The sequence below is a fragment of the Brevundimonas sp. TWP2-3-4b2 genome, from assembly GCF_049897345.1.
In the GTDB taxonomy this organism is placed as follows: Bacteria; Pseudomonadota; Alphaproteobacteria; order Caulobacterales; family Caulobacteraceae; genus Brevundimonas.
Genome location: NZ_JAFCWB010000001.1, coordinates 282,906 through 339,127 on the forward strand (window position 1 = coordinate 282,906; position 56,222 = coordinate 339,127).

General features: G+C 67.1%; 55 protein-coding genes (2 of these 55 cut by a window edge). 23 read left to right on the forward strand and 32 right to left on the reverse strand.

Annotation, left to right across the window (positions count from 1 at the left end):
- The 3 genes from ACP7AS_RS01310 to ACP7AS_RS01320 all read left to right on the forward strand — a co-directional run.
- Nucleotides 1-482, forward strand: partial view of a GNAT family N-acetyltransferase gene (locus ACP7AS_RS01310; protein ID WP_426027022.1) — the 3' portion only. Its footprint begins 43 nt before the window's first position; 482 of the gene's 525 nt are visible here — the last part of the coding sequence; its start codon lies beyond the left edge, outside the window; it ends in the stop codon at nt 480-482.
- 85 nt (nt 483-567) lie between these two features.
- Entirely contained in the window at nt 568-1,803 is a 1,236-nt protein-coding gene (locus ACP7AS_RS01315) for an NAD-dependent epimerase/dehydratase family protein (protein ID WP_426027023.1), read from the forward strand.
- Nucleotides 1,804-1,815: 12 nt separating this feature from the next.
- A complete protein-coding gene (locus ACP7AS_RS01320) occupies nt 1,816-2,691 on the forward strand; it encodes an NAD-dependent epimerase/dehydratase family protein (RefSeq protein WP_426027024.1) in 876 nt (291 codons plus the stop codon).
- A gap of 102 nt (nt 2,692-2,793) precedes the next feature.
- Here the strand turns inward: ACP7AS_RS01320 and ACP7AS_RS01325 are convergent, their stop codons facing one another.
- The 13 genes from ACP7AS_RS01325 to ACP7AS_RS01385 all read right to left on the reverse strand — a co-directional run bounded on the left by ACP7AS_RS01325 (nt 2,794) and on the right by ACP7AS_RS01385 (nt 14,772).
- Nucleotides 2,794-3,411, reverse strand: coding sequence for a DUF1134 domain-containing protein (locus ACP7AS_RS01325; protein ID WP_426027025.1), 618 nt, complete (start codon nt 3,409-3,411; stop codon nt 2,794-2,796).
- A gap of 107 nt (nt 3,412-3,518) precedes the next feature.
- A complete protein-coding gene (locus tag ACP7AS_RS01330; RefSeq protein ID WP_426027026.1) occupies nt 3,519-4,061 on the reverse strand; it encodes a TIGR00645 family protein in 543 nt (180 codons plus the stop codon).
- A 60-nt stretch (nt 4,062-4,121) separates the two neighbouring features.
- A complete protein-coding gene (gene pheT / locus ACP7AS_RS01335) occupies nt 4,122-6,530 on the reverse strand; it encodes a phenylalanine--tRNA ligase subunit beta (RefSeq protein WP_426027027.1) in 2,409 nt (802 codons plus the stop codon).
- Nucleotides 6,527-6,964 (reverse strand): hypothetical protein, encoded by a 438-nt coding sequence (locus tag ACP7AS_RS01340; protein ID WP_426027028.1) that lies wholly within the window; start codon nt 6,962-6,964, stop codon nt 6,527-6,529. The genes pheT and ACP7AS_RS01340 overlap by 4 nt, the downstream gene beginning before the upstream one ends.
- Before the next feature lie 30 nt (nt 6,965-6,994).
- Entirely contained in the window at nt 6,995-7,393 is a 399-nt protein-coding gene (locus ACP7AS_RS01345) for a hypothetical protein (RefSeq protein WP_426027029.1), read from the reverse strand.
- On the reverse strand, nt 7,393-8,469 hold the full coding sequence (gene pheS, locus ACP7AS_RS01350) for a phenylalanine--tRNA ligase subunit alpha (protein ID WP_426027030.1): 1,077 nt from the start codon (nt 8,467-8,469) through the stop codon (nt 7,393-7,395). The genes ACP7AS_RS01345 and pheS overlap by 1 nt, the downstream gene beginning before the upstream one ends.
- Before the next feature lie 89 nt (nt 8,470-8,558).
- The gene (rplT, locus tag ACP7AS_RS01355) at nt 8,559-8,918 is read right to left on the reverse strand and encodes a 50S ribosomal protein L20 (protein WP_372706866.1); all 360 of its coding nucleotides are present in this window, start codon (nt 8,916-8,918) and stop codon (nt 8,559-8,561) included.
- A gap of 54 nt (nt 8,919-8,972) precedes the next feature.
- Nucleotides 8,973-9,170, reverse strand: coding sequence for a 50S ribosomal protein L35 (rpmI, locus tag ACP7AS_RS01360; protein ID WP_426027031.1), 198 nt, complete (start codon nt 9,168-9,170; stop codon nt 8,973-8,975).
- A gap of 2 nt (nt 9,171-9,172) precedes the next feature.
- A complete protein-coding gene (locus tag ACP7AS_RS01365; RefSeq protein ID WP_426027489.1) occupies nt 9,173-9,544 on the reverse strand; it encodes an alpha/beta hydrolase family protein in 372 nt (123 codons plus the stop codon).
- Between the two features lie 22 nt (nt 9,545-9,566).
- A complete protein-coding gene (locus ACP7AS_RS01370) occupies nt 9,567-10,865 on the reverse strand; it encodes an MFS transporter (RefSeq protein ID WP_426027032.1) in 1,299 nt (432 codons plus the stop codon).
- Between the two features lie 169 nt (nt 10,866-11,034).
- A complete protein-coding gene (locus ACP7AS_RS01375; protein WP_426027033.1) occupies nt 11,035-13,011 on the reverse strand; it encodes an alpha/beta hydrolase family protein in 1,977 nt (658 codons plus the stop codon).
- A 143-nt stretch (nt 13,012-13,154) separates the two neighbouring features.
- Nucleotides 13,155-13,676, reverse strand: a complete 522-nt coding sequence (infC, locus tag ACP7AS_RS01380) for a translation initiation factor IF-3 (protein ID WP_055827440.1) — start codon at nt 13,674-13,676, stop codon at nt 13,155-13,157.
- 124 nt (nt 13,677-13,800) lie between these two features.
- Entirely contained in the window at nt 13,801-14,772 is a 972-nt protein-coding gene (locus ACP7AS_RS01385; protein ID WP_426027034.1) for a glycosyltransferase family 9 protein, read from the reverse strand.
- A 71-nt stretch (nt 14,773-14,843) separates the two neighbouring features.
- Between ACP7AS_RS01385 and ACP7AS_RS01390 the strand changes: the two genes are divergently transcribed.
- On the forward strand, nt 14,844-15,587 hold the full coding sequence (locus ACP7AS_RS01390) for an alpha/beta fold hydrolase (RefSeq protein ID WP_426027035.1): 744 nt from the start codon (nt 14,844-14,846) through the stop codon (nt 15,585-15,587).
- Nucleotides 15,588-15,623: 36 nt separating this feature from the next.
- A complete protein-coding gene (locus ACP7AS_RS01395; protein WP_426027036.1) occupies nt 15,624-15,851 on the forward strand; it encodes a hypothetical protein in 228 nt (75 codons plus the stop codon).
- 61 nt (nt 15,852-15,912) lie between these two features.
- Here the strand turns inward: ACP7AS_RS01395 and ACP7AS_RS01400 are convergent, their stop codons facing one another.
- The gene (locus ACP7AS_RS01400) at nt 15,913-16,803 is read right to left on the reverse strand and encodes a UTP--glucose-1-phosphate uridylyltransferase (protein ID WP_426027037.1); all 891 of its coding nucleotides are present in this window, start codon (nt 16,801-16,803) and stop codon (nt 15,913-15,915) included.
- Nucleotides 16,804-16,858: 55 nt separating this feature from the next.
- Nucleotides 16,859-18,673 carry a glutamine--fructose-6-phosphate transaminase (isomerizing) gene (gene glmS / locus ACP7AS_RS01405; protein WP_426027038.1) on the reverse strand — a complete coding sequence of 605 codons (1,815 nt, stop codon included), beginning with the start codon at nt 18,671-18,673 and terminating at the stop codon, nt 16,859-16,861.
- Nucleotides 18,674-18,838: 165 nt separating this feature from the next.
- Here glmS and glmM point away from each other — a divergent pair, with 165 nt between their 5' ends.
- Nucleotides 18,839-20,188 carry a phosphoglucosamine mutase gene (gene glmM / locus ACP7AS_RS01410; protein WP_426027039.1) on the forward strand — a complete coding sequence of 450 codons (1,350 nt, stop codon included), beginning with the start codon at nt 18,839-18,841 and terminating at the stop codon, nt 20,186-20,188.
- A gap of 13 nt (nt 20,189-20,201) precedes the next feature.
- Here glmM and ACP7AS_RS01415 read toward each other — a convergent pair whose 3' ends face one another.
- From ACP7AS_RS01415 to ACP7AS_RS01425, 3 genes are all read right to left on the reverse strand, one after another.
- Nucleotides 20,202-21,284, reverse strand: coding sequence for a histidine kinase dimerization/phosphoacceptor domain -containing protein (locus ACP7AS_RS01415; protein WP_426027040.1), 1,083 nt, complete (start codon nt 21,282-21,284; stop codon nt 20,202-20,204).
- A gap of 113 nt (nt 21,285-21,397) precedes the next feature.
- On the reverse strand, nt 21,398-22,738 hold the full coding sequence (locus tag ACP7AS_RS01420) for an FAD/NAD(P)-binding protein (protein ID WP_426027041.1): 1,341 nt from the start codon (nt 22,736-22,738) through the stop codon (nt 21,398-21,400).
- Between the two features lie 7 nt (nt 22,739-22,745).
- Nucleotides 22,746-23,924, reverse strand: coding sequence for an acetyl-CoA C-acetyltransferase (locus ACP7AS_RS01425; protein WP_426027042.1), 1,179 nt, complete (start codon nt 23,922-23,924; stop codon nt 22,746-22,748).
- Between the two features lie 220 nt (nt 23,925-24,144).
- Here ACP7AS_RS01425 and trhA point away from each other — a divergent pair, with 220 nt between their 5' ends.
- From trhA to ACP7AS_RS01440, 3 genes are read left to right on the forward strand one after another with little or no spacing between them, the layout of a single operon-like run.
- Nucleotides 24,145-24,867, forward strand: coding sequence for a PAQR family membrane homeostasis protein TrhA (gene trhA / locus ACP7AS_RS01430; RefSeq protein ID WP_426027043.1), 723 nt, complete (start codon nt 24,145-24,147; stop codon nt 24,865-24,867).
- A gap of 57 nt (nt 24,868-24,924) precedes the next feature.
- Nucleotides 24,925-25,539: a polyhydroxyalkanoate synthesis repressor PhaR gene (phaR, locus tag ACP7AS_RS01435; protein ID WP_426027044.1), complete on the forward strand. Its 615-nt coding sequence runs from the start codon at nt 24,925-24,927 to the stop codon at nt 25,537-25,539.
- Between the two features lies 1 nt (nt 25,540).
- Nucleotides 25,541-25,891 (forward strand): hypothetical protein, encoded by a 351-nt coding sequence (locus ACP7AS_RS01440; protein ID WP_426027045.1) that lies wholly within the window; start codon nt 25,541-25,543, stop codon nt 25,889-25,891.
- A 216-nt stretch (nt 25,892-26,107) separates the two neighbouring features.
- Here the strand turns inward: ACP7AS_RS01440 and ACP7AS_RS01445 are convergent, their stop codons facing one another.
- Together ACP7AS_RS01445 and ACP7AS_RS01450 are read right to left on the reverse strand one after the other, a co-directional pair.
- Nucleotides 26,108-26,548, reverse strand: coding sequence for a hypothetical protein (locus tag ACP7AS_RS01445; protein ID WP_426027046.1), 441 nt, complete (start codon nt 26,546-26,548; stop codon nt 26,108-26,110).
- Between the two features lie 104 nt (nt 26,549-26,652).
- Entirely contained in the window at nt 26,653-27,381 is a 729-nt protein-coding gene (locus ACP7AS_RS01450) for a glycosyltransferase family 2 protein (RefSeq protein WP_426027047.1), read from the reverse strand.
- A 100-nt stretch (nt 27,382-27,481) separates the two neighbouring features.
- On the opposite strand from ACP7AS_RS01450, the gene ACP7AS_RS01455 reads away from it, so the two are divergent.
- Genes ACP7AS_RS01455 through ACP7AS_RS01465 form a run of 3 tightly spaced genes read left to right on the forward strand, consistent with a single transcriptional unit; the run spans nt 27,482 to nt 31,469 of the window.
- Entirely contained in the window at nt 27,482-29,158 is a 1,677-nt protein-coding gene (locus ACP7AS_RS01455) for an ArnT family glycosyltransferase (RefSeq protein WP_426027048.1), read from the forward strand.
- The gene (locus ACP7AS_RS01460) at nt 29,155-30,069 is read left to right on the forward strand and encodes a hydroxymethylglutaryl-CoA lyase (protein WP_426027049.1); all 915 of its coding nucleotides are present in this window, start codon (nt 29,155-29,157) and stop codon (nt 30,067-30,069) included. The genes ACP7AS_RS01455 and ACP7AS_RS01460 overlap by 4 nt, the downstream gene beginning before the upstream one ends.
- Before the next feature lie 32 nt (nt 30,070-30,101).
- Complete coding sequence (locus tag ACP7AS_RS01465; protein ID WP_426027050.1) at nt 30,102-31,469, forward strand: acetyl-CoA hydrolase/transferase family protein; 1,368 nt, start codon at nt 30,102-30,104, stop codon at nt 31,467-31,469.
- A gap of 31 nt (nt 31,470-31,500) precedes the next feature.
- Here the strand turns inward: ACP7AS_RS01465 and ACP7AS_RS01470 are convergent, their stop codons facing one another.
- Complete coding sequence (locus ACP7AS_RS01470; RefSeq protein ID WP_426027051.1) at nt 31,501-32,436, reverse strand: alpha/beta hydrolase family protein; 936 nt, start codon at nt 32,434-32,436, stop codon at nt 31,501-31,503.
- Between the two features lie 132 nt (nt 32,437-32,568).
- On the opposite strand from ACP7AS_RS01470, the gene ACP7AS_RS01475 reads away from it, so the two are divergent.
- The gene (locus ACP7AS_RS01475; RefSeq protein WP_426027052.1) at nt 32,569-33,348 is read left to right on the forward strand and encodes a LytTR family DNA-binding domain-containing protein; all 780 of its coding nucleotides are present in this window, start codon (nt 32,569-32,571) and stop codon (nt 33,346-33,348) included.
- 3 nt (nt 33,349-33,351) lie between these two features.
- On the opposite strand, the gene putA is transcribed toward ACP7AS_RS01475, so the two are convergent.
- Nucleotides 33,352-36,480: a bifunctional proline dehydrogenase/L-glutamate gamma-semialdehyde dehydrogenase PutA gene (putA, locus tag ACP7AS_RS01480; protein ID WP_426027053.1), complete on the reverse strand. Its 3,129-nt coding sequence runs from the start codon at nt 36,478-36,480 to the stop codon at nt 33,352-33,354.
- A gap of 115 nt (nt 36,481-36,595) precedes the next feature.
- On the opposite strand from putA, the gene ACP7AS_RS01485 reads away from it, so the two are divergent.
- Complete coding sequence (locus ACP7AS_RS01485) at nt 36,596-37,681, forward strand: glycosyltransferase family 4 protein (protein ID WP_426027054.1); 1,086 nt, start codon at nt 36,596-36,598, stop codon at nt 37,679-37,681.
- A gap of 197 nt (nt 37,682-37,878) precedes the next feature.
- Here the strand turns inward: ACP7AS_RS01485 and ACP7AS_RS01490 are convergent, their stop codons facing one another.
- The 5 genes from ACP7AS_RS01490 to ACP7AS_RS01510 form a co-directional block, all read right to left on the reverse strand.
- Nucleotides 37,879-38,940, reverse strand: a complete 1,062-nt coding sequence (locus ACP7AS_RS01490) for a substrate-binding domain-containing protein (protein WP_426027055.1) — start codon at nt 38,938-38,940, stop codon at nt 37,879-37,881.
- 212 nt (nt 38,941-39,152) lie between these two features.
- Nucleotides 39,153-40,550, reverse strand: a complete 1,398-nt coding sequence (lpdA, locus tag ACP7AS_RS01495) for a dihydrolipoyl dehydrogenase (RefSeq protein WP_426027056.1) — start codon at nt 40,548-40,550, stop codon at nt 39,153-39,155.
- 5 nt (nt 40,551-40,555) lie between these two features.
- Nucleotides 40,556-42,196, reverse strand: coding sequence for a 2-oxo acid dehydrogenase subunit E2 (locus ACP7AS_RS01500; RefSeq protein WP_426027057.1), 1,641 nt, complete (start codon nt 42,194-42,196; stop codon nt 40,556-40,558).
- Nucleotide 42,197: 1 nt separating this feature from the next.
- Nucleotides 42,198-43,325 carry an alpha-ketoacid dehydrogenase subunit beta gene (locus tag ACP7AS_RS01505; protein WP_426027058.1) on the reverse strand — a complete coding sequence of 376 codons (1,128 nt, stop codon included), beginning with the start codon at nt 43,323-43,325 and terminating at the stop codon, nt 42,198-42,200.
- Between the two features lie 2 nt (nt 43,326-43,327).
- The gene (locus tag ACP7AS_RS01510; RefSeq protein ID WP_426027059.1) at nt 43,328-44,563 is read right to left on the reverse strand and encodes a thiamine pyrophosphate-dependent enzyme; all 1,236 of its coding nucleotides are present in this window, start codon (nt 44,561-44,563) and stop codon (nt 43,328-43,330) included.
- 148 nt (nt 44,564-44,711) lie between these two features.
- On the opposite strand from ACP7AS_RS01510, the gene ACP7AS_RS01515 reads away from it, so the two are divergent.
- The 4 genes from ACP7AS_RS01515 to ACP7AS_RS01530 all read left to right on the forward strand — a co-directional run bounded on the left by ACP7AS_RS01515 (nt 44,712) and on the right by ACP7AS_RS01530 (nt 48,594).
- Complete coding sequence (locus ACP7AS_RS01515) at nt 44,712-45,200, forward strand: Lrp/AsnC family transcriptional regulator (RefSeq protein ID WP_426027060.1); 489 nt, start codon at nt 44,712-44,714, stop codon at nt 45,198-45,200.
- A gap of 81 nt (nt 45,201-45,281) precedes the next feature.
- On the forward strand, nt 45,282-46,586 hold the full coding sequence (locus ACP7AS_RS01520) for a tetratricopeptide repeat protein (RefSeq protein ID WP_426027061.1): 1,305 nt from the start codon (nt 45,282-45,284) through the stop codon (nt 46,584-46,586).
- Between the two features lie 12 nt (nt 46,587-46,598).
- The gene (locus ACP7AS_RS01525) at nt 46,599-47,537 is read left to right on the forward strand and encodes a pirin family protein (protein ID WP_426027062.1); all 939 of its coding nucleotides are present in this window, start codon (nt 46,599-46,601) and stop codon (nt 47,535-47,537) included.
- A gap of 70 nt (nt 47,538-47,607) precedes the next feature.
- On the forward strand, nt 47,608-48,594 hold the full coding sequence (locus ACP7AS_RS01530; RefSeq protein ID WP_426027063.1) for an LLM class flavin-dependent oxidoreductase: 987 nt from the start codon (nt 47,608-47,610) through the stop codon (nt 48,592-48,594).
- Here the strand turns inward: ACP7AS_RS01530 and ACP7AS_RS01535 are convergent.
- The 5 genes from ACP7AS_RS01535 to rpmH are packed head-to-tail and all read right to left on the reverse strand — an operon-like array spanning nt 48,591 to nt 52,613.
- A complete protein-coding gene (locus ACP7AS_RS01535; RefSeq protein ID WP_426027064.1) occupies nt 48,591-49,559 on the reverse strand; it encodes an alpha/beta fold hydrolase in 969 nt (322 codons plus the stop codon). The two genes, ACP7AS_RS01530 and ACP7AS_RS01535, sit on opposite strands and share 4 nt — an antisense overlap.
- Before the next feature lie 37 nt (nt 49,560-49,596).
- Nucleotides 49,597-50,238, reverse strand: a complete 642-nt coding sequence (gene yihA, locus ACP7AS_RS01540) for a ribosome biogenesis GTP-binding protein YihA/YsxC (RefSeq protein ID WP_426027065.1) — start codon at nt 50,236-50,238, stop codon at nt 49,597-49,599.
- Nucleotide 50,239: 1 nt separating this feature from the next.
- Complete coding sequence (gene yidC, locus ACP7AS_RS01545) at nt 50,240-52,045, reverse strand: membrane protein insertase YidC (protein WP_426027066.1); 1,806 nt, start codon at nt 52,043-52,045, stop codon at nt 50,240-50,242.
- Between the two features lie 5 nt (nt 52,046-52,050).
- Nucleotides 52,051-52,452, reverse strand: coding sequence for a ribonuclease P protein component (gene rnpA / locus ACP7AS_RS01550; protein ID WP_426027067.1), 402 nt, complete (start codon nt 52,450-52,452; stop codon nt 52,051-52,053).
- A 26-nt stretch (nt 52,453-52,478) separates the two neighbouring features.
- Entirely contained in the window at nt 52,479-52,613 is a 135-nt protein-coding gene (gene rpmH / locus ACP7AS_RS01555) for a 50S ribosomal protein L34 (RefSeq protein WP_003164000.1), read from the reverse strand.
- Nucleotides 52,614-52,732: 119 nt separating this feature from the next.
- Here rpmH and ACP7AS_RS01560 point away from each other — a divergent pair, with 119 nt between their 5' ends.
- The 5 genes from ACP7AS_RS01560 to ACP7AS_RS01580 all read left to right on the forward strand — a co-directional run.
- Nucleotides 52,733-53,455 carry a TVP38/TMEM64 family protein gene (locus ACP7AS_RS01560; RefSeq protein ID WP_426027068.1) on the forward strand — a complete coding sequence of 241 codons (723 nt, stop codon included), beginning with the start codon at nt 52,733-52,735 and terminating at the stop codon, nt 53,453-53,455.
- Nucleotides 53,456-53,495: 40 nt separating this feature from the next.
- Complete coding sequence (locus ACP7AS_RS01565; RefSeq protein ID WP_426027069.1) at nt 53,496-54,959, forward strand: sensor histidine kinase; 1,464 nt, start codon at nt 53,496-53,498, stop codon at nt 54,957-54,959.
- Between the two features lie 101 nt (nt 54,960-55,060).
- On the forward strand, nt 55,061-55,537 hold the full coding sequence (locus ACP7AS_RS01570) for a hypothetical protein (protein WP_426027070.1): 477 nt from the start codon (nt 55,061-55,063) through the stop codon (nt 55,535-55,537).
- 36 nt (nt 55,538-55,573) lie between these two features.
- Nucleotides 55,574-56,035 carry a nucleoside-triphosphatase gene (locus tag ACP7AS_RS01575; protein ID WP_426027490.1) on the forward strand — a complete coding sequence of 154 codons (462 nt, stop codon included), beginning with the start codon at nt 55,574-55,576 and terminating at the stop codon, nt 56,033-56,035.
- A 72-nt stretch (nt 56,036-56,107) separates the two neighbouring features.
- On the forward strand, nt 56,108-56,222 hold the start of the coding sequence (locus ACP7AS_RS01580) for a cytochrome b/b6 domain-containing protein (RefSeq protein WP_426027071.1). It continues 707 nt past the right edge of the window; only the first 115 of its 822 coding nucleotides appear in the window; the start codon lies at nt 56,108-56,110; its stop codon lies off the right edge, out of view.

The following is a 56,222-nucleotide window of genomic DNA, read 5'->3' on the forward strand; positions in this document are numbered from 1 at the left end:
CGGATTTTCCGCGCTGGGCGGAGATGATGGCGGATCCAGAGGCCGCGAAATTCCTCGGCGGCCCCCAACCGGCAGCGGTCGCCTGGCGCGGTTTCATGACCATGGCGGGGGCCTGGAGTCTGACGGGCGTGTCCATGTTCTCGGTCGTCGAACGCGTCACAGGTCTCTGGCTCGGCCGGATCGGTCCGTGGCAACCGCACGGCTGGCCAGGAACCGAGGTCGGATGGGGCCTGCACCCGGACGCCCAGGGCAAGGGCTATGGCGTCGAGGCTGCGACGGCGGCGATCGACTACGCCTTCGACGTTCTGGGCTGGACCGAGGTCATCCACTGCATCGATCCGGACAACACCCCTTCGCAGCGACTGGCCGAACGGATCGGGTCTCGCAATCAGGGACTTACGCGGCTGCCGCCGCCTTTCCACGAACTGACGATGGAGCGTTGGGGCCAGAGCCGCGAGGACTGGCGGGCGCGCCACGGTTGAAGGGCCTCCGCCTGCGAAATACTGACGCTTTGACCGGCGGGCGCGTTCGGCTAGTCAGGATGCAAGAAACGACGGGGATGAACGGATGCGGGTTCTTGTTCTGGGCGGCGACGGCTTCTGTGGCTGGCCGACAGCCCTGCATCTGTCGGCGCGCGGCTGGGATGTCTGCGTCGTCGACAATCTGAGCCGGCGCAACATCGACAATGAGCTGGAGGTCCAGTCCCTGACCCCCATCCGGACGATGGGCGAGCGGATCGCCGCCTGGACAGAGGTCAGCGACAAGACCATCGACTTCGTCAACATGACCGTCGGCAAGGAGTTCGACCGGCTCGTCGCGCTGATCAAGGACTGGAAGCCCGACAGCGTCGTTCATTTCGCCGAGCAGCGGGCCGCGCCCTATTCGATGAAATCGGCCCGGCACAAGCTCTACACGGTCGACAACAATCTGAACGCCACCAATCACCTGCTGGCGGCCATCGTCGAGAGCGGACTGGATGTGCACCTGGCGCACCTCGGCACAATGGGCGTCTATGGCTACACCACGGCGGGCCTGCGCATCCCCGAGGGCTATTTGAAGGTCACGGTCGATACGGACTTTGGCCCGACCGAGCAGGAAATCCTGTTCCCGCCGAACCCGGGGTCGATCTATCACATGACCAAGACGCAGGACGCCCTGCTGTTCCAGTTCTACGCCAAGAACGACGGGATCCGGATCACCGACCTGCACCAGGGCATCGTCTGGGGCACCCAGACCGAAGAAACCCGGCTGGATGAGCGCTTGATCAACCGGTTCGACTATGACGGCGACTATGGAACCGTGCTGAATCGCTTCCTGATGCAGGCCGCTGTCGACTATCCGCTGACGGTGCACGGCACGGGTGGCCAGACGCGGGCCTTCATCCACATCCAGGACACGGTGCGCTGCGTCGAGTTGGCGCTGGCCAATCCGCCAAAGGCGGGCGAGCGCGTGAAAATTCTGAACCAGATGACCGAGAGCCGCCGGGTTCGCGATCTGGCCGCCATGATTTCGGACATGACGGGTGCCGTGATCCACAATGTGCCCAATCCGCGTCAGGAAGCCGACGAGAACGAACTCATCGTCGCCAATGACCAGTTCCGCGATCTGGGCCTGAAGCCGATCACACTCGCGCAGGGGCTGCTGGACGAGGTCACCGACATCGCCCGTCGCTACGCCGGTCGCGCCGACCTGACCAAGGTGCCCTGCGTCTCGACCTGGAACAGCAAGCGCGCGCAGGCGATGCAGACCGAGCCCACCCTCAAGGCACCGCCAAGGACCCCGGTTCACGCCCGGTCGGCCTAGGGTCGCCCGTCCATGTCCGAAGCCCCCTTAACCCTGCTGGTCTTCGGCGGCGGCTGGCTCGGCCAGGCGGTCGCGCACGAGGCGGTCCGGCGCGGCGGTCGGGCCGTCCTGACCAGCCGCGATGCCGGACGGCGCGCGGCCCTGACCGCCGAAGGCTTTGCCGCCATCGATCCGGCGGACGAAGCAGCGCTGACAGCCGCGGTCGCCGACGCCTCGGCCATCCTGATTACCGCTCCCCCCGAAGCCACCGGCTGCCCGGGGGTGAAGGCCCTGATGCCCGCCATGACCGCACGGGCGGCCTGGCCGGACTGGATCGGCTATGTTTCGTCGACCGCCGTCTACGGCGATCGTGCCGGCGGCTGGGCCTTTGAGGATTCCGAACTGAACGCAGCCAGCCTGCAGGGCGCGCGGCGTGTGCGGGCAGAACGCGACTGGCTGGACGCCGGGCAGGGCATGGGGCTGACGGTACAGATTTTCCGGCTGCCGGCACTTTACGGACCCGGCCGGTCGCCGCTGGACCGTCTGCGCGACGGCACGGCGCGGCTGGTCAGGAAACCGGGACAGGTCTTCAACCGCATCTATGTCGATGACGTCGTCGACGGCCTGTTCGCCTCGATGGCAAGGCCGCGGCCCGGTGCCGCATACATCCTGTGCGATGACGAACCCGCGCCGGCCGATGTGGTCATGGAGGACGCGGCGCGCCGTCTCGGCCTGCCCGCACCGCCCGAGGTGACGTGGGATGATCCGTCGGTCACCGAGGGAATGCGGCGCTTCTATCTGGACTCAAAACGCCTCTCGAACGCCCGCGCCAAGGCCGAACTGGGATGGCGGCCGCGCTATCCCACGTGGCGCGAGGGGCTGGAGGCCCTGCTTGCACTCCGGACGTGAGCCCTGTCGCTCCGAAGGACTACCCCAGGCGACACTGCCACTGTGGGCTCAGGCTCAAGGGCTGACCCCCGAAGCTCTCGCGCACATCGGACCCGGTCGGCTTCAGAACGGCAGGCCGTTCCGCTGGCGGCTGTAGGCCATTGTGCCGACATTGGCACCGGCGCGCAGGCCCACGCCGGTGCGGATCGGGGCCAGGGTGATGCCGTCGGCGCGCTGGTAGTTCACGCCGAGGCCGCCGACCAGATAGGCCGTGCCCTCCACGCCGGGATAGCGGCGATAGATCATGTCGGGATGGTAGAGGCCGTAAACCAGGGTGAAGACCCGGCTGGCGTTGCCGCCGACGTCCCAGCCGATCGAAATACCCTGCCAGAACACTTCCTGCGAGGCCGACAGATCCTTCATGTGCAGTGCCCCGCGACCGTAGCGGAAGCCGACGCCGAAAGCACCCGAGCCCTCCTCACCGGCGATATAGGCGGTCGGACCTTCGCCCTGATCGGCGAATACACGCTCGATGACGCCGCCGATGGCCTCCGCGGCGATGCCCAGCTCGCGCGAGCCGGCCGCGATCAGTTCGTCTGCCGAATAGACCTGCGCCCGCTGGTCCGAAGCGATCGGATAGGCGGGGTCCGTCGGCTGTTGCCCGGCGGTGGCGCAGGCGGACAGGCCCGAGGCCCCCGCGGTGGCAGCGAGACCGGACAGGATCATTTGGCGGCGGTGCATGACGATTCTCTCAGCGCAGGGCGGGAAAGCGGGATCGTCGCCGCCTTTTGAGTCAGCCTTGCGGCGATGAGGTTAACGAGAGATTGCCGAACGCAGGCTGACGGGCCTCAATGTTTGTCGGTTTTTGCGGTCAGCCAGTCCATCAGGGCCAGCAGGACGCCGGAGGTGACGAAGGTCAGGTGGATGATCACACCCCACATCGCTTCCTGACTGTCGAGCGGTGCGCCGTCCTTGCCGATGTTCATGAAGAATTTCAGCAGCTGGATGCCGGATATGGCCACGATGGAGGCGATCAGCTTCATCTTCAGGCCCGAGAAATCGACGGTCCCCATCCAGGGTGGACGATCAGTCTCTCCGTCCAGATCCAGTTTGGAGACGAAATTCTCATAGCCGGAGAACATGACGATCAGCAGCAGATTGCCCGCCAGCGAAAGGTCAACCAGCGTCAGGACCGCCAGTATGGCGTCGTTGGAGCTCATGCCGGGCCCGGCCATGAAGGCCTGCGGCAGATAGTAGGCAAGGTCGCGCAGGAAGACGACCGTCAGCATCAGCAGGGCCAGTGCCAGCCCGGCATAGAAGGGTGCCATCAGCCAGCGCGACATGAACAGGCCGCGCTCGAACGCCGTCTCGATCTTCGGCTTGATACCCATGGTCGTCCCCGATCTGCCTGAACCCTTTTGGCGGGCCCGGCGCGTTCGATCAAGGTGGCGTCAGGACCGCAGGCGCGCCCCGGTCTTGTCTGCGGCGGCCACGACCCGGGCCGACAACGCCTCGATCTCCGGCTCGGTCAGGGTCGCCTCGACCGGCTGGATGACGACTTCGAGCGCCACCGACTTCATGCCCCCGGGGACGCCTGCGCCACGATAGACATCAAACACCCTGACCTCGGCGATCAGGGCCTTGTCGGCTCCGGCGACCGCGCGCGTCAGATCGCCGACCGCCTTGCCGTCCTCGACCAGGAAGGCGAAGTCGCGGGTCAAAGGCATCAGATTGGCCAGGTTGGCCGCGCCGCGCGCCTTGGACTTCGCACCGCGCGGTTCGGGCACCGCGTCTAGCACAATCTCGAAGGCCAGCATCGGACCGTCCGCATCCAGCAGCTTGAGCACGCGCGGATGCAGAGCCCCGAACTCGACCATCACGGTCCTGGGTCCCAGCTGAAGGCGGGCCGAGCGTCCGGGATGCCACCAGTCGCGGTTCTGGCCCTGAACCAGCTGCAGCGAGCCGACCGGTGCGCCCAGTTCGTCCAGCAGCGCCATCAGGTCGCCCTTGAGGCCGAACAGGGCGTCCTCAGCCTCGCCGCCCCAGTGACGGGCGGCGCGCGGCGCGATCAGTCCGGCGATGACGGTGCGCTGTCCGGTAGGAGAGTCGTCCAGATAGATGGGGCCGACCTCGAACAGGCAGGCGTCGGCGTGGCCTCGCGCGGCGTTGCGGGCGGCGGCCTGGATCAGATTGGGCAGGACCGAGGGCCGCATGCAGTCCAGATCGGCGGCGATCGGATTCTCGACCAGAAGGCGTTCATCGCCGCCGCCGAACAGGGCGGCTGTCGACTGTTTGGTGAATGACCAGGTGACAGCCTCGGCATAGCCCATGGCCGCCAGCGCGCGGCGGGCGCGTCGGACGCGGGCCTGGCGCGGGTTCAGCACGCCGCGTGAAGGCGCGCCCTGATCGGGCAAGGGGGTCGACGGCAGGGCACCGTAGCCCTCGATACGGGCGACTTCCTCGACCAGGTCGGCCGGCCCCTCGACGTCGCGGCGCCATGAGGGTGGCGTCACGGTCCAGGACGTAGCCCGGACGATCTCGAAGCCGAGGCGGGTCAGGATCTCGGCGATCCGGTCGTCGTCGAGCGACAGGCCGGTCAGCTGACCGACACGGGCCGGATCGAAGTCGAAAGCCGCAGGATTGGCGGGCACCTGCCCGGTCACCACAACCTCGGACGGCTCGCCACCACACAGGTCGAGGATCAGGCGCGTGGCCAGTTCCAGACCCGGAACCACGAAGGCCGGATCGACGCCGCGCGCGAACCGGTACTGGGCGTCCGAGCTAATCGTGAGGGTGCGCCCGGTCTGTGCCGTGACCAGCGGGTCGAACCAGGCGCTTTCGACGAAGACATCGACGGTGTCGTCCGAACAGCCGGTCGACTCGCCGCCCATGACGCCGCCGAGGCCGATCGGGCGCTCGCCGGCGGCGTCGGCGATGACGCACATGGCCGGATCGACAGCATAGGTCTTTCCGTCGAGAGCGATGAGGTGCTCGTGTTCGCCCGACCCAGCGGCGACCTGCCCGCCCCGCACCACGATCTCGCCGCCCACAATTTTGGCAGCGTCATAGACGTGCAGCGGCCGGCAGCGGTCGTAAGCGATCAGATTGGTGACATCGACCAGCCGGTTGATGGAGCGCAGGCCGATGGCCGTCAGTCGCCTTTGCAGCCACTCGGGCGACGGGCCATTCCGGACCCCACGGATCAGCCGCCCGGCGAACACCGGGCACATCTCCGGTGCCTCGATCCGCACCTTGATCGGGGACGGGAAGGTTCCGGCGACCGGCACGACAGATGGCGTCTGCAGCTGACCGAGGCTGGCCGCCGCCAGATCGCGGGCGATGCCGGCCACGCCCAGCCAGTCGGGCCGGTTCGGCGTCACTTCAAAATCGATCACCGGCTCGGCGCCAAACACGCCCGCCGCCGGCATTCCGACCGTCAGGTCGTCGGCCAGCTCAAGAATGCCGTCGCTTTCATCGGCAAGTTCCAGTTCGGAGGCCGAGCACAGCATACCGTTCGAGACGACACCCCGAACGGGCTTTTCGACCAGTGTCACGCCGAGGCCGGGCACATAGGCCCCGATGGGCGCATAGATGGTGGTCAGGCCGGCCCGCGCGTTCGGAGCACCACAGACGATCTCCTTCATCCCGTCGACGGTGTCGACCTGACAGACCTGCAGCCGGTCGGCGTCGGGATGCCGCTCAGCCGAAATGATCCGCGCGACCGTGAACGGGGCCAGCGCCGCGATCGGGTCGTGGACCTCTTCCACCTCCAGCCCCGCCATGGTCATGGCGTCGGCGACGGCCGCGACATCCGCGTCCGTGTCCAAGTGTTCCTTCAACCATGAGAGGGTGAATTTCACGCGCCGGTCCCGCCGGGGGCCGGGATGTCAGACGCGGATTTGATCCCGCTCTGGAGTTGCTCCAGCAGATCATCCGATCCGGTGAAGCCGACCTGTACGAAACGGCAGCGGAGAAAGCGGCAATTGGCCATGCCGACCACACCGGCCAGCTTGGTGGTGCTGAGAGGGCGGTACAGAAGGTTCTTCACGTCCGTCGTCGTGCCCATGGCGCAGTTGTCGAACGTCGTCCCGTTCATGACGGCCATCAGGGCCGGTCCCTCGATGACGCAGTCGGTGAAGGTCTTGCCGTCGATGGCCATCTGGCCGGCGTTCCAGTGATGGACGGCCAGGAGCGGCAGCCAGACGGCTTCCTTCTCGAAGCTGGTTCGGGCCACGAGGGCGCGTCCGGCGGCTTCTTCGGGCGACATGGCGGCGGTGTGGGTCGGGTCGGTCATGGTGCAGTCTCTCGTTCTCTGTTCCGGCCGTCAGCCGGTCGTCGTGACCTGTTCGATCAGCATATTGAGCAAGGCCTCGTTTCCGGTGACCCCCAGCGTCTGGAACGTGCACCGCGTGAAGCTGCAGTTGCGCACGGGGATCGCGCCAATTCCTATGGTGCCCATCGGCTTGAACAGCATGTTGCGTATGTCTCCACCGGTTTGGCCGAAATTGGTGTTGTCGAAATGGGTGCCCTCGAGCACCAGCATCAAGGCGGGACCATCGATGACGCAATCTGTGAAGGCGCGTCCCTCGATCACCACCCCGCCTCCGGCCTGGACGCTGGCACGATAAAGGTCGAACAGGCTTAAGGTCGCTCCTCGGAACTCCTTCGCAAGCGGGTCCAGGGTGCGCGTCTCCGCGATCTGGGAGGGGGTCGGCTCGGTCATCAGGACAGCCCGCTCGCAGGGTTTGGCGTGGCAAACGCCGAGAAGCCGTAATGGGCCAGCCACCGGGTGTCAGCGTCGAACATGGGGCGCAGATCCGGAATGCCATATTTCAGCATGGCCAGGCGATCCACGCCCATGCCGAAGGCGAACCCCTGATATTCGTCCGGATCGATGCCGCAGTTCCGCAGCACATTGGGATGCACCATCCCGCAGCCGAGAATTTCCATCCAGCTGTCGCCCTGGTTGAGCTTCAACTCGCCGCCGGACCGATCGCAGCGGATGTCCATCTCGGCCGAGGGCTCGGTGAAGGGGAAATGGTGCGGCCGGAATCGGGCGTCGACGTCGTCGACCTCGAAGAAGCGCGCGACAAAGTTCTGCAGCGTCCACTTCAGGTGTCCCATATGGATGTCGCGGTCGATGACCAGCCCCTCGACCTGATGGAACATCGGCGTGTGCGTCGCGTCTGAATCCTTCCGGAAGGTCCGGCCCGGGGCGATGATCCGGATCGGCGGCTTTTGCGTCATCATGGTCCGCACCTGCACGGGGCTGGTGTGGGTGCGCAGCACCTTCCGCTCGCCCGTCTCTGGGTCGGGCTTGAGGAAGAAGGTGTCATGCATCTCTCGCGCCGGATGTTTGGGCGGGAAATTCAGGGCGGTGAAATTGTGGAAATCGTCCTCGATGTCGTGACCTTCGGCGACCGCGAAGCCCATGTCGGCGAACAGGGCAATCATCTCGTCCATGACCTGCATGGTCGGATGAACGCTGCCCTTGCGGCGCGGACGCGCCGGCAGCGTCAGGTCGATACGCTCGGCCTGCAAACGGGCGTCGAGTTCAACGGCCTCCAATTCGGCCTTTCGAGCGGCCAGGGCGGCAGACACGCGGTCACGCAGGCCGTTGATCATCGGCCCCCGCTCGCGCCGTTCGTCGGGGCTCAGCGCGCCCATGCCCTTGAGCAGGCCGGAGACGGAGCCGGTCTTGCCCAGGGCCGCAACGCGCACGTCCTCGACCGCGGCTGCGGTGCCGGCCGAGCCTATGGCGTTGATCAGGTCGAGTTCGAGTTGAGCGAGATCGGTCATGTCGGGTTTCGTCTAGCGGGTGGGGCGCAAAGCAAAAAGCCCCCCGGCGCGAACCGGAGGGCTTTTGCGTCTTCCGTTGCCGGAAAAGCTTAGGCCGTCTTCAGCGCGTCGCGGACCTTGTCGGCGATCGCCTTGAAGACCGTTTCGTCAGCAGCCATCGCGGCCAGGACCTTGCGGTCCAGCTCGATGCCGGCCTCTCCGAGGCCATGGATGAACTGCGAATAGGTGAAGCCTTCCAGACGGGCGGCGGCGTTGATGCGCTGGATCCACAGGGCGCGGAACGAGCGCTTCTTGTTGCGGCGGTCGCGATAGGCGTATTGCCCGGCGCGATCGACGGCGGCCTTGGCCGTGCGGATGGTGTTCTTGCGGCGGCCGTAGAAACCCTTGGCCTGCTTGAGAACCTTCTTGTGTCTGGCGTGTGAAACTACGCCGCGTTTGACGCGAGCCATGTCGCTATCCTTTCAAATTCAATGGGAAAATCAGATCGTCGATGCGCGCGCCGATCAGGCGTACGGCATGTAGGACTTGATCTTCTTGGCGTCGGCGGCAGCCATGAGGGAGGTGCCGCGGTTCTGGCGGATGTATTTGCTGTTGTGGCTGATCAAGCGGTGCCGCTTGCCTGCCACGCCGGCTTTGACCTTGCCAGTCGCCGTGAATTTGAAGCGCTTCTTGGCGCCCGACTTCGTCTTAAGTTTCGGCATTTTCACTCTCTTTTTGAGTGGGTTGCTGGTTCTTCAGGCCTTTGGAGCCCTCGGATTGGAAACCCTGATGAGAACCGCCCAGGCATGCCTGTTCGCCCGGCGGTTCGGTACGCGAAGGCGCGGCTTCTAGGCGAAGCGGGCCGACAAGGCAAGGAGAAAGGCGGGTCCGCCCTATCTCGGCGGATTGTGCTGCGCCAGAAACGGACGGTTTCGGCTCGCATACATGGCCGGGTGGCGGCCCGGGTCAGCCAGTAATCTTCGCTGGGCCGTTCGACCAACCCATAGGGCTTGCCGGCCTGGCGCAAGGCCTCGGCAAACACCCTGCTCAGTTCGAAAGGCACCGCCGTGTCGTCCCGGCCGCGCAGTATAAGGATCGGCGCGTCTGCAAGCGCAGCCTTATTCTGCCGGTGCCGGTGCCAGTCCGGCCTGCCGCTTCCGGAACGCCCGTCCGGCGTTGATGGCCATGATCGCCGCCGGAACGGTCAGCGCCGCGCCGATCAGGAACGGCCAGTCATGTCCGACACCCGAAAACAGCGCCCCGGCGGCCATCGGTCCGAAGATGCGGCCGCTGGAACTGGCGGCCATGTTGAGACCCAGCATGGCACCCTGCCGATCCGGATCGACGGATCGCGAGATCAGGGCCGAGATATTGGGCATGGTCACCGCCATGCCGAAGGCTCCGAACGCCATTACCACCGGCACCAGCATATCGCCATGCAGGACGATGGACCGGCCCAGGACCGACACAACCCACTCGGCCTGCGCGGGCATCAGGCGGCCGACGAGAACCTGCAGTGCCAGGCCTGACCCGAAGATCAGGCTGCCGACCGCCAGCACGCGGGCCTCCCCGAAGCGTCGGGCCAGACGACCGGCGATCAGGGCCTGGCAGAGCGTCGAGACGATGCCGACCGCCATGAAGCTGAAGCCCACTTCACGCGCGCCCCAGCCGTATCGTGCCTCGGTCCAGAAGCCGAAGGTGGATTCCATGCCCGAGAAACCGGCCATATAGATCAGGGTCACCAGCAGGACGCGCGACACCACCGGATTGGCGACGGCGTCTTTCACGCCGCTGAGGAACGGGGGGCGGGGCGTCGCCGGGTCGGCGCGGGCACGGCTCTCTTTCAGAAACACGGTCACGCCGAGGGCGGCGAGGACGCACAGGCCCGATGCGACGAAGATCGGCATCTGATAGCCCAAGGCCCCCATGTCGGTCCGGGTCAGCAGACCGCCCAGTCCTGGCCCGACGATGAAGCCGAGCCCGAAGGCCGCACCGATCAGGCCCATGCGCCCTGCCCTTTTTTCGGGCGGAGTCACGTCTGCCACATAGCCTTGGACAGTCGAGACATTGCCCGCTCCGAGGCCGGTGAACAGGCGGATGCCGATGGCCAGCCAGATGTTCGGCGCGAAGGCCAGCATGAGATAACCCAGCGCGTTGGCGCTGACGGTGATCAGCAGCACAGGCTTGCGTCCGATGCGATCTGACAGGCGGCCCCAGAACGGCTCGGCGAAGAACTGGCCCAGCGAATAGGCCGAGAACATCAGCGCCACCTGCCACGGCGGGGCGTCCAGCGTCTGGCCGTAGAAGGGCAGAAGCGGCACCACGATGCCGAACCCCACCAGATTGATAAAGACCACGCCGAAAAGGACGAACAGGGCCGATCGGGACGGAGGCGGGGGCAAGGCGGCTGACGTCACGTGGAGTACTCGGGCAGGAGGCAACCCCTGTGTCAGTTAGATCGCGCGACAGCGCAAGGTGAAGCTGGCAAACGCAATCACCCCGCCGTTGCGGCTGACAAAGGCATGACGTCGGGCATATCGACTTCCCGCAAACGGCTCACGGGGGCGGCCTTCCCCGCAGCCGATGTCAGTACATCCGGCTCGCCGGATTGTTCGCCTCAAGGAACCGAACAGTCTCGGCAAGCATCTGCAGGCGCGTCGCGGACCGCGACAGCCAGTGATCTTCGCCCGGCAACTCCACGAACGCGACCGGCTTGCCGGCCCGACGCAGCGCCTCGGCCATGACCCGGCTCTGTTCGATAGGCACCACTGTATCGTCCCTGCCGTGGATCAACAGAAGGGGGCTGTCGACCGAGGCCGCGAGATAGGCCGGAGAGAGCTCGTCGAGGGCGCGGTCATTCAGCCGGGCCGCGCCCATAAACCGGTTCCAGTAGCGTACGGTCTGATTGTTTTTGTGGCGCGCTTGCTGCGCCTCCCAGTTGACCATGCGGCGCAGGTCCGACACGCCGGCGACGGATACGCCACAGCGATAGACGTCGCTGTCAAGTGTCAGACCCGCCATCGCCGCATAGCCGCCGTAGCTGGCACCGACGATGCAGACGCGGGCGGGGTCGACGATGCCTTCAGCCGCCAGCCAGCGCACACCGTCGGACAGGTCCGTCTGCATCTTGCGGCCCCATTCGCCATAGCCCGCCTCGACAAAGGCGCGGCCGTACCCGGTCGAGCCCCGGAAATTGGCCTGCAGGACCGCATAGCCCCGCGAGGCCAGCGCCTGGGCCCACCAGTCGAAACCCGCCACGTCCCGGGACGCCGGCCCTCCGTGCGCCAGAACCACCAGCGGCAGACCAGACGGATCGGACACGCCCGGCGGCAGGGTCAGGTAACCAGGAATGTCCAGCCCATCCCGGGCGACGTAATGGATCGACCGCACCGCGCCCACCTGTTCGGGCGCGATGGCGGGATAGGCGTCCGCCAGTATGTCCGCGGTGCGACGATCGAAATCGACCAGCTGATACTGGCCGGCCTCGCCGGTGTCGGTGAAGACCACGACCTGGCTCAGTGCATCGTTCCACGACACCAGTTGTGGGGCCTTGCCCCTGAATGCGCGTTCGACGGACTGCCAGCGCCGCGCGGCCTCCGGGTCCAGAAATTCGTACCGGACGCCGGCCTCTTCATTCCGCCCGCCGCCGATCAACAGGCGGGTCCGGGGATGATGCACGAGGAAGCCCGGGTGGCGTTCGAACGGCAGGCGGCTCCAGTCGCCGGTGTCCACATTGACCTCGAACACCTCGTCCGCATCCGCGGACCCGGCGTCGTCGGGCGCGATGTCCGGCCGATCGGCGCTGACGATGATGGTGCGGGGCGTGCGGCCCATGCCCAGCAGCGCCGGTACGTCGACCGGTGCGTCGACCGTCCAGACCTCGCGGTGACCTTGCCCCCCGGGCAGGCGCAGCGACCAGCGGCCGGTGCGCTCGTCATAGCGCGACAGGGCGATGATCTCGCCTTCGCCGTCCAGCACATAGTCGTCGGTCGTGCTGTCCATATAGGCCACCGAGCGACCGCGCCCGTTTCTGGGGTCGACGCGGTGCAGGTTGGCCTGGTCATTGATGGTGCTGACGCCGCGGACGAACAGGGTGTCGCCCTCGCTGGTGTTCCGGACCGAGGCAGGCCCGTAAAGCACCGGCAGCACATCCGGCGTGCGGTCCAGCACCTGGACCACCCTCCGTGTCTCGAGGTCGAGCACCTGGCCGAAGAAAAGTTCCACGCGCGGTACGCCCAGCGAGGCGATGTTGCGGGTCTGCGAGGTGACCACCAGCACCCGGCCTTCGCCGATCCAGCGCAGGTCGCGCACCTTGATCACGCTGATATCGCCGACGAAGAGGTCCTCACGCGTCGCGATCCGGGTGACGGCGAGGGAGCGCGTTTCGCCCCTCACCGTGATCCGGGCGATCAGTTCGCCGCTGGGGGACCGCTGAACAAGTTCGATGGCGGGGGTCGCGCCATAGACCTCAAGGGGCGGGGCCGCGGGAACCGGGCTCTGGGCCCAGGCCTGCGAATGTCCCGCGCAGCACAAGGCGGCAACCGCGAGAGCGAACGCCCTCATCCCTGACCTGAACACGACGCCTGCTCCCCTTTTCCGGGTATCCTTCTCCATCGCCGCGGTCCCGGGTTGCAAGGGGCGCGACCAAAAGAAAAAGCCCCGGCCGTTTCCGGTCGGGGCTTTTCGAAGTCGGTGGCGCGGGACCGCTATTTCGGCGCGAGGATCATGATCATCTGGCGGCCTTCCATACGCGGGGCGTATTCGACCTTGGCGATCTCGTCGAAATCCGCCTGGACCTTGTTGAGCAGCTTCATGCCCAGTTCGGGGTGGGCCATTTCCCGGCCGCGGAAGCGCAGCGTCACCTTGACCTTGTCGCCCTCGTCGAAGAAGCGGTGCATGGCCTTGGCCTTCACCTCATAATCGTGAACGTCGATATTGGGGCGAAGCTTGATCTCCTTCAGCTCGACGACCTTCTGGCGCTTGCGGGCCTCAGCCTTCTTCTTCTGCTCCTGGAAGCGGAATTTGCCGTAGTCGAGAATCTTGCAGACCGGCGGTTCGGACGTCGACACGATCTGAACCAGGTCCATGCCGGCCTCTTCGGCGGCTTCCAGCGCAGCGGACGTCGGCATGACGCCCTGTTTCTCGCCGTTCTGATCAATGAGCAGAACGCGCGGCGCGCGGATATCCTGGTTCATGGGGGGCCCATCCTTGACGGGCGGCTGGTTCATCGGACGGCGAATGAGCGTCGGTTCCTTGCGTGGAAGAAAAAGCGGAGTTCTGACAGGCCGGAGCACGCAGCGGTTCGCCGCATCCCCCTCGAGAGCACCTATATGACCGCGAACGCCCGTCTCTTCAAGGTTTGGCGGGGGTGCCGGCTTCGATGAAGGCCGTATGCAGCTCGATCACGGCGTTGAAGACACGGTCTGCCGTCAGGGCCTCGATCGGCGCGAACGCGCCGCGGGTTTCGTTGGAAGCGGCGATGTGCGTCTTCGGACCCCATGGTCCGTAGAGCCACCACTGGGTCGGGCCGAACAGGCCAAGGGTTGGACGACCCGCCGCAGCGGCCACGTGCATCAGGCCGGAATCGTTGCCGACGAACAGCGCGGCCCGGTCAATTGCGGCGGCCGAAGCCAGAATGTCGCCCTTGCCGACAAAATCGATCCCCCGCTCACCCGCCGCGGCCAGCGCCGGTGCCGCAGGAGGGTGATCGCCCGGCCCGCCGACCAGCATGAAGCGCCAGCCGTCGAAACGCTTGTCGGCCCTCAGCAATTCGACCAAGCCGCCCCACCGGTCCGCCGGCCAGCTCTTGCCGGGCTGATGCGCGATGGGGGCCAGGGCGATGATCGGTCCGGGCGCCGTTGCCAGTTGCGGATCGATCACGGTCGCCGCCTCCGCGCGGGCCTGATCATCGAGGAAGATTTCCGGATCCAGAGGCCTGGCCGACCCCATCAGGCGCGACACCATCTCGACCTTGCGCACGCCGGTCTCCCAGGACCGGTTGTAGACCACGCGCCGCTTCGCCGGGATCAGATAGCTGAGGGCCGACCCGCGGATGTCGATGACCAGATCCCAGCGCGTCCCGACGACCTGCCTCCAGAGGCCGACCCAGTGTCCCGCGAGTTTTTGCTTGTCGAGGATGATCACCCGCTCGACGCCCGGCGCGGCCCGGAACAGGGGAGCCGGGGGCCGGCCCGTGGCGACGGTGATCCGGGCACCCGGAAGCTGCCGCCCGATCTCGCGGATCACGCCCGACGAAATCACGCAGTCGCCAATCCGGTTGGAGGAGACGAACAGAACCTTGGGGGGGGTCTTGGGATCGGGCACGCGCTTTTGGCCTTCGCTTGGTTACGCCGGGTTCGCTATCAGTCCACGACGGTTTTCGCGAGAGGCGGGACATGAGCGACGAGATTCAGCGACTGCAGCGCCCCGACGGTGAATCCCTCGCCTTCAAAAGGCTGGAAGGGAAAGGCCCGACCGTCGTCTGGATCGGCGGTTTCCGCTCCGACATGGAGGGCACCAAGGCCCTGGCACTCGATGCGGCGGCGCGCGAACGGGGCTGGAACTACCTGCGTTATGACCATTTCGCCCACGGCCAGTCGAGCGGCGACTGGCGTCGCGCCACCATCGGGCGCTGGCGCGGCGATGCGATTGCCATGATCGACAGTCTGGAGGGACCGATCTTGCCGGTGGGCTCGTCGATGGGTGGATGGATCGCCCTGTTGCTGGCCCTGGCGCGCCCCGAGCGGATCAGCGGACTGGTTCTGGTCAATCCGGCGCAGGACTTCACCGAGCGACTGATGTGGCCGGGGCTGGCCGACCACGTGCGTCAGACCATCCTGCGTGACGGAGAGGCCCTGATTGTCGAGGACGGGCTGGGCGAATACGTCCTGTCGCTCGCCATGTTCGAAGAGGCGCGCGACTGGCTGCTTCTCGACGCCTCTATTCCCCTGGCCGCGCGGGTGCACATTCTTCAGGGCCGCGCCGACACGGTCGTGCCCTGGCAGCACGCGATGGCCTTGGTCGAGCGGCTCGCCGGCGGCGACGTCCGGCTGGACCTGATCGACAACGGCGACCACCGCCTGTCCACGCCCAAAGACCTCAGCCAGTTGATCGAGGCGATTGAAAGGATCCGCCATTAGGCGTTTAAATGAACCCCTTATCGTGAGGAAAATCCCATGCGTGTCTTGAACGTCGCCCTCCCCGCCCTCCTCTTGCTGGCCATGACCGGCTGTGCGCCGACCATGGGCGGTGACCGGTATACAGCCGAACTGAAAACCTTGACCGATCAGTGCTCGGCCAGGGGCGGCATCCTTTCGCCGACCGGTGAGCAAACCGGCAGGCCCCAGACAGACTATATTTGCAAGATCACCGGCGGCGGCGGACGTCTAACCACCGGCGGCTAAGCGTGAGGGCCCCAACCGTGCGTTGGTCGCAGCCCCCGGCGCGCTTTCGGACAGGCTCTCCCTAAAGAAGCGCGGTTATGGCCGCGCGGGCGGCCTCGCCGAGGTCCGGGCGCTTCAGGGCCAGCGCCACATTGGCGCGCAGCAGACCGATCTTGTCGCCGCAATCGTGCGTGACGCCCTCGTATTCGACCGCTGTAAAGGTCTGGTCCTTCATGAGCCGGGCCATGCCGTCCGTCAGCTGGATCTCACCACCTGCGCCCCGGGGCTGGTTCTCCAGAATGCCGAAGATTTCCGGCTGCAGGATGTAACGGCCCGAGATCGACAGGTTCGACGGGGCCTCGCCCCTGGGCGGCTTCTCGACCATCCCCTTCATGCGGATATGGCGGCCATCCCGCCCCTCGGGTCCAGCGACGGGATCGACGATGCCGTATTTGTGGGTCTCGGTCGCGGGCACGGCCTCGACGCCGATGACGTTGCCACCGACCCGGGCGTAGACCTCGGCCAGCTGCTTCAGCGCCCCCGGCTGGGAATCGACGATCACATCGGGCAGCAGCACTGCGAAAGGCTCGTCACCGATGATGTCGCGGGCGCACCAGACCGCGTGACCAAGGCCCAGAGGCTGCATCTGGCGGGTGAAGCTCATCTCGCCGGCCGTCGCCAGCTCTGCGATCATGGCCTCGAGGATGTCGGTCTTGCCCTTGGCCAGCAGCTGGGCCTCGAGCTCGATCTGGTGGTCGAAATAGTCCTCGATCGCACCCTTGGAGCGGCCGGTGACGAAGACGATATGCTCAATCCCGGCCTCGCGGGCCTCTTCGACGATGTAGCTGAGGATCGGCCGGTCGACGACGTTCAGCAGTTCCTTGGGCGTGGTCTTGGTCCCGGGCAGGACGCGGGTCCCCAGGCCGGCGACGGGCAGGACGGCCTTGCGAAGGCGGCGGGCGTGAGCGGTCATGCGGATTCCTGAACGGCGACGTAGCGCAGCCTAACGCATTCGAGCCTGGATGCGATCACTCGACCGTGACGGATTTGGCCAGATTGCGCGGCTGATCCACGTCCGTGCCCTTCTGGACCGCCGTATAATAGGCGAGCAGCTGCACCGGAACGGCATAGACCAGCGGCGCGATCAGCGAATGGCATTCGGGGGCATCAACCCGCCGGATGCCGGCGCCGTGAGGATCGGGCGCGGATTTCGGGGCGATCATGATCACCGGCCCGCCGCGCGCCGCCACCTCCTGCAGGTTGGAGGCGGTCTTCTCGAACACCTCGTCCAGCGGGGCGAGGGCCACGATCGGCGTAAACTCGTCCACCAGGGCGATCGGCCCGTGCTTCAGCTCGCCGGCGGCGTAGCCCTCGGCGTGGATATAGCTGATCTCCTTCAGCTTGAGCGCGCCTTCCATGGCCAGCGGGAACATGGCACCGCGGCCGAGGAACAGGACATCGGTCGCCTTGGCGATGTCATGGGCGACGGCCTTCAGATCGTCCTCCATCCCCATGGCCTCGGCAATCAGGCGCGGCGCTTCGAACAGGGCCTTGACCAGTTCGGCCTCGCGTACGGCGTCGATATGCCCGCGCTGAACGCCCGCCGCGATGGCCAAGGCCAGAAGGGCGGCGACCTGGGCGGTAAAGGCCTTGGTCGAGGCGACGCCGATCTCGGGGCCTGCGTGGGTCGGCCACAGATGCCCGGCTTCACGCGCCATGGACGAGGAATGGACATTGACGAGGGCGGCGGTCTTCAAGCCCCTGGCCTTGCACCAGGACAGGCTGGCCAGGGTGTCGGCCGTCTCGCCTGACTGGCTGACGGCGACAGCAAGGGTGCCCGGCGTCAGGGCCGGATTGCGATAGCGGAACTCGGACGCGATCTCGACGTCGCAGGGCAGGCCCGCCAGTTTCTCGAATGCATATCGGCCGATCTGGCCGGCATAGAAGGCGGTGCCGCAGGCGACGATCTGGATGCGGTCGATGGCGGCGAAATCGGCGGAATCGGTCTTGGCCTTGCCGTTCACGAAATCGAGGTAGTGGGACAGGGTATGCTGGACGCTGTCGGGCTGCTCATGGATTTCCTTCTCCATGAAGTGCCGGTACTCGCCCTTCTCGACCAGGGCAGACGAGGCGGAGACCAGGACGATCGGGCGTTCGACGGCCGCGCCGTTGACGTCGAACATCCGCGCGCCGTTGCGGTCGACGCCGACATAGTCGCCTTCCTCGAGGTAGCTGATCTTCTGGGTGAAGGGTCCGACCGCCAGGGCATCCGAGCCCAGATACATCTCGCCTTCGCCCCAGCCGACGACCAGCGGGCTGCCGCGACGCGCGCCCAGGATCAGCCCGCCCTCGCCCTCAATCAGAACCGCCAGCGCATAGGCCCCGGTCAACCGGTCCAGCACGGTTTTGAAAGCGACCAGCGGATCGTTGTGGCGGCCCAGCTCGCGGTCCAGCAGATGGGCGACGACCTCGGTGTCCGTCTGGCTCTCGAAGACGTGACCCTCGGCGGCGAGTTCGGCCTTCAACTCGGCGAAATTCTCGATGATGCCGTTGTGAACCAGTACGACCCGTCCGGCCTGGTGCGGGTGGGCATTGGCGGTGGTCGGCGCACCGTGGGTGGCCCAGCGGGTGTGGCCGATGCCGATGGTCGCGTTCAGCGGATCAGCGGCGAGCACCGCCTCCAGCTCGCGGATCTTGCCCTTGGCCCGACGGCGTTCGATGCGTCCATCAACCAGGGCGGCGACGCCGGCGGAGTCATAGCCCCGGTATTCCAGACGCTTGAGGCTGTCGATCAAGCGAGGAACCGCCGGGCCGACGCCCGTCACACCGATGATGCCGCACATGGATTGGTCCCTCGGAAACTGCCTTTTCGCGCTTTGCGCGCGGACGGGTAACGGTCTAAGCCGGGCCCGGATGTCTGACGCCGATGTAGGCGACAGGGGCCCCGGTTTGCACCTAAAAAGCGGTTTCGCAAGGTTTCTGCGACCGCGACGAGAGGAAGACGACACTTGGGCGAGCGACGCTATTTCGGCACTGACGGCATTCGTGGCCGCGCGAACAGCCATCCGATGACGCCGGAAGTGGCGCTGCGGGTAGGGCTGGCCGCCGGGCGGCTGTTCATGTCGTCGGACGACCGCCGGCACCTGGCCGTGATCGGCAAGGACACCCGGCTGTCAGGCTATATGATCGAGCCGGCGCTGGTGGCGGGCTTTGCCGCTGCGGGCATGGACGTTCTGACGTTCGGGCCGCTGCCGACGCCGGGCGTGGCGATGATGACCCGGTCCATGCGCGCCGACATCGGCGTGATGATCTCGGCCTCGCACAACGCCTATCTCGACAACGGCATCAAGCTGTTCGGCCCGGACGGCTACAAATTGTCGGACGCCGTCGAGCTCAGGATCGAATCCATGATGGACCAGGCTCTGAATGAGGGTCTGGCGCCGCCGGACAAGCTGGGTCGGGTCAAACGCATCGATGACAGCCAGGCCCGCTATATCGAGATCGCCAAGGCCAGCTTCCCCAAGGGCCTGAGCCTGCAAGGTTTGCGCATCGCCATCGATTGCGCCAACGGGGCCGGCTACAAGGTCGCGCCCACCACCCTCTATGAGCTCGGGGCCGAGGTCTTCGCGGTCGGCGTCGAGCCGAACGGTCTGAACATCAACAAGGACTGCGGTTCAACCCATCCGCAGACGCTGGCCGAAGCCGTCAGGCGTCACAAGGCCCACATCGGCATCGCACTGGACGGCGACGCCGACCGGGTCATCATCTGCGACGAGAACGGCCAGATCATAGACGGCGACCAGATCATGACCATGGTGGCCCTGGACTGGGCCAGGCGCGGCCTGCTGGTCGGCGGCGGCGTGGTCGCAACTGTCATGTCCAACCTCGGGATGGAGCGAGCACTGAATGCCGCCGGTCTGACGCTGGAGCGGACCAAGGTCGGCGACCGCTATGTCATGGAGCGGATGCGTGCGGGCGGCTTCAACATCGGCGGCGAACAGTCCGGCCACATCATCCTGCACGACCACGCCACCACCGGCGATGGCCTGATGTCGGCCCTGCAGGTCCTGGCCGTGATGGTCGAGAGCGGTCGCGCCATGAGCGATCTGGCCCGCCAGTTCGAACCGGTGCCGCAACTGCTCGAGAATGTCCGCTTTACAACCGGCAAGCCGCTACAAGACGTGGGGGTCAAGGCCGCCATTGCCGAGGCGGAGGCGCGCCTGGTCGGGGTCGGACGTCTGCTGGTTCGACTTTCCGGAACCGAGAAACTGATCCGGGTGATGGCCGAAGGCGACGACGAGGCCCTGGTGAAGTCGGTCGTGGCCGATGTGGTCGCGGCGGTGAAGGTGGCGGGTTAGCGTCCGGCAGGCGTCAGGCACCCGGCTCCGCGTTCTCGCAATCGAAGCAGATGGTGACCTGCATACCCTCGGCCGGTACCGACTTCACATCGATCTCGGCCCGCGCGTTTTGCAGCAGGGATCGAACGATCAGCTCCGACAGTTTGCCCTTTTTGGGCCAGCCAACTCCTTGCGGAAGGCCGATCCCGTCATCGGAGATCACCACGCGACAGCCGCCGTCCGCGGTCGTGCTGAGCAAGGTGATGGTGCCGCCCTCGCGGTCCGTGAAGGCATGCTTCAGGGCATTGGTCAGCAGTTCATTGACCACCAGGCCGGTCGGCATCGCCACGTCGATCGAGACCGGCCAGGTGTCGACCTTGAGGTCGAGGCGTATGCCCTCATGGGCATGGGCGCGCATGACGGCCGACGCGATCTCGCTGAGATAGATGCCCAGGTCAACCGGCTCGCCGGCCCCTGAGTGTTCCAGCGCGCGGTAGAGCAGCCCCAGGGCCTCGACCCTGCCGGCGAGACGGTCGAACCCTTCTCCGGTCGACGCATCCACGACCCCCCGGGCCTCGACCCGGATCAGGGCGGTGATCATCTGCAGATTGTTCTTCACCCGATGCTGCAGTTCCCGCAGGTGGGTGTCTTTTTCCAGCACCAGCGCCTGAAGCTCGTCCAGCACCGACCCACCCAGAGGCCCGGTCTCGACCAGGGCGACCAGCCGGAAGGCGGGAGCGCCAAGGTCGTCGACAATGATATTGGACCATGCGCCGAGGGTGATCGTCGCCTCGCTATGGGGCAGGTTAAACGCACCGAGGTAGTCGCGCTCTTCTGAAACCATTTGGCCGAGGGTTCGGGTTTCTTCCGGGGCCACGGCTTGACCCGGAAGGGGATCCCAGGACCCACCCAGGATGTTGGCACTGGCCTGTCCCGTCAGGGTCTGAAACTGGATGTTGGCGTAGACGACCCGCTCCGCCGGGTTCAGTTTCGATACGGCGATGGCGAAGGGGACCTGGTCCAGAAGCTGCTTGAAAAGATCGCTGCCCAGCGCCTCCGCAAGGTCGGGCCCATCCAGCAACTGGTCCATACCTGGATGAGATTCGTCCGAAGCCATGTGACGCCAGTCCCCGTATCGAGCGCGACCGGACAGGGCTGCCCGGATCGGCGGATGGAGCATTGCTGGCCGCTCGCCACAAAGGCCGGTCGCAGCTCGAGACATCCCCAACCTTAAAGCAATGCTTCGACCACCTCTTCGTTCCGCCTGCGGATGTCCGGTACCGCGATCGTTTCCCAGAAGGCCGCGCGCGCTGGCGGGCCCAGAACGAACAGGCGTGGGTCAGGGGTGCCGTCAGCGCCCAGCACCCGGCCCTGCGCGTCCAGATCGAGTCCAAGACGCAACGGATCCAGCCGCGCCCGGCCAGAGGCAATCAACGGGCCCGTCAGCGGATCGCTGGCCGGATCGTGCCCTGGCCCGGTGCAGTCCAGCAGCCAGCGACCGGTCAGAACCGGCTGCTCCGGCCCCCGGCGGGGCCGCCAGTCGAGGACAACGCCGTCCGCCGTCTGGTCGATGCGCCGAACCCGGCCCGCCACGATGGCCAGACGGCCCTCGGCCTCCAACGCTTCGATGGCGGACGAAATGCTGTCGGCGATGCGGTGACGGTGGACGTCCCACCACGGTCGCAGGTGGCGAACGAAGCGGGCGCGGGTCGCGGTGTCGGCGGCGGCCCAGAGTTCGGCGGTGATGGGCCGCAAACCCTCCATCACCCCCCGCCAGCTTGCTGCCTCGCCCAGCCGTCGTGCCGCGGCCAGTCGCCGCGAGGCAGGGCCCCGCAGCAGCTCATCCGTCGGCACAGTCGGCGTATCATGGTGAGCCAGATGGCTTCGGGGCATCAGGCCCCGCCGCGACAGGGCGACCGCCCGCCCGCGCCAGCCCTTCGCCTGAAGCCAAAGCACCATATCGACCATGGTCAGGCCGGTGCCGACGATGACCACATCGTCAGCCGCCCCGATCCGGTCGAGGGCCCCTGACGCCCACGGATCGCCGATCACCCTGTCCGTCGTCGAGTCCGGCCCGCGGAGCCGGGGCTCAGCGGTCCGCGGGGCCGGATTGCCGGTGGCCAGCACCACAGCGTCTGCGCCGACCACACGCCCGTCCGCCAAACGGACCGTCGCACCCTCGACCGCCACCGCCACACCGGTCAGCCGGTTGATCCGTCCCGGATGAACGGCCTCGACCCCCGCGAGCCGGTCCTGCACATAGCGCCCGTACCACTGCCGGGGGGCGAAGCTTTCCGGGTCGGCGCGGTCGGGATGGTTCGCGGTCAGCCAGTCGACGAAGTCATCGGATCGGCCGTCGATCGCACTCATCCGGTTGGAGCGAACGTTCAGCAGATGGCCGTCAAACGGCGTCGAATAGGCGACGCCGAGGCCGAAGGCTCCGGTCCGGTCTATCAGAGTGGAGGCGATTCCGACCTCCGCCAGCCGGGCAGCCAGCATGGACCCGGAGAAGCCGCCCCCGATGATGGCGACGCGCTTGCTGACGTCCGCCTCGCCCCCGCGGCCGTTCACGGCCGGCTCAAACCCGCTCGACGCACAGGGCGACGCCCATGCCGCCGCCGATGCACAGGGTCGCCAAGCCCTTTTTCGCGTCGCGGCGCTTCATCTCGTGCAGCAGGGTAGTGAGGATGCGGGCCCCCGAGGCCCCGATCGGATGGCCGATGGCGATCGCGCCGCCATTGACGTTCACCTTGTCGGGATCCAGCCCGAGTTCGCGCAGCACGCACAGGCTCTGGGCCGCGAAGGCCTCGTTTGATTCGACCAGATCCAGGTCGGCCACGGCCCAGCCGGCCTTCTCCAGCGCCTTCCTCGACGCCGGAATGGGTCCCGTGCCCATGATCGCCGGATCGACGCCGGCGGTGGCGGAGGAGACGATGCGCGCCAGCACCTCCAGCCCGCGCGCCTTCGCCTCGTCCGCGCTCATCAGCACCAGCGCCGCCGCGCCGTCGTTCAGGCCCGAGGCGTTGGCGGCGGTGACCGAGCCTTCCCGGGTGAAGGCCGGGCGCAGTTTCTCCATGGCCTCGATGGTCGCGCCGTGGCGAATGAACTCGTCCTTGTCGATGACGACGTCGCCCTTCTTCGAAGCGATGGTGACGGAAACGATCTCGTCGTCGAACCGTCCCGCCTTCTGCGCCGCCTCGGCCTTGTGCTGACTGGCCACGGCGAAGGCGTCCTGATCGGCCCGGTTGATGGCGAACTTCTCGGCCACGTTCTCGGCGGTCTGGCCCATGTGATAGCCGTTGAAGGCGTCCCACAGACCGTCCCGGATCATGGTGTCGATCAGCGACACGTCGCCCATCTTGTGGCCCGTCCGCAGGTGCTGGGCGTGAGGTGCCTGGCTCATGCTCTCCTGGCCGCCCGCCACCACGATCCTCGCGTCACCCAGCGCGATCTGCTGGGCGGCGATGGCGACAGCCCGCAGCCCCGAGCCGCAGATCTGGTTGAGGCTCCAGGCCGCCGTCTCCTTTGGAATACCCGCCCCCATGGCCGCCTGCCGGGCCGGGCCCTGCCCCGCCGCCGCCTGCAGCACATGGCCCAGAATTACCTCGTCCACGTCCGCCGGATCGACCCCGGCCCGCTCCAGCGCTGCGCGGATCGCGATCTCGCCCAGCTTCGAGGCCGGCAGGGTGGACAGGCCGCCCAGAAAGGAGCCGACGGGCGTGCGCGCGGCGGAGACGATGACGACGTCGATGGACATGGACGAACCTCTGCAGGCGACCGCGGGCGGGAGCACGCCGCGTCATGGAAAACGAAACCTCTACGCCCGAACGGGGCGTTAGGTCGCGCGAAACAAATCGTGCCGTTTCTGCCGCATCCTGAAGCCCTCGTCACGTCTGACGGCATCGTTCACCGCATGGTCACTGGCCAACTGCATATTGGCGGGAACGAATAACAGGGCGAAAGGCTTGATGGTGGCCATGCTCACGCGATTGAAAAATGTGTTCGTCCAGGTCTGCGTGCCGGACGAACAGGACATGGCCGAGCACTATCGGTCGCCCGCCGAAAAGACGGCCGACCTGGTGGTGCATGTCGTCGGCCTGACGCTGGCCGCCGTCGGCGGGATCGTCCTGGCGGTGCTGGCCGCTCTTTACGCCGGCGTCGGCGCGGTGGCCGCCACAGCCATCTATGCGCTGTGTCTGGTCGCCATGCTGACCGTATCGACCGTCTACAACCAGACCCGGCCCTGCGCCGCGCGTCCGGTCCTGCGTCGAATGGACGAGGCCGCGATCTTTCTGATGATAGCCGGCAGCTATACCCCCTTCACGACCCAGCGTTTCGAAGGTGCCTGGGCGATCGGCTTCACGGTTCTGGTCTGGAGCATTGCCCTTGCGGGTGTCGGAGCCAAGCTGGTGGCACCGCGTATCTCCGACGCCTTCTGGAGCGGTGTGTACGCCCTGTTCGGCTGGCTGGCCGTGATCGCCCTGAAGCCGATGATGGACACCGTGCATCCGATCGCCCTCGCCCTGCTGGTACTGGGCGGGCTTATCTACACTGCCGGCGTTTTCGTCTTCATCAGCCCGAAGGTGAAGTTCCGCCGCGCCATCTGGCACGGCTTCGTCGTCACCGGCGCGACGGTGCATTGGGCCGCTGTTCTTGTCGGCGTCGTTCTGGCCCCGGCGGCCGCCGCGGGCGTCGGCTAGACATTCCCGTCCGCAGCGCAGCATAGTGCGGCGTTGCAATAGGATTGAGGATCGCGCGTGGCTGACAGGAAGTCCGGACCCGGCGAGACCGTCGTCATCAAGAAATACGCCAACCGTCGGCTCTACAATACGGCGACCTCGGCCTATGTGACGTTGGAAGACCTCGCCAAAATGGTCCGCGAGGGGACCGAATTCGTCGTCTATGACGCCAAGTCCAATGACGACCTGACCCGCCAGATCCTGACCCAGATCATTTTTGAGGAAGAAAGCCGGGGCGAGGCGCTGCTGCCCGTTCAGTTTCTGCGCCAGCTGATCGGCTTCTACGGCGGCCAGATGCAGGGCGTCCTGCCCAGCTATCTTGAGATGTCGCTCGACAATTTCAGCCGCCAGCAGGAACAGATCCGCGGCCAGTTCTCCAAGGCCTTCGGTGCCACGCCCGGTGCAGGGCTTATGGACGAGGCGGTCAAGCGCAACATGACCATGTTCAGCGACGCGATGAAGATGTGGCCAGGCTTCGGAGCCCTAACGCCGGGGGCCATGGCCGCCGCGACCGCCGCGACCGAACCCCGGACCCCGCCCGCCGCCGATCCCCTCGCGGACATGCGACGCCAGATGGACGAAATGCGCAGCCAGATCGACAAGCTGTCAAAGACGCCCGGCCAGGAAAACTGACATGGGAGACGAGGTCCGCGCCGTGGGTCCCGTCGAACGCCGCGACGACCGCCGTTCGGCCGAGCGGCGCGCTGCTGAACGCCGGGCTCTGGCCGAATCCCGCGCCCTGACCGTCACAGAATATGCCGCCGAGCCTGCCGAGCCCCAGGCAAGAGCTGCCGCGGCTCCAGCGATCGACGCCTCACCAGCCGCCTTCGCCGCCCAGATGATCGGTCAATCGGGCCAACGCCGCGGCCTCAAGGGCGGGCCACCAGTCCTCGACGCGGCCCGCTCCGCCTACCTTGGGACTGAACATTCCGGGGCCTCCGAACGCCGCCCGCTACCGGGCAAGGCAAAAGACACCGACATCTGATCCCGCGGCACGGTCCTTGCTGAACGAGTGGCCAACACGCCTCGTTCGGGACCATCACCATGCTGACCTTCATCACCCGTACCGTCGACGTCGCCGTGGTGGCGCTGATCTTCGTGGCGTTTTCCTAGGGTCTGACGCCCTTCGGGCTCCTTGAGGCGGCCTCTCACGCTCAATCCGACCGGGGCCGCACCTGGCCTTTGGTGCCTCAGGAAGGCATCAGGACCCGCTGCTGCCGCCGCCACCAAAATCGAGATCCTTGCGGGCCGAGATGATGGTGACGATGAATCCGGCGAGCACGTCCAGCATGATCATGGTCAGGATCAGGAAGAAGGTCGAGGTCGCGAACCCCTTGAACAGCAGGAAGGCGACGAGGCAGAACACGAACAGAATCATCGACAGGGCGTGATTGACGATCGCCACCTTCTGGCTCGACGTCGATTTCAGCAGTTCGAAGAACAGCAGGATCAGCGCCAGAAAGAGGATGAGGTCGCCGCTGCCGACGCTCCAGCCGGTGCCCGAGACCATCGGGATGGAGAAGAGTGGATCAGTAAGTGCCTGTTCCGCCGCGGCGATGCCGCCGGATCCCGCGACGCCGGTCAGGATGACGAGCGAATAGATCACGACCGGAATGAACAGCAGCGGGATGGCGATCAACATGGCGTCAGCTCCAGCGTCGAACGGTCGTAACGGCCGCGCTTGTTAACGATGCATACCCCGGTTCGATCCATTCAGCTACGGCGGTTCGCCTGTAAGGCGACCACTCAGAATTCGCTGATCGCCCCCGGGCGGCGGGCGCGGGTCTTCAGCCACATAACGCCCAGCAGGTCCGACAGGGACGCCACAAGCCGCCCCCAGTTGGTGTATTTAGACTGACCCGTCTCGCGATGCCTGTGATCGACATCGAGATAGAGGTTCTGATAGCCCTCGCGGATCATCAGGGCCGGCAGATAGCGGTGGATGTGATCGAAATACGGCAGGCGCAGGAAGATGTCGCGCCGGAAGGCCTTGAGCCCGCAGCCGGTGTCATCGGCGTCATCGTCCAGCAGTTTCTTGCGAATGCGGTTGGCCCACAGCGAGGCCTGGCGCTTGGCCTCGGAGTCCTGACGTTTGGCTCGCCGGCCACCGACCAAAGCCACCGTCGACGGTGAGGCGGCCAGCAGGTCGGCCAGTTTCGGCGCGTCCGCAGGCGGGTTCTGACCGTCGCCGTCCAGCGTCACCACGATCGGTGCGCGCGCCGCCAGCACGCCCGTCCGGACGGCCCGGCTCTGCCCGGCGTTGGACCCGTGGCTGAGCACCCGCAGCGCCGGAAGTTCAGCCATCAGCCCGCGCAGCTCGGCCAGGGTATCGTCGCGAGACGCGTCGTCGACAAACACCATTTCATAGGATCGCCCGGCAAACGCGGCCGCGATTTCGCGCGCGAGGGGCCCGGCGGCACCCTGCTCATTATGGACCGGGACGACGATGGAGATGTCGGGGATCGCTGCGTTCATGTCCGCTCTCTAGCGGGTTTCATCGTCGGGCGGGAGATGGATGCCAACCTCCGCGATCAACGCCTGACGCGCACCGAAACGCCGTGTTAGGAAGATGAACATGAAGCGCCCCGATCTCGACCGATACATTGCCGGCTGGCGCGGACCGGCTCTGGCCGCCCTGATCGCCCTGTTCGCAGGTCTGCCGGTGCTGATGCTGCTGCCGCCGCTGGACCGCGACGAAAGCCGCTATGCCCAGGCCACCTCGCAGATGCTCGAGAGCGGCGACTATGTCGACATCCGCTATCAGGACGAGCCGCGCTGGAAGAAGCCGGTCGGCATCTACTGGATGCAGGCGGTCGCGGTGGCCCTGACCTCCAAGGTCGAGAACCGGGACATCGCGCCGTACCGGATCCCCTCACTTCTCGGAGCCATACTGGCTGCGGCCGCCTGCGCCTGGGCCGGGGCGGCCATGTTCGGCAATCGGGCGGGCTTTCTGTCCGGTGCCATACTGGGTGCCAGCTTCCTGCTGTCGACCGAGGCGGGGATCGCCAAGACCGACGCCATGCTGTGCGGCGCGGTCACCCTGGCCATGGCCGGGCTGGCGCGCATCTATCTGGCGGCGCGCGCGGGCGAGGTCCCACGAAGACCGTGGAAATTCGCCTTCTGGCTGGGACTGGGACTGTCGGTTCTGGTCAAGGGCCCGATCGGCCTGCTGGTGATCGCTCCGGCCATGATGGCCCTGTCGATCTGGGACCGCGACGTGTCGTGGCTCAAGCGGCTGGGATGGGGGTGGGGCCTGCCTCTGGTCGCGCTGATCGTCGGTCCCTGGGCCATCGCCATCACCATCGCCACCGACGGGGCCTTCTGGCGCGAGGCGATCGGCGGCGACCTGGCCCCCAAGATCGCGGGCGGCGACGAGGGTCACGGCGTCCTGCCCGGCTTCTATCTGCTGATCGCGCCGCTGTTGTTCTTCCCCGCCACCCTGCTGCTGCCCGCCGCCGTTTCCACCGGCTGGAGCCGCCGGGCCGAGCCGGCGATCCGGTTTCTGGTCTGCTGGGTCATTCCGGCCTGGCTGATCTTCGAACTGACCCCGACCAAGCTGGCCCACTACACCCTGCCGACGTTCGGCGGTATGGCCCTGCTGGCCGCCGCGGCCTTGACCCGGCCGATCGGGCAGATTTCGAGATATGCGGGCGTCGGTCTGACGCTGCTTGTCGGCGGCCTGCTGGCGGTAGGATCGGTCTACCTGCTGACCGAATACGGCAAGTCGACGGCCCAGACCTGGGCGACCCTGACCATCGTCTTCGCCATACTGGCCAGCCTGATCGGCGCCTTCCTGATGCTGCATCGCGCCGCTGTGACGGCCCTGCTGGTCTCGCTGACGCTGGGCGTTCTGGCCCACGCCGCCCTGTCCGGCACGCTGCGGCAACTCCGTCCACTGTCCGTGGCGCCCCAGCTGGAGAAGGTTCTCGAGCGGGCCGACCTGCAACCGCGTCAGGGTCGGGCCGGGCCGGTGGCGATCACGGGCTTCCACGAACCCAGTTTCGTCTTCCTGACCGGCAAGGATACGGAATTGACCGACGCCGAGGGCGCGGCGCGCGCCCTGACTGAAGGTCGTCCCGCCATTGTCGAGGCGCACGACGCCGACGCCTTCCGTGCCGCTGCCGCGCGCCTCGGCGTCGCCGGTCGCGCCGTGGGCCAGGTCAATGGCCACAACTATTCCAAGGGCGACGACGTCCGCCTCACGGTCTACGCCCCTCCCGGCATCGCTGCGCCCTCCGGGCCGGCTCGGTGAGCCGCCCGATCACCATCGTCGAGGTCGGTCCCCGCGACGGCCTGCAGAACGAGACGGCGATCCTGGACCCGGGCGTCCGCGTCGAACTGGTCCAGCGGCTGGAAGCCGCGGGTGCCCGGCGGATCGAGGCGGTCAGCTTCGTCCATCCGAAATATGTGCCGCAGATGGCCGGCGCCGAAGAGGTCATGGCCGGCTTGCCGCGTGAGCCGGGTCGCAGCCGCATCGGCCTGGTCCTGAACGGCAAGGGCTATGACCGGGCCCTGGGCACGGCGGTGGACGAGGTCAATATTGCCATGTCGGCCACCGACGGCTTCGGGTTGAAGAACCAGGGGCTGTCGGTCGATCAACAGGTGCAGATGCTGGCCGACATCATCGCCGGCCGCGCCAACGCCGCGGGTCAGCCGGGCGCGACGCCGTCCCTGTCCGCCACCCTGTCCTGCGTCTGGGGCTGTCCGTTCGACGGCGAGGTCTCCACCGGGCAGGTCGCCGATCTGGTCGGCCGGATCGCCGAACTGGGGGTCGCGGAAATCGCCCTCGCCGACACCATCGGCACCGGCGATCCCTGGGCCGTGACCCGCAAGGTCGAGGCCGCCCGCAAGGCCGCGCCGGATGCCGTCCTGCGTCTGCATTTTCACGACACCCGCAACACCGGCCTTGCCAATGCCCATGCCGGGATCGAGGCGGGGGTGAGCGTTCTGGACGCCTCGGTCGGCGGCATCGGCGGCTGCCCCTTTGCCCCGGGCGCGACCGGCAATATCGCCACCGAGGACCTGGTCTATATGCTCGAGCGCGCCGGCTATTCGACCGGCTATGACCTGGATGCCCTGATCGGGACAGCTCGATGGATCGGCGAGAGGATCGGCCGGCCGGCACCGAGCGCGCTGAGCCGGGCGGGGGGGTGGCCGAAGTAGGCCGCGCCCCGCCTCGGCGTCATGAAAGTCTGATGCCGCAGAAACCGGGCCGTGGGCTATGGTCGGTCACCCCGAACGGTGACCCCATGTCGCAGACCCTCTACCAGCAGCGCCTGATGTCCGCGGCCGAAGCCGTTGCGCTGATTCCCTCGAGCGCCCGGGTGGCGATGGGGCTGGGCTTCTCGCAACCACCGGCCATCCTCGCGGCGCTCGCCGACCGCGCCCGCGCCGGACAGGTCACGGACGTCGGCCTCTACTATCTGCTGTCCACCGGTATCGCCGGCCAGACGGTGCTCAAGGACGAGCTGATGGGCCGGATCCGCCCGATGAGCCTGTTCCACAGCGCCATCGAACGGGGTCTTGAAGCGCGCGCCCGGGCGGCCGGCCGGCCCAATCCGGTGACCTTCATCCCCACGGGGTTCCAGCAGGTTCCACGACTGTTGCGCGAGGCCGGGGTCGACACCCTGATCTGTACCGTCTCGCCGATGGACGAGGACGGCTGTTTCAGCTTCGGCATCAACACCGATTACAACAGGCCCGTCAGCGACCACGCCGGGCGGATCATCCTTGAGGTCAATCCGGCGATGCCGCGCGTCTTCGGCGACTGCACGATCCACGTCTCGCGCGTGACCGCCGTGGTCGAGAATCACACGCCCCTGCTCGAACTGCCCGTGACGGAACCGGCCCCGAATGACCTCGCCATCGGCGGTCTGATCGCCGACATGATCGAGGACGGCTCAACCCTGCAGATGGGCATCGGTGCCCTGCCGAACGCCGTCTGCGCGGCCCTGCACGACCGGCGCGACCTTGGCCTGCACACCGAGATGCTGACGCCCGGTCTGGTCGAGCTGATGCTGGCCGGCGTGATCACCAATGCCCGCAAGACCCTGCACCCCGGCAAGGGGGTCTTCTCCTTCTGCATGGGGACGCGCGCGACCTACGACTTCCTCGACGGCAACCGCGACATGGAGGCCTGGCCGGTCGACTATGTGAACGATCCGGCCGTCATCGCCCGCAATGACCGGATGATCTCGGTCAACGCCACGCTGCAGGTCGACCTGACCGGGGCCTGCTGCTCGGAACATCTGAACGGCCGCCAGTTCACGGCCTCGGGCGGCCAGCTGGATTTCGTGCGCGGGGCCTATGCCTCGGCCGGCGGGTGGTCGATCATCGCCTGCCATTCAACGGCGGAAAAGGGGACGGTCTCGCGCATCGTCCCGCGGTTGGACGGACCGGTCACGGTCCCCCGCAACGACGTCCACATCGTGGTCACCGAGCACGGCCGAGCCGAACTCAAGGGCAGGAGCAACGCCGAACGCGCCCGCGCCCTGATCGCCATCGCCGATCCCCGGTTCCGGGAGGAGCTGGAGCGTGGGGCGCGGGAGACCGGGCTATTGTGAGCCCGACACGAAGGATCTGCAGCGCCACGGTTCAGGGCGCTGCCAAAAGGGCAGTGTGAAAGAAGGTCACGACCTGACGATTGAATTCCGCTTTGAATGCCGCCCGGTCGAAGCCGGGGGCTGAGACGCAGAGCTCAGGCACCTGGGCCCGCATCTGCGGAGCACAGGCCGGCAGGAAGTCGTAGTGACCGGCCCCCTCGACTCGGCGGTATTCCGGCGCCTTGCCCAGTCGGTCGCGGATCGGCTCGACATTGTACGGCGAGGGCAGAATCTCATCGTCGGCGGCCTGCCAGAGCTGAATCGGCACGGTGATCGAGGCGAGACTGGCGGTGGTGAAGGACTCGCCGAAGGCCGGGGCGGCGATGACGGCTGCCTTGACGCGCGCGTCGCGCGTCTCGGGGTGCCATTCCCCTTCGTCCAGTGGATCCATCGCCAGGAGCCGGCAGGCGAAGAGATCAGGGTGGGCCGCGCAGTGGGCCTGAATGGCGCGCGCTTCGGACACGCCACCCACAATGGATGTCACGGTGAAGCCTCCGGCGGAGAAGCCAAAGGCTCCAATCCGGTCCGGATCCAGAAGAACCGGGCCGCCCCAGTCGTCGACCATGTAGTCGATCAGGGCGCTGAGCTGGGGCGCTCGGCCGGTCAGTTGCAGGCCGCGGCTGTGGTCGCGGAAATTGTCGCCCGGATGGGTCAGGGCGGCGACGATGAATCCGGCGTCGGCCAGGGCCCGCGCGGTGTCGTCATGCCCCGCGTACCAGCCGCCGTTGCCGTGGGAAATGACCACCAGGGCCCGGGGTGAAGCATCGACGCCCGGAGCGGGCAGCCAGACTCCGCCTTCGATCGTTTCGCCGCGCCTGTCGGTGAAATGGATAATCTGGTCCAGCGCGCGGGCCATGGTGGGAAACGCGAACAGGACAACGACAAGCGCGAGCACGGCGCACAGGGATTGCAGGGGGCGAAAGAACATGGGGACCTCCGGGTTGGTTCCTCATCTGCGCGTCGCCGGATCGCCGACGCCAGCCCGGTTTCGCGAACGGGCAAACGGGTTCGCGGCCCGGCGAACGGTTCCGCTTCGGCCCACCGTCGTTATAGTCGAGCCATGCAGGATCCGTTGAAAGTCTGGCTGAACACCCCGCGTATGTGGGCGATCGATCTGGCTGCCGGCGCGGTGGCCGGCATCGTTCTCGGTGTCGTCGGGCCGTTTGGAAGTTTCTTCAACGACACCCTGTCTGTGCGGTTGGCCTACTGGATGGCGGTCTGCCTGCTCAGCGCGCTCGGGGTCGGCGTGGCGGTGCGTCTGGTCTGGCCAGCTGCGCGTCGTCGGGGCCTGGACGCGTGGATGTGGATTCCGATCGTCGCCGTTGTGCTCAGCGCGCCACTGGGGCTCGCGGCGCGGCTGATCGCTGTCGCCCTCTGGCCGGGCATCCGGGAGGCCGTGGGCGGGATCGAATGGTACGGCCAGACCCTCCTCATCGAGTTGGTCTACATGTCGCTTTACGTCGCCGCCCATGCCCGGGCGAACGCCGGGGCGGAGGCGGCGAAGGCCTGCGAGGGCGGGGCGCGCATGCTGGATCGCCTGCCGCCGCGCCTCGGTCGTGACCTCCTGTGCCTGCAGATGGAGGATCACTATGTCCGGCTGCACACGACCGAAGGATCGGCTCTGGTCCTGTCGCCTCTGGCCCGCGCGATCGAACAGGTTGGAGACCTCGAGGGACTGCGCGTCCACCGGTCCTGGTGGGTGGCCCGCCATGCCGTACGCGGAGTCGCACATGACGGGCGGAACCTGCGTCTCCTGCTGACATCCGGCCTGGAGACACCGGTCGCCCGCGCCAAGGTGGCGGAGCTGAAAGCGGCGGGTTGGCTGGACCAGGGGCGGTGAGCTCTACAGATTCAGCAGCGCCGGGTCGCCGCCCTGGGCGGAGATGTTGTTCGAGATGGCCTTCTCAGAGGCATAGCGGATCAGGCTGTACGGGCCGCCGGCCTTGGGACCGGTGCCGGACAGGCCCTCACCGCCGAAGGGCTGGACGCCGACCACCGCGCCGGTGATCGACCGGTTGATGTAGACATTGCCGGCCGGGACCAGGCGGATCACTTCCTCGGCAAAGGCCTCGATCCGGCTGTGCACGCCCAGCGTCAGGCCATAGCCGCGCGCGGCCAGTTTCGACGCCGTCTGCTTCAGGTCTTTCGGATGGTACCGGCAGACGTGCAGGATAGGGCCGAAGACCTCGCGCTCCAGATAGTCGGGCGTCGGGATCTCGGCGATGGTCGGGGCGAACAGGTGGCCCTTGTCGGCGCCGGTCGGCAGTTCGGCGCGGGCGATGATCTTCGCATCGCCTTCGAGGCGCTTCAGGTGGGCATCGAGAGCCGCCTTGGCGTCCGCGTCGATGACCGGGCCGATGTCGGTGGCGGGGTCGGAGGGGTCGCCCACGACCTGGGCCGCCAGCGCGCCCTTGAGGCCCTCGATCAGGGCGTCGGCGGCGTCGTGCGGGACATAGAGCAGGCGCAGGGCCGAGCAGCGCTGGCCCGACGAGCCGAAAGCCGACACGATGACGTCGTCGATGACCTGTTCCTTCAGCGCCGTCGTATCGACGAACATGCCGTTCAGGCCGCCGGTCTCGGCGATGAAGGGGATGATGGCACCGGGCCGGGCGGCCAGCGCCTTGTTGATCGCCGACGCCGTGTCCGTGCCGCCGGTAAAGGCGACGCCGTCGATGCCGGGGTGGCTGACCAGGGCCGCGCCGACCGTCTCGCCGCGTCCGGGCACGAGGGCCAGAAGGCTCGGGTCCAGGCCGGCCTTGTAATAGAGGCGCACGGCCTCGGCGGCGATCAGTGGGGTCTGTTCGGCCGGCTTGGCCAGGACGCCGTTGCCGGCGGCGAGGGCGGCGGCGATCTGGCCGGTGAAGATGGCCAGCGGGAAATTCCACGGGCTGATGCAGGCGAAGACGCCACGGCCGTGCAGGACCAGCTGGTTGATCTCGCCGACCGGGCCCTTCAGCTCGGTGCGGCCGCCGAAGTCTCGTTCGGCCAGCATGGCGTAGTAGCGGCAGAAGTCGGCGGCCTCGCGGATTTCGGCGACGCTGTCGTTCAGCGTCTTGCCGGCCTCGCGCGACAGCAGGGCCACCAGACGGTCCATGTCGGCTTCCAGTGCGTCGGCCATGGCGCGCAGCACAGGGGCGCGGCCCGCGCCGCCCTTGCGGTCCCAGGCGACCTGGGCCTTGGCCGCGGCGTCGACGGCGGCGTCGATGTCGGCCGTGGTCGCTTCGGAGACGTGGCCCAGGACCTGGGTGGTATCGAAGGGGTTGGTCACGTCCTGCGGGTGGGTCCCGGCCTTCAGCTTGCCGCCGATGATCGGGCCCGAGGTCAGTTTCTCGCTGTCGACCCGGGCGAGCGCGACGGCGTGGCGGTCGCGGTCAGCCGCTTGCGAATAGTCGCGGCCCAGCGAGTTCTGGCGGTCCATATACATATCCTTGGGAGTCGGGATCTTGGCGTGACGGTCGGGGTGGGCCTCGACCGCCGAAATGGGGTCGGCGGCGACGGCCGAGGCGGGCACCCGCTCGTCCAGCAAGGCGTGCACGAACGACGAGTTGGCCCCGTTCTCGAGCAGGCGGCGCACCAGATAGGGCAGCAGGTCCTCATGCCCGCCCACGGGGGCGTAGGCCCGGACCGTCACGGGCCCGAAGGCGTCGCGCGCCGCATCGTACAGGGCCTCGCCCATGCCGTGCAGGCGCTGGAATTCGATCTTCACGCCGTGCTCGGACGCCATCCTGTGGACGGCGGCGAGGGAGTGGGCGTTGTGGGTGGCGAACTGGCTGTAGAGGTGCGGCGCAGCCTCGATCATCAGCCGGGCACAGACGAGGTAGTTGAGGTCAGTCGCCGCCTTGGTGGTGAAGACCGGATAGTCGGTGCGGCCGAACACCTGCGCGCGCTTTACCTCGGTGTCCCAATAGGCCCCCTTGACCAGACGAACCATCAACCGCCGGCCTGACGTCTTCGCCAGCTCGGCGACGCGGCGGATCACTTCGGGTCCACGCTTCTGATAGGCCTGAACGGCGAGACCGAGGCCGGTCCAGCCACCCAGGTCGGGTTCGTGCGCCAGCCGGTCCAGCAGCTTCAACGACAGGGCCAGCCGGTCGGCCTCCTCGGCGTCCATGGTGAAGTTGATGTCATACTCCGCCGCGATCCGGGCCAGCCGGACGATGCGGGGGTAGAGTTCGTCCCAGACCCGCGCCTCGTGGGTCGCCTCATAGCGGGGCGACAGGGCCGACAGCTTGACCGAGACGCCGTGGCCGGCCTCGGGCCCCTGCCCCTTGGCGGTCTTGCCCACGGCCTCGATGGCGTCGGCGTAGATCTTTTCATAGCGCTCGGCGTCGTGTGCGGTCCGCGCGCCCTCGCCCAGCATGTCGAAGCTGCACAGCCAGCCTTCCTTGTTGGCCCGCTTCAGTGCGCCCTCGATGGTGCGGCCGACCACGAACTGCTCGCCCATGATGCGGACGGCGGCGGCAACGGCCTCGCGGATCACCGGCTCGCCGAGACGGCCGACGATGCGTTTGAGGAAGCCGGGCAGGTCAGTTCGCGCCTCGTCGTCCACGTCGACCAGCTTGCCGGTCAGCATCAGCCCCCAGGTCGAGGCGTTGACGAACAGACTGTCGGATTGACCCAGATGCGAACTCCAGTCCGCCGAACCGATCTTCTCGGCGATCAAACGGTCGCGGGTCTCTTCGTCCGGCGTGCGCAGCAGGGCCTCGGCGAGACACATCAGGGCCAGGCCCTCGCGGGTCCCGAGCGAGAATTCCTGCAGGAAGCTCTCGACCACCCCCTGTTTCTTGACGCTGGCGCGCGCGCGTTCGACCAGGCCTGTGGCGCTGGACAGGACGGAGGCGCGTTCGGCCTCGTCCAGCGGCATCCGCGTAAGCAGGCCGCGCACCATGTCGGCCTCGTCGGCGAACTTGCCCTGATCCAGCATATCCCAGTCCTGGGAGAGGGCGACCTGCGGCGGGACGTGTGCGTTCATGGCGGGCGTCCTAGACGCTTTTGAGACGGAACGGGAGGGGGATGCGGCGTCTCGCCAACCGCCACGTGAGGCGCTAGACACATCTCCCGATCAACGGCGGAGCCATCCGGCCCACATGCGCATCGTTCTGGCCACTGACGCCTGGGAGCCCCAGGTCAACGGCGTCGTCCGCACCCTGACCCGCACCGTGGCGGAATGCCGGGGCATGGGCCATGACGTCGACGTCATCGAGCCCAGCCAGTTCAAGACCATCCCCTGCCCGACCTATCCGGAAATCCGGCTGGCGCTGGGGGCCGAGGAAGAGATCCGCGAACGCCTGCGCGCCTTCGAGCCCGAGGCGGTGCATATCGCTACCGAGGGGCCCATCGGCATCGCCACGCGGCGCATCTGCGTGGAATGGAAGCTGCCGTTCACGACCAGCTATCACACCAAATTTCCCGAATATGTCTCGGCCCGGTTCCCGATCCCGGTCCAGGTCGGCTACGCCTATATGAAATGGTTCCACAAGCCGTCGGGCCGGCTGATGGTGGCGACGCCGACCCTGCGCGACGAGCTGGTGGCGCACGGGTTCAAGAACGTCTCGCCCTGGACACGCGGCGTCGACACCGAACAATTCCACCCCGACCTGCCGCGTATCTACGATGAGATGGGTGGAAAGGACTGGCCCCGGCCCTTCTTCCTCAATGTCGGGCGGGTGGCCGTCGAGAAGAATATCGAGGCCTTCCTCGAAACCGATCTGCCTGGCACGAAGATCGTCGTCGGCGACGGTCCGGCGCGGGCCGAACTGGAACAGAAATATCCCGAGGCCAAATTCCTCGGCGCGCGGTTCGGCGAGGAACTGGCGCGCTGCTTCCGTGACGCCGATGTCTTTGTCTTCCCCAGCTGGACCGACACCTTCGGCCTGGTGATCCTGGAGGCGATGGGCACGGGCACGCCGGTCGCCGCCTATCCGGCGCATGGGCCGATCGACATCATTCCAGGGTCGAATGCGGGGGCCATTGACAAGGACCTGCGCACGGCCTGTCTAAAGGCGCTGGAATGCGACCGGGCGGCGGTGAGGGCCTATGCCGAGAAATTCAGCTGGCGCGCCTCGGCCGAGCAGTTCGTCGAGAACCTGCAACCCTATCCCGAGCCCGAGCGCGGCCGCTTCTGGCGCCGTCTGCGCCGGATCGCGCGGTTGAGGCGAAGGGTGGCGGCTTAGAAGCGGTCTCCTCCCCATGAGCATCGCGATTGGGGAGGTGGCGCGGCGCGGCTTCGCGCCGTGACGGAGGGGGCGACGCCGGCCTCAGCCAGTCATCCGCAAATCCCCTCGCACCGGCTCGCCCCCTCCGGCTCGTCGGCTGAATCGCCGACGAGCCACCTCACCATCGCTGCGCGACAGGGAGGAGACGCTGATTTCTATTCCGCCGGCGCGGCCATCACCGTCAAAGCGTTGGCGATCGCGCGCTGCGCGACCAGCTGGTCTTCCGGCAGCGGCACCAGGCCACGGTCCTGCAGATAGCCGCCGCGGCCGGCGGAGGCCTCGGAGAGGAATTCCATCACGAACTGCTCCAGCCCCGGCGTCACGCCGACGTGCTGCTTCTTGACGTAGATGTAGAGGCTGCGGGCCAACGGATAGGAGCCGTCGGCGATGGTGTCGGCGCTCGGCGCGACGCCGTCGATGGTTTCGGCCCGGACGGTGTCCAGGTTCTGCTCGAGGAAGGAATAGCCGAACACGCCCAGCGATCCCGGTGTGCGGCTCAGCGTCTGGACGATAGCGTTGTCATTCTCGCCCGAGTCGACCCAGGCGTTGTCCTCGCGAACGGTATGGGCCAGCGTCTCGAACCGGTCCGAGTCGGTGATGGCGGCCAGGGCGGGGATCAGTTTCGCACCGGGGGACATACCCAGTTCGAGGAAGGCGTCGCGCGTGCCCGAGGTCGGCGGCGGGCCATAGACCTGGATACGCTGGGCCGGCAGGCCGGGATTGACCTGGCTCCACATCGTGGCCGGATTGGCGACGAAAGTGCCGCCGGGGCCGGGCGTCTCCTTGGCCAGACCCAGGTACAGGTCCTGAAGGCGCAGGTTGAAGGTTGCGCCGCTGCGGGCGGTGGCCACGACGATGCCGTCGAAGCCGATCTTGATCTCTACGATGTCGGTGACGCCGTTGGTGCGGCACAGTTCAAACTCCGACGCCTTCATCGGCCGCGAGGCGTTCGCGATGTCCGGCGTGTTCGGACCGACGCCCTGACAGAAGGCCTGGATGCCGCCGCCGGTGCCCAGCGATTCGACGCGCGGTGCGGCGCCGCCCGAGGTGCGGGCGAAATTCTCGGCCACGCGGGTGGCGAAGGGGAAGACGGTCGAGGAGCCGGCGGCCCAGATGCCAGCGCGGGCGGTCTGATTGCCGGCGGACTGGTCGTTGTTGCAGGCCCCGAGGGCGAGCAGGGCGATCGCCGAGGCGGCAGCAAGCAAGGCGCGGGTCATCGTCAGTCTCCGGATCAAGAGCGGTTGGAGCCGCTTGGACCACAGGTTTGTGACGGTCGGACCGACGCTAGTGTGACGGTTCGACGACGGAGGGAGGAATAGGGATTAGGGATTCAGGACCAGGGGTCAGGAAGGACAGGCGGTGGCGTCGGCCCACGCTTCAGCCAACCTTATCGCTCTAATCCCAATCCCTAATCCCTAATCCCTCATCCCTAGATATGGATCGCGTGCCCCAGCGCCCGCAGCGACGCCTCATGGAAGGCCTCGCCGAGGGTGGGGTGGACATGGATGACGCCGGCGACGTCTTCGAGGACCGCGCCCATCTCCAGCATCTGGGCGAAGCTGTTGGACATTTCGGCGACGTGCTGGCCGACGGCCTGCACCCCGAGCAGGCGGTGATCGGATTTCGACGCCAGCACGCGGACGAAGCCGCCGTCCTCGCCGGCCTCGATGGCCAGGGCCCGGCCGATGGCGGCGAGCGGGAAGACAGCGGTGATGACGTCGTCGCGGCCCTCGACATCCAGCGGGCCGAGGCCGGCGGAGACGATCTCGGGCTCGGTGAAACAGACGGCGGCGATGGTGACGGGGTCAAAGCGGCGGTCATGGCCGGCGATGATCTCCGCGACGACCTCGCCCTGGGCCGAGCCCTTGTGGGCCAGCATGGGTTCCCCGGTCAGGTCGCCGACGGCCCAGACGTTGCGCATACTGGTGGCGCAGCGGTCGTCGATCTTCACGAACGGACCGGCCATGGCGACGCCCATGTTCTCGAGGCCCCAGCCCTTGGTGCGCGGACGGCGGCCGACGGTGACGAGGACCTTGTCGGCCTTCAGCTTCCGGGCTTCGCCGTCCTTCGTTGTGAAATTCAGATGGCCCTTTTCGAACGACCCGGCCTTGGCGCCGAGGTGCAGTTCGACGCCGTGCTTCTCGAGCCAGTTCTGGACGGGATCGGTCAGGGCCTTGTCGTAGAGCGGCAGGAGACGGTCGGCCATTTCGACGATGGCCACCTCGGCCCCGAGCTTGCGGAAGGCGATGCCGAGTTCGAGGCCGATATAGCCGCCGCCGACGACGACCAGCTTTTCAGGCACCGCCGACAGGGAAAGGGCCTCGGTCGAGGAGATGACGTCGCCGCCGAAGGGCAGGAAGGGCAGTTCGACCGGCTCGGAGCCGGTGGCGAGGATGACGTTTTCGGCGCTGATGACGATGTCGCCGTCGGCCGTCGTCACCGTGCAGGTCTTGGCATCGGTGAAGTTCGCCCAGCCCTTGATGACCTTGACCTTCGATTTCTTCAGCAGGGCGGCGACGCCCGCGTTCAGCTTCCTGACGATGCCGTCTTTCCACGCCGTGGTCTGGGCAAGGTCGATGGCCGGCTTCGACGCCGTGATGCCGAGCGTGCCGCCGGCGGCAGCCTTGGACACCGTCTCGAATTTCGAGGCCGCGTGGATGATGGCCTTGGACGGGATGCAGCCGACATTCAGGCAGGTGCCGCCAAGGCCGTCGCCGCCGTCCACCAGCACGGTGTCGAGCCCCAGCTGGCCGCAGCGGATCCCCGCGACATAGCCGCCGGTGCCGGCACCGATGATGAGGACCTTGGTTTTGAGGGTTTCTGCCATGGTTCTCAGCTCATCCAGAGGGTCGCGGGATGTTCCAGCAGGCCCTTGATGCGCTGCACGAAGACCGCCGCGTCGTGGCCGTCGACGATGCGGTGATCGAAGCTGGAGGACAGGTTCATCATCTTGCGCACGACCATCTGGCCGTCCTTGACCACCACGCGCTCGGCGATCTTGTTGGGGCCGACGATTGCGACCTCGGGGTGGTTGATGATCGGGGTGTGGACCACCCCGCCCAGCGTGCCCAGCGAGGTGATGGTGATGGTCGAGCCGCTGAGCTCGTCGCGTTTGGCCGAACCGTCCTTGGCGGCGCCCGAGACGCGGGCGATCTCCAGCGCCGTATCCCAGGGGTCGCGCGCCTCGGCGTGGCGGACGACCGGGACCATCAGGCCGTTCGGCGTCTGGGCGGCGATGCCGAGGTGGACGGCGGCGTGGGTGGTCAGGACGCCAGCCTCGTCGTCGTAGTGGCTGTTGATGGTCGGCTGGTCGCGCAGGGCCACGACGATGGCGCGGGCGATGAAGGGCAGGACGTTGAGCTTGGGCTGGTCCTTGGACTTCGTCGAATTGAGGTGGGCGCGGAGTTCCTCGAGCGAAGTGACGTCGATCTCTTCCACATAGGTGATGTGGGGGATGCGGCGGACGCTCTCGGCCATCTTCTCCGCGATCTTGCGGCGCAGGCCGATGATGCGGGTTTCGGTGGTTCCTTCGGCCCTGGCGTAGGTGGAGGACGCCGATGCTCCGGGTGCGGACGATCCGTGACCACCGGAGGCGACGTAGCTGTCGAGATCAGAGTGCTCGATGCGGCCGGCGGGGCCGGAGCCGGGGACAAACTGCAACTCGATCCCGAGGTCGCGGGCGCGGTTTCGGACGGCGGGCGAGGCGAGCGGGCGCTGGCCGACGGCGCGGGTGGTGAAGGCTTCGGCAACGGCCTTCGCCGGGGCCTTGGTCGGGGCGGGAGCAGCGGCTTTCGCTGCCAGAGCCGGTGCGACTTCGGCCTTCGGTGCGGCGGCTTTGGCCGGAGCTGTAGCGGCGGCCTGATTGCCCTTGCCCTCGACCTTGAAGCTGACCAGCGGACCGCCGACGGGCAGTTGCTGGCCCGCGTCGCCATGAAGGGCAACCACGGTTCCGGCGACGGGGCTGGTCAGTTCGACCGTGGCCTTGTCGGTCATGACCTCGGCGAGGAGCTGGTCCTCGGTCACGGCGTCGCCGACCTTCACATGCCAGCCGACGAGCTCGGCCTCGGCGGTGCCTTCGCCCACGTCGGGCAGTTTGAAGACGAAATTGCCGCCGACCGCGGCAGGGGCTGCGACGGGTGCCGCCTCAACCTTGGGCGCTTCCGCCTTGGGAGCCGGGGCCGGTTCAGCCTTGGCGGGCACCGGCGCGGCCTCTGCGGACGCATTGCCCGCGCCCTCGACCTCGAACTCCACCAGCGGCGAGCCGACGGCCAGTTGCTGGCCGGGTTCGCCATGGGCGGCCAGCACCTTGCCGGCGACGGGCGAGGTCAGCTCGACCGTGGCCTTGTCGGTCATGATGTCGGCGATGATCTGGTCCTCGGCGACCATGTCGCCGACCTTCACATGCCAGGCGACCAGTTCGGCCTCGGCGGTGCCTTCGCCCACGTCGGGCAGTTTGAAGACGTAGCGACCCATCCTAGCGCCCTCCGGTCATGACGGCTTTCAGGGCCGTGGCGACCCGTTCGGGTCCCGGGAAATATTCCCACTCGAAGGCGTGCGGATAGGGGGTGTCCCAGCCGGTCACCCGCGCGATCGGCGCCTCCAGATGATAGAAGCAGCGCTCCTGCACCAGGGCCGACAGCTCGCCGCCGAAGCCCGAGGTTTTCGGCGCCTCATGGACGATGACGCAGCGGCCGGTCTTCTTCACGCTGGCCTCGATGGTCTCGATGTCGAGCGGCACGAGGGTGCGCAGGTCGATGACCTCGGCGTCGACACCGGCGTGTTCGGCGCCGGCGAGTGAGACCCAGACCATGGTGCCGTAGCAGAGGATGGTGACGTCGGCACCCTCGCGCATGATCCGCGCCTTGCCGATCGGTTCGACGTATTTGCCGGTCGGGACTTGGGCGAGGTCCTGCGCCTTCCAGGGGCTGACCGGCTTCTGGTGCCAGCCGTCGAAGGGGCCGTTGTAGAGGCGTTTGGGCTCGAAGAAGATGACCGGGTCGTCGTCCTCGATGGCCGCGGTCAGCAGGCCCTTGGCGTCATAGGGGTTGGACGGGATGACGACCTTCAGGCCCGCGATGTGGGTGAACAGGCTTTCCGGCGACTGGCTGTGGGTCTGGCCGCCGAAGATTCCGCCGCCGTACGGCGAACGCACCGTGATCGGGCTGGTGAACTGGCCGGCCGAGCGATAGCGCAGCTTGGCCGCCTCGGAGACGATCTGGTCGTAGGCCGGATAGATGTAGTCGGCGAACTGGATCTCGACGACGGGACGCAGGCCATAGGCCCCCATGCCGATGGCGGCGGCGACGATGCCGCATTCGCTGATCGGGGCGTCGAAGCTGCGGGTCAGGCCGTGCTTCTTCTGCAGATGGTCGGTGACGCGGAAGACGCCGCCGAAATAGCCCGCGTCCTCGCCGAAGCTGAGGACATTGGGGTCCTCGGTCATCTTGATGTCGAGGGCCGAGTTGAGCGCTTGGATCATGTTCATGGGCATGACGGCGGCGGTCTCGGGTGCCTCGGACTTCGGCGCGTGGTTCTGGTCGACCATGTCGGGCTCGACGCCGTCGGCGCGGTCGGAAGCAGTGAAGGTGGTTTGCTCGCTCATGATCAGACCCCCACCTCGCGGCGTTGTTCGGTGATGCGCCAGTCCTCGGTCGCATAGACCTCTTCAAACATGGTCTTCACCGAGGGGCGCGACTGGCCGAGCGTGCCGATCGCCTCGGACTCCTTGCCGGCGGCGCGGACCTGGTCGACGGCCTCGGCCTCGGCGGCCGTCTGCTGGTCGTCGGACCATTCGCCGAGGGCGATCAGATGCTGTTTCAGACGGGCGATCGGGTCGCCAAGCGGCCATTTCTCGGCCTCGTCCGCGGGGCGGTAGCGCAACGGATCGTCCGAGGTCGAGTGCGGGGCACCACGGTAGGTGAACAGTTCGATCACGGTCGCGCCCTGATTGGAGCGGGCGCGCTCCTCGGCCCACTGGGTCGCGGCCCAGACGGCGAGGAAGTCGTTGCCGTCGACGCGCAGGGCCGGAAGGCCGTAGCCGATGGCCTTGGAGGCGAAGGTCGTTTCAAGCCCGCCGGCGATGCCCTGGAAGGAGCTGATGGCCCACTGGTTGTTGACGATGTTGAGGATGACCGGGGCGCGATACACGCTGGCGAAGGTCAGGGCGTTGTGGAAGTCGCCCTCGGCCGTGGCACCGTCGCCGATCCAGGTGATGGCGATCTTGTCGTCGCCCTTGTAGGCGCTGGCCATGGCCCAGCCGACGGCCTGCGGCACCTGGGTGCCCAGATTGCCGCTGATGGTGAAGAAGCCGTAGTCCTTCGCCGAATACATGATCGGCAGCTGGCGGCCCTTGATCGGGTCCGAGGCGTTCGAATAAATCTGGTTCATCATGGTCGCCAGCGGATAGCCGCGCGCGATCAGAAGGCCCTGCTGGCGATAGGTGGGGAAGCCCATGTCCTCACGCGACAGGATCATGCCCTGGGCGACCGCGATCGCCTCTTCACCGGTACATTTCATGTAGAAGCTGGTCTTGCCCTGGCGGTGGGCGCGATGCATCCGGTCGTCGAAGGCACGGGTCAGGATCATGGCCTTCAGGCCGCGCCGCATCGTCTCGGCGTCCAGCTTCGGATTCCACGGGCCGACGGCCTTGCCGTCATCATCCAGCACGCGGACCAGCCGGAAGGCGTGGTCGCGCATGTCGAACGGAGCCGTGGACACCTCGGGCCGTTCGACGGCACCGACGGGGTCCAGTTTCAGGTGGCTGAAATCGGTCGGATCGCCCGGCCGGCCGGATGGTTCCGGCACGCGCAGGGACAGCGGCTGTCTGTTTGGCTTCTTCATTCCATCCTGCCGTTCGGTTGATCCGACCGCGTTTTCCTCGAGCCCGCCGTTTAGCACGGGGCGTTTGGCAAGGCTCGCTCGATTTTGACCTTGCCTTGGGTGGTTCTGCGGTATTTTATTGCGTGATTACTAGTTCAGGAGAAACGCCTTGGCTGATGATCTGGATCCCGTCGACGCCCGCATTCTGGATATCCTGCAGCAGGACGCCGGTCTGTCGGTAGCCGAGGTGGCGGATCGCGTCGGCCTGTCGGCCTCGCCGTGCTGGCGCCGCATCAAGAGACTGGAGGACACCGGCTTCATTCGCAAGCGGGTGACCCTTCTGGACGCGACCAAGCTGGGTCTGGATTTCGAGGTCTATGCCATCGTCAAGCTGAGCCTGCCCTCGACCGAGAACCTCGACGCCTTCGAGGCGGCCGTAGGGGCCTGGCCCGAGGTGGTGCAGTGCGCCACCATCACCGGACGCGAGGACTATGTGTTACGCATCATCACCTCGGACATGCACGCCTTCGACCAGTTCCTGCGCCTCAAGCTGCTCAGCCTCGGCATCGTCTCGGACTGCGAGAGCCACATCGTCACCCGGGGCGTGAAGAATGTGACCGCCCTGCCGCTGGGCATCATCACGCCGCACGTCAGCTGAGCCCCATTACCAATCCTTGAGTTGGCGACCCGGATGCGCGGACCCATAGTGACGTTCGAACTTCGGGGGAGCGCCCAGCGTATGGTGTCAGCCATAGCCGTGTCCTGCATCCTGCTCACGGGCGCGTCGGCATTGGCCCAGACGACAGTGGAATCGGACGTCGCCGCCTTTCGTCGTCTGCGCGCCGAGGGTATCGCCGCCGCCAATGCGGACGACCTGGCGGGCGCGACCCGGCTGCTGGCCGAGGCCGACGCGCGCATTCCCAACCATCCCGGGTTGATGCTGATGCGGGCGCGGCTGGCGGTCGCAGCCGGTCAGCCCGAAGAGGCCATGACCCAGCTCAATCGCTTCGCCGGGGCGGGTCTGACGACGAACCTGGCCGCCGACCGGGCGCTGTCGACCTTGGGCGGTCATCCGGACTTCGACGCCCTGGCCGCTGTCATCGAGGCCAATCGCGTGCCCGTCGGCACCGGTCGCCTGACTGAACTCGCGCGGATCGGCGGGTCGGTCATTGCGGAAAGCCTGGTCCGGGATGAGACCCGAGGGCGCTGGCTGGTGTCGCAAGTGCGGGGGCGGACGATCGTGGCCCTGGCCGACGACGGGACCGTCACGGATTTTCTGGCCCTCGGCGCGGAACCGGACATCGGCGGTGTGCTGGGGATGGCGCTCGACACAGAGGCCGGTGTTCTGTGGGCGGCCACCTCGCCCCTCGCCCCCGCTTTGCGTGGACTGGGCACCGACGCCGTCCTTCCGCCCCCTGAACTGCTGAAGATCGATCTGACGACGGGCGCGGTCCTGGCCCGGCCAGCCCCGCCGTCGGGAGCCCTGGAACGCGGCTTGGGCGACATCGTCCGCGCGCCGGACGGGGCGATCCATGTCGCCGATTCAGTGACCGGCGAACTGCTGGTCCTGAGACCCGGCTCCATGGCGTTGGAGGTGCTGCTTCCGGCCGGAACCCTGGGCTCACCGCAGGGGATGGTGGTGACGCCGGAGGGTACGGCCCTGATCGTCGCGGACTATTCCTCGGGCCTCTGGCGCATCGACCGGCCGAACGGTGCCGCAAGTCGGCTGTCCGCCCCTGCGATCGACAGCCTGGTCGGCGTGGACGGCCTGACCACGGACGGCCGGTTCCTGTACGGATTCCAGAATGGCGTGGCGCCGCAACGGGTCCTGAAGCTGGCGCTGGACGCCGACTGGGGACGGATCGTGTCGGTCGAGGTTCTGGCCGCCAACCTGCCGATGATCGATGAGCCCACGACAGGGCTGGTCCGGAATCGCGAACTGGTGTTCGTTTCCCGTTCGCAGTGGAGCGATTTCGGCAGCGACGGGGCACAGACGACGCCCGCGCCCGCGCCGGCGATAATCGCCAGGCTGCCGCTGGAATGAACGGAGCCTGACATGATCGAGATGGTGATCGACGCCCGCCGCAAGGACCTGGGCGGGTTCGAGGTAGGACGCGTCCTGCCGTTTCACGCTCGGCGGATGGTCGGGCCATTCATATTTCTCGACCAGATGGGGCCGGCAGCGTTCGCGCCGGGGTCGGAGGCGATCAATGTGCGGCCTCATCCGCATATCGGCCTGTCGACCCTGACCTATCTGTTCGAGGGCGAGATCATGCACCGGGACAATACCGGCGCGACCCAGGCCATCCGCCCGGGCGAGGTCAACTGGATGACCGCCGGCAAGGGCATCGTCCATTCCGAGCGCACGGATCCGCTCAGGAAGAGCACGGGCGGACCCATGCACGGCATGCAGGCCTGGATCGCCCTGCCGGAGGAGTCCGAGGAAGCCGACCCCCGCTTTCATCATCACGGCGAGGCAGACCAGCCGGCCTATGAAAGCGGCGGCCTGTTCGCGCGGCTTGTGGCGGGCGAGGCCTATGGTGCCAAGGCCGCCGTGCCAGTGTCGTCGCCCCTGTTCTATGTCCACTGGGAACTGGCCGAGGGCGTCCGGACAGCGCCGCCGCCGGGCAAGGGGGCGGGGGGTTATTCCGAGCGCGCCCTGTACGTCGCAAAGGGCGAAATCGAGGTCGGGGACCGGGTCTTCAACGAGGGTCAGATGATCATTCTGGAGCCGACCGCCGAGCCCACCATCAAGGCGCTGAAGCCTTCGACCGTCATGGTGATGGGCGGCGAGCCGGTCGGGCCGCGCATCATCTGGTGGAATTTCGTGCATTCGAAACAGGAGCGGATCGACCAGGCGAAAGCTGACTGGAAGGCCGGGCGCATGGCCCTGCCGACCGAGGACGACGTCGAATTCATTCCCCTGCCCGACGCTCCGTCGACGCCCGAGCCGGCACCGGCGGCGGTCAAGCCCGAGCCGACTCACCCGGTCTAGAGCCGTCCAGACAGCGGCCTCTGCGGACTACGGGTCTTGAATCGCAACGCATGGACCCGATCTTCGGCCCATGACCCAGTTCTCCGTGCTTGACCTGTCGCCCGTCGTCCAGGGGGGCGACGCCCGGCAGGCGCTGCTGGAAACGACCGCCTACGCCCAGGCCGCCGACCGGCTGGGGTTCAAGCGGTTCTGGGTCGCCGAACACCACAACATGCCGGGCATCGCGAGCGCCGCGACCGCCGTGGTGATCGGCCAGATCGCCGGGGCGACCGAACGCATCCGGGTCGGCTCGGGCGGGATCATGCTGCCCAACCATCCGCCACTGGTGATCGCCGAACAGTTTGGCACCCTCGAGGCCCTGTATCCCGGCCGGATCGACCTGGGCCTTGGTCGCGCGCCCGGCACGGACGGCGAGACAGCGCGCGCCCTGCGCCGCTATTTTGAGGCCGCCGACCAGTTTCCGCGCGATGTGATGGAGCTGCAGGCCTTCCTCGACGATCCGGTCGAGGGCCAGCGGGTCACGGCCTGGCCGGGGGCGGGATCGAAGGTTCCGATCTGGTTGCTGGGCTCCAGCCTGTTCAGCGCGGAACTGGCCGCGCATCTGGGCCTGCCCTTCGCCTTCGCCAGCCATTTTGCGCCCGAGCTGCTCATGCAGGCGCTGGAGACCTATCGCGCCGGTTTCAGGCCGTCGAAGGCCCTTGCTGAGCCCTATTCGATGGCCGCGATCAATGTGTTCGCCGCCGAGACCGACGCGGCGGCGGAGCGGCTGTCGACCTCGATGCAGCAGGCCTTTGCGGCGGTGGTGACCGGCACGCCGGGCAGGGTGAAGCCGCCGGTGGACGACATCACCACGGTGCTGGACTCGCGCCAGATCGCGGCGGTGCAGAGCCGTCTGACCTATGCCGCCATCGGCGGACGCGAGACCGTGCGCGCCAGACTGGCCGACTTCGCGGCCCGGACCGGCGTGGACGAAGTCATGGTCACCGGCATGGTTTTCGACGTCGACGAGCGTATCCGCAGCCTCGAGATCACGGCCGAAGCGGTGAAGGGGCTCTAGACGACACCGGGCATGCGGAGAAACGCCAGCAACAGCCGGTTCACTTCGTCTGCCTGCTCCTGCTGGATCCAGTGGCCGGCACCGGGCACCTCGACCTGCATCCGCAGATCCGGCACCCAGTCCTTCAAGCCTGCCTCGTGCTGACCGGAGTAGTTTCGCACCGGATCGCGCTCACCGACCACGAAGGCGGCGGGCACGCGGATGAGCGCGTCCTGCAGGTGGGCGGTCAGCGCCCAGTTGCGGTCGAGGTTGCGATACCAGTCGACCGGCCCCTTGAAGCCGCCGGCCGCAAAGGCTTCGACGTATTCGCGGAAATGCGCCTCGCTCATCCACGGCGGCAGGGTCGCGTCGTCGGGGACCGTCGAGATGAAGGTCTCGCCGTCGGGAATGAAACCGGTCGATTGCCGCTCGTCCGGCGTCGCACCGTCATAGGCATGAAAGGCCTTGCGCAGAGCGGTCGTCGGATCGACATCAAACACTTGATGCGCGTCGCCGGCCTGAAACCGGTTGATGTAGAGGTCGCCGCGACCGAGCCGTTTCGAGATCGCGGCCATGGCCGCGGTCGGAGGCCCCTTCGGCCGACGAGGCTGGAACGGCACCGACAGGCCGAATACCGCGCGGAACATGTCTGGCCGCATCAAGGCGCAGTGCCAGGCCACCGGTGCCCCCCAGTCGTGGCCGACGACGACGCATTGGGTCTCACCCAGCGCCCGGACGAGATCGACCATGTCGCCGACGAGATGCAGGATGGAATAATCCGCGACGTCAGTCGGTCTCTCCGTTGAACCATAGCCGCGCATGTCCGGCGCGACGGCGTGGAAGCCGGCGTCCCCCAGGGCCTGGACCTGCGCCCGCCAGCTGATCCCGAGCTCCGGAAAGCCGTGGATCAGCAACACCAGCGGACCGGTCCCGGCCTCGAGGATCTGCTGCTTCAGGCCGTCGGTCTGGATGTGTCGGGTTTGCATGGGTCCAAGGGACCACCGTCCCGGTCGGGCCGCAAGGCTAGAGCGTGACGCCTGTGGTTCGCATGATCTCGGCGCGGAGCTCGGGCATGCCGTCGCCCTTCTCGGCCGAGGTGACGATCACGGCAGGATAGGCGGCACCGCGTTTGGATACGCCCTTCAGCGTCTCCGCCTGAACCTTTTCCGCTTCGCCCTTCTTGAGCTTGTCGGCCTTGGTCAGAATTATCTGGTAGCTGACGGCGGCCAGATCGAGGGCATCCAGGGCCTCGTCATCGACCTTCTTGAGCCCGTGGCGGGCATCGATCAGCAGATAGACCCGCTTCAACGTGACCCGCCCGCGCAGATAGTCGCGGCCCAGGTCCTGGAATTTCTTCACCGTAGATTTGGACGCCTTGGCCCAGCCGTAGCCGGGCAGGTCGACCAGCCGCATCCTGCCGTCGAGATCGAAGAAATTGACCTCGCGCGTCCGACCCGGCTCGTTCGAGGCGCGGGCCAGCTTATGCATGCCGACCAGGCCGTTGATCAGGCTGGACTTGCCGACATTCGACCGGCCCGCGAAGGCGACCTCGGGCAGGTCCGGGTCGGGCAGCTGCTCGATCTTGGCGCAACCCATGACGAAGGTCGCGGGTCGGGCGAACAGGATACGTCCCTGTTCCAGGTCCTCTGGGGTGAAGTCGTCCAACTCAGGCCTTCTTCAATCGCGAGCGCATCTGTTCGATGAAGGTGTCGATCGGGTTCTCGGCCTTCAACCGGTGCATGATCACATACTGCTGGATGATGGTCAGGATGTTGGACCAGGCCCAGTAGATCAGCAGGCCCGCCGGGAAGGTGGCCATGATGAAGGTGAAGACGATCGGCATGAAGGCGAAGATCTTGCGCTGCATCGGATCCGGCGCCGGCGGGCTCATCGCCATCTGCAGCCACATGGTCAGGCCGTAGAAGATGGCCAGGATGCTGAGGGCGAAGGTGCCGACCAGGTAGCTGCCGATCAACGGCGTCGAGGACGGGTCCCAGGGGATCAGGCCAAACAGGTTCCAGATCGTCGACGGGTCGGCCGCAGACAGGTCACGGATCCAGCCGACGAACGGCGCGTGCCGCATCTCGATGGTGACGAACAGCATCTTGTAGACGGCGTAGAAGACGGGGATCTGCAGCAGGAGCGGCAGGCAGCCCGCCAGCGGATTGATTTTCTCCTTCTGATACAGCGCCATCAGCTCCTTCTGCTGGGCGGCAGGATCGTCGGGGTGCTTCTTCTTCAACTCCTCCATCTTGGGCTGGAGAGTCCGCATCTTGGACATGCTCTCGTAGCTCTTGTTGGCCAGCGGGAACATGACGAGACGCACGGTCAGGGTCAGGCCCAGGATGGCGACGCCGAAGTTGCCGAACCAGCCATAGAACAGCTCGATGAGCATGAAGATCGGGCGCGTCAGGAAGAACAGGAAGCCCCAGTCGATCGCATAGATGAAGCGCGGAAGGTTCAGCTCCTTCTCATAGCCGGACAGGATCTCGTTGCGCTTGGCGCCGGCGAACAGTCGCTGGGTCTCGGTGATCTGGCGGCCCGGCGCGATGGTGTGCGTCTCGCCCAGCATGGTGGCGGAATGCACATCGGCGTGGGCGGCGTCGGTGACGCGGAAGGCGGCCTGGATGCGCTCGTCCTGCTGCGGGATCAGGGCGGCCAGCCAGTATTTGTCGGTGATGCCCATCCACCCTCCGGTGGAGGTGTGTTCCTGGAGCGGCTTCTTGGCCCAGGCTTGGTATTTCAGCTGCTCCGTGACGTATTTTCCGTCCGAACCGAAGGTGCCGATGCCACCTTCGTGCAGGACCTGCTGGCGGCCCAGGTCGTCGGGCACGCCCTGCCGTTCGATCCGGCCCCAAGGCGCGATGGCTATCGGCTGGGCGCTGAAGTTGGCGACGGTGTCGGTGATCGTGAACAGATACTGATTGTCGATGGCGATGCGGCGCGTGAAGCGCAGGCCCGCGCCGTTGTCCCAGGTGAGGGTGACGGGGGTCGCTGGAGTCAGGGTCGCGCCTTCGGTCAGGCGCCAGGGCGTCTGCGGGCCGGGCACCCCACCGGGGACGTTGGGGCCGTTCCAGCCGAACTGGGCCTGATAGGCGTGGCGCATTCCCTCAGGGCGGAACAGCTCGACGGCGGGCGAGCCCTTTTCGATGGTCTCCTGATATTTGGTCAGGAACAGGTCGTCGATCCGCGCCCCCCGCAGGGACAGCGATCCCGTCACAGTGCCGGTCTGGATCGGGACCCGCGCCCCGCCGCGGGCCAGGGCGACGGTGCGGTCCGTGGTGAAGACGGGGGCACTGGTCGATGGCGCGGCAAGCGCGGCGTTCGGGCTGGTCTGTTCAGCGGCAGCCTGCTGCGCGGCGCGGCGGCGCTCGGCCTGCGGCTGCATCACGAAATAGCTGTAGGCCATCAGCATGATGGCCGCGATCACGACAAAGATGATCGTGTTTCGGCTGTTGTCTTGAGGAGGCATGGAGATCAGGAATCCTGGCCGGCGGAAGCGGGCTTGTTCGGCGCGTCTTGGGGCGCCGGCCGCGGGGTCGCGAGCCTTGTAAGCGCCGATTTCACATCGTCAAGCAAACGGTCCCAGGGACGGTCCACCGTGCCGGCGCGAGCGATGAAGACATAGTCGCTGCCGGAGACCGCCAACAGGGGGGCCATGGCCCGCGCGGCCTCTCTCAGACGGCGCTTGGCGCGATTGCGGATGACGGCGTTGCCGATCTTGCGGGTCGCGGTGAAACCGAGCCGCACGACCGGCGCTCCGTCACCGCGGGCCAGCCGCTGCACCACCACGGCACCACGGGCCTCTGAAACGCCCTTCGCGGCCGCCAGGAACTGGGGCCGCGAAGTCATGCGTTCGATTTTGAAGAGTTCGGCCATGCGCCCGAGCACAGGCGCCGGACGACTTAGGCCGTCAGGCGCTTGCGGCCCTTGGCGCGACGCCGCGCAACAATCTTCTGTCCGTTCTTGGTGGCCATCCGCGAACGGAAGCCGTGACGGCGCTTGCGCACGAGTCGCGACGGCTGATAGGTCCGCTTCACGTTCGGCTCCTGGGACTGAAATCTGATGAGCGGCGGAAAGGCGTCCGTCGCGGGAAGGGCGGGCGTATAAGCGGCAGGGCCTGAACTGTCAACGCCAACGGCCCTTCGGCGGAGAGAGAATGAACCGGTTCAAACGCTTTGCGCCTCTGATCATACTGGCCGGCGTCATCGCCCTGATCTTTGCCATGGGCTGGAACCGCTATCTGTCGCTCGACACCATCCGCGATCATGGCGCGGAATTCCACGCCTTCCGTGACGCGAACTATCTTCTGTGCCTGCTGATCCTGATGGCGGTGTTTGCCATCCTGACGGCCAGCGTGGTGCCGGGCGTGTTCTTCGTGACCATCACTGCGGGCTATCTGTTCGGCCCCTGGGTCGGCGGAGTCTCGACTGCGATCGCCGCTACGGTCGGTGCCCTGATTGTCTATACGGTCGCGCGGTCGGCGCTGGGCGAGGCGTTGCGACAAAAGGCCGAGCGCGACCAGGGCATGATGCAGAAGGTCTGTCAGGCCATCGACAAGGATACATTCTGGTATGTCCTGGCGTCGCGTCTGGCGGTCGTCGTGCCCTTCCATATGATCAATGTGGCGGCGGGGATCATGTCAGTCCGGCTGGTCCCGTACACGATGGCCACCGTCGTCGGCCTTCTGCCCGCGCATATCATCTACTGCTGGATCGGGGCGCGGCTGAACGAGCTGCTGCAGACCAATCCCGATCCGGACTTCCAGGCCCTGTTCGGCCAGTTCTGGGCCCCGATGGCGGGCGTGTTCGTGCTGGCGGTCGTGTTGCCGTTCGCCCTCAAGGGCCTGCAGAAGGTCCTCGGCCGACAGGCACCGGCATGACCGGCGCAGCTTTTGGCCCGAGCTTTGCGTTAGGCGGGGCATGAACCGCCTTCGGTCCCTGTTGAGCGATGTCCGCAGCCGACTGCGCGTGCCCGCAGACTGGCGCGAACGGCTGAAATTCCATGCCCCCGATGCTCTCGCCTGGCGGCTGCTGCTACTGACGTTCGGCTTCACCGTGGTGGTCGAGGTCCTGATCATCGCCCCCAGCGCCGCCAGCTTCCACGAGCGCTGGCTTCTGGACCGGCTGCAGTCGGCCGAGCTGGCCTCGGTCGGGGTCGAGGCCCTGCCTTATTCCGCGGTCGAGGACGACACTGCCGAACAGCTGCTGCGCATCGGCGGGGTGCAGGCCGTGGTCGTCGGCGACCAGGGCGTGCGCCGGCTGCTGCTGCAGGCTCCCAACCTGCCTCGCACGCCCGACCTGATCGATTTGAGACAGCGACGGCCCGTGGCCCGAACCCTCGACCCGTGGCGCACCCTGTTCGGCCATCCGGACCGGTCGATCCGCGTTCAGGCGCGACCGCGCTACCGCTCGGGCGACTTCATCGAGATCCTGGCCCCGGCCCAGCCGCTGAAGCTGGAACTGCGCGCCTTTCTGTTGAACAGCCTGCTCATGTCGCTGCTGATCTCGATGGTCGCAGGGGGACTGTTGTACGGCGGTCTGGCCTTCCTGGTGCTTCAACCGCTGCGGCGAGTGACCCGTTCGATCGAGCATTTTGCCATCGATCCCGCGCGCGAGGGCGATCCGCCCAGCGATCGGCATGACGAAATCGGCCGCGTCGAACGCGAACTGGCACGGATGCAGGAGGAGGTGCGGGTCTCGTTGCGCTCCCGGGCCCGTCTGGTGGCACTGGGCGAGGCGGTGGCCAAGATCAATCACGACCTGCGCAACATGCTGACCTCGGCCCAGCTCGCGTCCGAGCGGCTGGCCGATTCCCCCGATCCGGAGGTGGCCCGGGTTCTGCCCCGGCTGGAGCGCGCCCTGGGCCGGGCCGCCGCCCTGTCCCGCAATGTGCTCGAATACGGCAAGAGCGAGGAGCCTGCGCCCCAGCGCATCCGCATCGCCCTGGCGGCGGCCATCGCCGCGGCCGCGGAGGACGCCGGGCTGACTGCCGAAGGGGTGCGCCTGACCAGGACGGTGCCCGCACGGTTCGCCGTCCACGCCGACCCCGACCAGCTGCATCGCATCCTGGTCAATCTGATGCGCAACGCCCGTCAGGCCATCGAGGGCGACGCCACCCGGCGCACAGGCCGCAAGGGTCTGGTGCGGGTGACGGCCTCCAGCGAGGGCGACGACTGCATCCTGCGCGTGGCCGACGACGGCCCCGGCATTCCGCCCCGGCTGTCGGAAAGCCTGTTCGAGCCCTTCGTCAGCGGCCGCGCGTCCGACGGAGCCGGACTGGGGCTGGCCATTTCCCGTGAGCTCGCGGTCAGCCACGGCGGCATGCTGACTCTGGTCGAGACCGGACCGGCCGGCACGACCTTCGAGCTGCGCCTGCCGCTCTGAAACCGAAGACGGCGCCAAATCGCGCGACCGGCGTTATGTCTGGCGAAGCCGCACGAAACCGCGCAGCTTGACTGGACGGCTTTTCGCTTCAGGAGGCTCCAATGATCCGCTTCACCCTCACCGCCGGCGTCGCGCTTCTGTTGGCGGCAGCGCCGGTTCTGGCCCAGACCACGGTGCCGCAGGCGACCGTGTCCGCCAAGGTGCAGACCTCCAGCCCCTCTCCCGGATCGGAGGAATGGCTGCGCCAGCGCGGTGAAAGCTACAGCGCCGCCCCCGACGCAGAACAGGACCCGGCCGAAGTCGCCGAAACGATCCGGCTGAACGCGGCGATCGCGGCCCGCAACGCGGCTGCGGACCGGGCCGAGGCCGAAGGTGCCGCGACCTATGAGCGGGAGAGCGCGCAGTGGCGTGAGCAGACCGCCCGGCTGGAGACCCAGCGCGTGCAGTATGAGGCGGACCTCGCCGCCGCCAACGCCGCGCGCGCCGCCTGGGAACGCGCCCGCGCCGCCTGGGAGGCCGAGGTCGCCGCCTGTGAACGGGCTCGCCGCGTCTGCGTCACCACGGCACCGAAATACTAGGAGGCGAAAATCCCGGTTCGGGTCATCCACGGTGACATCGACTCGGGCAAGACCCGCAGGGCGGCGGCATGGGCCGAGGCTGAGGCGCTTGCCGGGCGCAGCGTCGCCGGCGTTCTGGCGCTGAAGACCCCGTCGGGGCGCCGGTTCATGGATCTGGCGAGCGGCGACGAGGTCGCGCTGGAACATCCAAGGCTGGACGAGACTGCGGTGACTGTGGGCCGCTTCCAGTTCCGCCAGGCGGCGTTCGACTGGGCCGTGCAACGCATCGAGGCGGCGCTGGAGCAGGGTGCAGGGGCGATCGTCATCGACGAGGTCGGCCCGCTGGAGATGCGCGGTGACGGCTTCGCCGGTCTGCTGGACCGGATCGGGCGGGATTACCCGGCCGTGGAGCGGGTCCTGCTCGTGCGGACCAGCCTGGTCGACGAGGTCGCGGCCCGTTTCGGCGACCCGGCCTGTCTTTTTGATCCGCCGCGTAACCTCCCCGCTTCAGGGACGTAGTCCCCAAGGCAAGCGTTGTGCCGGCGGGGTGGTCGTGAGACCGTCGGGATGTCAGCGCGACCGAGGGGAACCATGACCGATATCGTCACAGACACACCGGTCGAGGACGTCCCGCCCGCCGACGCGCGCGCAGACCGTCCCCTGCCCGGTGGCCGGACCGACACCTATCGTCACCCGCCCCTGGTGC

Bases quoted from the DNA above. Each gene is read 5' to 3' on its own strand.
- ACP7AS_RS01315 (WP_426027023.1), top strand. From the start codon at position 568: ATGCGGGTTCTTGTTCTGGGCGGCGACGGCTTCTGTGGCTGGCCGACA.
- ACP7AS_RS01320 (WP_426027024.1), top strand. From the start codon at position 1,816: ATGTCCGAAGCCCCCTTAACCCTGCTGGTCTTCGGCGGCGGCTGGCTC.
- ACP7AS_RS01325 (WP_426027025.1), bottom strand. From the start codon at position 3,411: ATGCACCGCCGCCAAATGATCCTGTCCGGTCTCGCTGCCACCGCGGGG.
- ACP7AS_RS01330 (WP_426027026.1), bottom strand. From the start codon at position 4,061: ATGGGTATCAAGCCGAAGATCGAGACGGCGTTCGAGCGCGGCCTGTTC.
- ACP7AS_RS01340 (WP_426027028.1), bottom strand. From the start codon at position 6,964: ATGACCGACCCGACCCACACCGCCGCCATGTCGCCCGAAGAAGCCGCC.
- ACP7AS_RS01345 (WP_426027029.1), bottom strand. From the start codon at position 7,393: ATGACCGAGCCGACCCCCTCCCAGATCGCGGAGACGCGCACCCTGGAC.
- pheS (WP_426027030.1), bottom strand. From the start codon at position 8,469: ATGACCGATCTCGCTCAACTCGAACTCGACCTGATCAACGCCATAGGC.
- rplT (WP_372706866.1), bottom strand. From the start codon at position 8,918: ATGGCTCGCGTCAAACGCGGCGTAGTTTCACACGCCAGACACAAGAAG.
- rpmI (WP_426027031.1), bottom strand. From the start codon at position 9,170: ATGCCGAAACTTAAGACGAAGTCGGGCGCCAAGAAGCGCTTCAAATTC.
- ACP7AS_RS01375 (WP_426027033.1), bottom strand. From the start codon at position 13,011: ATGAGGGCGTTCGCTCTCGCGGTTGCCGCCTTGTGCTGCGCGGGACAT.
- infC (WP_055827440.1), bottom strand. From the start codon at position 13,676: ATGAACCAGCCGCCCGTCAAGGATGGGCCCCCCATGAACCAGGATATC.
- ACP7AS_RS01390 (WP_426027035.1), top strand. From the start codon at position 14,844: ATGAGCGACGAGATTCAGCGACTGCAGCGCCCCGACGGTGAATCCCTC.
- ACP7AS_RS01395 (WP_426027036.1), top strand. From the start codon at position 15,624: ATGCGTGTCTTGAACGTCGCCCTCCCCGCCCTCCTCTTGCTGGCCATG.
- ACP7AS_RS01400 (WP_426027037.1), bottom strand. From the start codon at position 16,803: ATGACCGCTCACGCCCGCCGCCTTCGCAAGGCCGTCCTGCCCGTCGCC.
- glmS (WP_426027038.1), bottom strand. From the start codon at position 18,673: ATGTGCGGCATCATCGGTGTGACGGGCGTCGGCCCGGCGGTTCCTCGC.
- ACP7AS_RS01415 (WP_426027040.1), bottom strand. From the start codon at position 21,284: ATGGCTTCGGACGAATCTCATCCAGGTATGGACCAGTTGCTGGATGGG.
- ACP7AS_RS01425 (WP_426027042.1), bottom strand. From the start codon at position 23,924: ATGTCCATCGACGTCGTCATCGTCTCCGCCGCGCGCACGCCCGTCGGC.
- trhA (WP_426027043.1), top strand. From the start codon at position 24,145: ATGCTCACGCGATTGAAAAATGTGTTCGTCCAGGTCTGCGTGCCGGAC.
- ACP7AS_RS01440 (WP_426027045.1), top strand. From the start codon at position 25,541: ATGGGAGACGAGGTCCGCGCCGTGGGTCCCGTCGAACGCCGCGACGAC.
- ACP7AS_RS01445 (WP_426027046.1), bottom strand. From the start codon at position 26,548: ATGTTGATCGCCATCCCGCTGCTGTTCATTCCGGTCGTGATCTATTCG.
- ACP7AS_RS01450 (WP_426027047.1), bottom strand. From the start codon at position 27,381: ATGAACGCAGCGATCCCCGACATCTCCATCGTCGTCCCGGTCCATAAT.
- ACP7AS_RS01455 (WP_426027048.1), top strand. From the start codon at position 27,482: ATGAAGCGCCCCGATCTCGACCGATACATTGCCGGCTGGCGCGGACCG.
- ACP7AS_RS01465 (WP_426027050.1), top strand. From the start codon at position 30,102: ATGCCGCAGAAACCGGGCCGTGGGCTATGGTCGGTCACCCCGAACGGT.
- ACP7AS_RS01470 (WP_426027051.1), bottom strand. From the start codon at position 32,436: ATGTTCTTTCGCCCCCTGCAATCCCTGTGCGCCGTGCTCGCGCTTGTC.
- ACP7AS_RS01475 (WP_426027052.1), top strand. From the start codon at position 32,569: ATGCAGGATCCGTTGAAAGTCTGGCTGAACACCCCGCGTATGTGGGCG.
- putA (WP_426027053.1), bottom strand. From the start codon at position 36,480: ATGAACGCACACGTCCCGCCGCAGGTCGCCCTCTCCCAGGACTGGGAT.
- ACP7AS_RS01485 (WP_426027054.1), top strand. From the start codon at position 36,596: ATGCGCATCGTTCTGGCCACTGACGCCTGGGAGCCCCAGGTCAACGGC.
- ACP7AS_RS01490 (WP_426027055.1), bottom strand. From the start codon at position 38,940: ATGACCCGCGCCTTGCTTGCTGCCGCCTCGGCGATCGCCCTGCTCGCC.
- lpdA (WP_426027056.1), bottom strand. From the start codon at position 40,550: ATGGCAGAAACCCTCAAAACCAAGGTCCTCATCATCGGTGCCGGCACC.
- ACP7AS_RS01500 (WP_426027057.1), bottom strand. From the start codon at position 42,196: ATGGGTCGCTACGTCTTCAAACTGCCCGACGTGGGCGAAGGCACCGCC.
- ACP7AS_RS01505 (WP_426027058.1), bottom strand. From the start codon at position 43,325: ATGAGCGAGCAAACCACCTTCACTGCTTCCGACCGCGCCGACGGCGTC.
- ACP7AS_RS01510 (WP_426027059.1), bottom strand. From the start codon at position 44,563: ATGAAGAAGCCAAACAGACAGCCGCTGTCCCTGCGCGTGCCGGAACCA.
- ACP7AS_RS01520 (WP_426027061.1), top strand. From the start codon at position 45,282: ATGGTGTCAGCCATAGCCGTGTCCTGCATCCTGCTCACGGGCGCGTCG.
- ACP7AS_RS01525 (WP_426027062.1), top strand. From the start codon at position 46,599: ATGATCGAGATGGTGATCGACGCCCGCCGCAAGGACCTGGGCGGGTTC.
- ACP7AS_RS01530 (WP_426027063.1), top strand. From the start codon at position 47,608: ATGACCCAGTTCTCCGTGCTTGACCTGTCGCCCGTCGTCCAGGGGGGC.
- ACP7AS_RS01535 (WP_426027064.1), bottom strand. From the start codon at position 49,559: ATGCAAACCCGACACATCCAGACCGACGGCCTGAAGCAGCAGATCCTC.
- yidC (WP_426027066.1), bottom strand. From the start codon at position 52,045: ATGCCTCCTCAAGACAACAGCCGAAACACGATCATCTTTGTCGTGATC.
- rnpA (WP_426027067.1), bottom strand. From the start codon at position 52,452: ATGGCCGAACTCTTCAAAATCGAACGCATGACTTCGCGGCCCCAGTTC.
- ACP7AS_RS01560 (WP_426027068.1), top strand. From the start codon at position 52,733: ATGAACCGGTTCAAACGCTTTGCGCCTCTGATCATACTGGCCGGCGTC.
- ACP7AS_RS01565 (WP_426027069.1), top strand. From the start codon at position 53,496: ATGAACCGCCTTCGGTCCCTGTTGAGCGATGTCCGCAGCCGACTGCGC.
- ACP7AS_RS01570 (WP_426027070.1), top strand. From the start codon at position 55,061: ATGATCCGCTTCACCCTCACCGCCGGCGTCGCGCTTCTGTTGGCGGCA.